This is a genomic window from Allobaculum fili (genome assembly GCF_020969955.1).
Taxonomy (GTDB): domain Bacteria; phylum Bacillota_I; class Bacilli_A; order Erysipelotrichales; family Erysipelotrichaceae; genus Allobaculum; species Allobaculum fili.
The window spans coordinates 1-57671 of the sequence record NZ_JAHDSX010000011.1 but is presented as its reverse complement, the minus strand read 5'-3'; the positions used below and the strand labels follow the sequence as shown (position 1 = coordinate 57671).

46 protein-coding genes and 5 tRNA genes (1 of these 51 running past the window's edge) are annotated in these 57671 nt (G+C 51.8%); 38 read left to right on the top strand and 13 right to left on the bottom strand.

Features of this window, described 5'->3' with window-relative positions; translation table 11 throughout:
• The 3 genes from Afil_RS04260 to Afil_RS04250 form a co-directional block, all read left to right on the top strand.
• Window positions 1-584, top strand: partial view of a DUF1846 domain-containing protein gene (locus Afil_RS04260; RefSeq protein ID WP_230267277.1) — the final stretch only. 877 nt of this gene lie to the left of the window's left edge; the window shows 584 of its 1461 coding nt (coding positions 878-1461); its start codon lies off the left edge, out of view; the stop codon is at window positions 582-584.
• Window positions 585-809: 225 nt separating this feature from the next.
• Window positions 810-1094 carry a hypothetical protein gene (locus Afil_RS04255; RefSeq protein ID WP_230267276.1) on the top strand — a complete coding sequence of 95 codons (285 nt, stop codon included), beginning with the start codon at window positions 810-812 and terminating at the stop codon, window positions 1092-1094.
• A complete protein-coding gene (locus tag Afil_RS04250) occupies window positions 1072-1416 on the top strand; it encodes a hypothetical protein (protein WP_230267275.1) in 345 nt (114 codons plus the stop codon). The genes Afil_RS04255 and Afil_RS04250 overlap by 23 nt, the downstream gene beginning before the upstream one ends.
• Window positions 1417-1513: 97 nt before the next feature.
• Here the strand turns inward: Afil_RS04250 and Afil_RS04245 are convergent, their stop codons facing one another.
• Window positions 1514-3295 (bottom strand): NAD(P)H-hydrate dehydratase, encoded by a 1782-nt coding sequence (locus Afil_RS04245; RefSeq protein WP_230267274.1) that lies wholly within the window; start codon window positions 3293-3295, stop codon window positions 1514-1516.
• 80 nt (window positions 3296-3375) lie between these two features.
• On the opposite strand from Afil_RS04245, the gene Afil_RS04240 reads away from it, so the two are divergent.
• The 15 genes from Afil_RS04240 to Afil_RS04170 all read left to right on the top strand — a co-directional run bounded on the left by Afil_RS04240 (window position 3376) and on the right by Afil_RS04170 (window position 24556).
• Complete coding sequence (locus Afil_RS04240) at window positions 3376-5016, top strand: oligosaccharide flippase family protein (RefSeq protein WP_230267273.1); 1641 nt, start codon at window positions 3376-3378, stop codon at window positions 5014-5016.
• Window positions 5017-5018: 2 nt separating this feature from the next.
• On the top strand, window positions 5019-6896 hold the full coding sequence (mnmG, locus tag Afil_RS04235; RefSeq protein WP_230267272.1) for a tRNA uridine-5-carboxymethylaminomethyl(34) synthesis enzyme MnmG: 1878 nt from the start codon (window positions 5019-5021) through the stop codon (window positions 6894-6896).
• Between the two features lie 285 nt (window positions 6897-7181).
• Window positions 7182-7607, top strand: a complete 426-nt coding sequence (locus Afil_RS04230) for an FtsB family cell division protein (RefSeq protein ID WP_255658208.1) — start codon at window positions 7182-7184, stop codon at window positions 7605-7607.
• A gap of 654 nt (window positions 7608-8261) precedes the next feature.
• Window positions 8262-8573 carry a hypothetical protein gene (locus tag Afil_RS04225; protein ID WP_230267270.1) on the top strand — a complete coding sequence of 104 codons (312 nt, stop codon included), beginning with the start codon at window positions 8262-8264 and terminating at the stop codon, window positions 8571-8573.
• Window positions 8561-9028 carry a winged helix-turn-helix domain-containing protein gene (locus tag Afil_RS04220; RefSeq protein WP_230267269.1) on the top strand — a complete coding sequence of 156 codons (468 nt, stop codon included), beginning with the start codon at window positions 8561-8563 and terminating at the stop codon, window positions 9026-9028. The genes Afil_RS04225 and Afil_RS04220 overlap by 13 nt, the downstream gene beginning before the upstream one ends.
• A gap of 369 nt (window positions 9029-9397) precedes the next feature.
• The gene (locus Afil_RS04215) at window positions 9398-11863 is read left to right on the top strand and encodes a glycogen/starch/alpha-glucan phosphorylase (RefSeq protein ID WP_255658207.1); all 2466 of its coding nucleotides are present in this window, start codon (window positions 9398-9400) and stop codon (window positions 11861-11863) included.
• Between the two features lie 234 nt (window positions 11864-12097).
• Window positions 12098-13279, top strand: coding sequence for a 1-deoxy-D-xylulose-5-phosphate reductoisomerase (gene dxr / locus Afil_RS04210; RefSeq protein ID WP_230267268.1), 1182 nt, complete (start codon window positions 12098-12100; stop codon window positions 13277-13279).
• Between the two features lie 118 nt (window positions 13280-13397).
• On the top strand, window positions 13398-15281 hold the full coding sequence (locus Afil_RS04205) for a hypothetical protein (protein WP_230267267.1): 1884 nt from the start codon (window positions 13398-13400) through the stop codon (window positions 15279-15281).
• A 181-nt stretch (window positions 15282-15462) separates the two neighbouring features.
• The gene (locus Afil_RS04200) at window positions 15463-17121 is read left to right on the top strand and encodes an RDD family protein (RefSeq protein ID WP_230267266.1); all 1659 of its coding nucleotides are present in this window, start codon (window positions 15463-15465) and stop codon (window positions 17119-17121) included.
• A 219-nt stretch (window positions 17122-17340) separates the two neighbouring features.
• Window positions 17341-19476 (top strand): methionine--tRNA ligase, encoded by a 2136-nt coding sequence (gene metG, locus Afil_RS04195; RefSeq protein WP_369413421.1) that lies wholly within the window; start codon window positions 17341-17343, stop codon window positions 19474-19476.
• Window positions 19476-19853 (top strand): hypothetical protein, encoded by a 378-nt coding sequence (locus Afil_RS04190; RefSeq protein ID WP_230267264.1) that lies wholly within the window; start codon window positions 19476-19478, stop codon window positions 19851-19853. Before metG ends, Afil_RS04190 begins: the two co-directional genes overlap by 1 nt.
• A 447-nt stretch (window positions 19854-20300) precedes the next feature.
• Complete coding sequence (locus Afil_RS04185) at window positions 20301-21419, top strand: galactose ABC transporter substrate-binding protein (protein ID WP_230267263.1); 1119 nt, start codon at window positions 20301-20303, stop codon at window positions 21417-21419.
• Between the two features lie 119 nt (window positions 21420-21538).
• Window positions 21539-23077, top strand: a complete 1539-nt coding sequence (locus Afil_RS04180) for a sugar ABC transporter ATP-binding protein (protein ID WP_230267262.1) — start codon at window positions 21539-21541, stop codon at window positions 23075-23077.
• 15 nt (window positions 23078-23092) lie between these two features.
• Window positions 23093-24172 (top strand): galactose/methyl galactoside ABC transporter permease MglC, encoded by a 1080-nt coding sequence (locus Afil_RS04175; RefSeq protein WP_230267261.1) that lies wholly within the window; start codon window positions 23093-23095, stop codon window positions 24170-24172.
• A gap of 9 nt (window positions 24173-24181) precedes the next feature.
• On the top strand, window positions 24182-24556 hold the full coding sequence (locus Afil_RS04170) for an InlB B-repeat-containing protein (protein ID WP_230267260.1): 375 nt from the start codon (window positions 24182-24184) through the stop codon (window positions 24554-24556).
• Window positions 24557-24869: 313 nt separating this feature from the next.
• Here the strand turns inward: Afil_RS04170 and Afil_RS04165 are convergent, their stop codons facing one another.
• From Afil_RS04165 to Afil_RS04155, 3 genes are all read right to left on the bottom strand, one after another.
• Window positions 24870-25772: a DUF362 domain-containing protein gene (locus Afil_RS04165; protein ID WP_230267259.1), complete on the bottom strand. Its 903-nt coding sequence runs from the start codon at window positions 25770-25772 to the stop codon at window positions 24870-24872.
• A gap of 66 nt (window positions 25773-25838) precedes the next feature.
• Window positions 25839-26411 carry a uridine kinase family protein gene (locus Afil_RS04160; protein WP_230267258.1) on the bottom strand — a complete coding sequence of 191 codons (573 nt, stop codon included), beginning with the start codon at window positions 26409-26411 and terminating at the stop codon, window positions 25839-25841.
• 59 nt (window positions 26412-26470) lie between these two features.
• Window positions 26471-27052 (bottom strand): ECF transporter S component, encoded by a 582-nt coding sequence (locus tag Afil_RS04155; protein ID WP_230267257.1) that lies wholly within the window; start codon window positions 27050-27052, stop codon window positions 26471-26473.
• 339 nt (window positions 27053-27391) lie between these two features.
• On the opposite strand from Afil_RS04155, the gene Afil_RS04150 reads away from it, so the two are divergent.
• The 3 genes from Afil_RS04150 to Afil_RS04140 all read left to right on the top strand — a co-directional run bounded on the left by Afil_RS04150 (window position 27392) and on the right by Afil_RS04140 (window position 30782).
• Entirely contained in the window at window positions 27392-28384 is a 993-nt protein-coding gene (locus Afil_RS04150) for an asparaginase (protein ID WP_230267256.1), read from the top strand.
• A gap of 471 nt (window positions 28385-28855) precedes the next feature.
• Entirely contained in the window at window positions 28856-29965 is a 1110-nt protein-coding gene (gene metK / locus Afil_RS04145) for a methionine adenosyltransferase (RefSeq protein WP_230267255.1), read from the top strand.
• Window positions 29966-30200: 235 nt separating this feature from the next.
• Window positions 30201-30782, top strand: a complete 582-nt coding sequence (locus Afil_RS04140; RefSeq protein ID WP_230267254.1) for a hypothetical protein — start codon at window positions 30201-30203, stop codon at window positions 30780-30782.
• A 79-nt stretch (window positions 30783-30861) separates the two neighbouring features.
• Here the strand turns inward: Afil_RS04140 and Afil_RS04135 are convergent, their stop codons facing one another.
• Window positions 30862-31386, bottom strand: a complete 525-nt coding sequence (locus Afil_RS04135; protein ID WP_230267253.1) for an NUDIX hydrolase — start codon at window positions 31384-31386, stop codon at window positions 30862-30864.
• Window positions 31387-31581: 195 nt separating this feature from the next.
• Between Afil_RS04135 and Afil_RS04130 the strand changes: the two genes are divergently transcribed.
• From Afil_RS04130 to Afil_RS04115, 4 genes are all read left to right on the top strand, one after another.
• The gene (locus Afil_RS04130) at window positions 31582-31998 is read left to right on the top strand and encodes a metal-dependent transcriptional regulator (RefSeq protein WP_230267252.1); all 417 of its coding nucleotides are present in this window, start codon (window positions 31582-31584) and stop codon (window positions 31996-31998) included.
• Window positions 31999-32297: 299 nt separating this feature from the next.
• Window positions 32298-34490, top strand: a complete 2193-nt coding sequence (locus tag Afil_RS04125) for a peptidase U32 family protein (protein WP_230267251.1) — start codon at window positions 32298-32300, stop codon at window positions 34488-34490.
• A gap of 361 nt (window positions 34491-34851) precedes the next feature.
• Complete coding sequence (gene eno / locus Afil_RS04120; RefSeq protein ID WP_230267250.1) at window positions 34852-36201, top strand: phosphopyruvate hydratase; 1350 nt, start codon at window positions 34852-34854, stop codon at window positions 36199-36201.
• A 562-nt stretch (window positions 36202-36763) separates the two neighbouring features.
• The gene (locus Afil_RS04115; RefSeq protein WP_230267249.1) at window positions 36764-37567 is read left to right on the top strand and encodes a hypothetical protein; all 804 of its coding nucleotides are present in this window, start codon (window positions 36764-36766) and stop codon (window positions 37565-37567) included.
• Between the two features lie 152 nt (window positions 37568-37719).
• Here Afil_RS04115 and Afil_RS04110 read toward each other — a convergent pair whose 3' ends face one another.
• The 3 genes from Afil_RS04110 to Afil_RS04100 all read right to left on the bottom strand — a co-directional run bounded on the left by Afil_RS04110 (window position 37720) and on the right by Afil_RS04100 (window position 41888).
• Window positions 37720-38487, bottom strand: coding sequence for a glycerol-3-phosphate acyltransferase (locus tag Afil_RS04110; protein ID WP_230267248.1), 768 nt, complete (start codon window positions 38485-38487; stop codon window positions 37720-37722).
• A gap of 496 nt (window positions 38488-38983) precedes the next feature.
• A complete protein-coding gene (locus tag Afil_RS04105; RefSeq protein WP_230267247.1) occupies window positions 38984-40252 on the bottom strand; it encodes a phosphatase PAP2 family protein in 1269 nt (422 codons plus the stop codon).
• A 319-nt stretch (window positions 40253-40571) separates the two neighbouring features.
• Window positions 40572-41888: a class II D-tagatose-bisphosphate aldolase, non-catalytic subunit gene (locus Afil_RS04100; protein WP_230267246.1), complete on the bottom strand. Its 1317-nt coding sequence runs from the start codon at window positions 41886-41888 to the stop codon at window positions 40572-40574.
• Between the two features lie 425 nt (window positions 41889-42313).
• Between Afil_RS04100 and Afil_RS04095 the strand changes: the two genes are divergently transcribed.
• The 4 genes from Afil_RS04095 (at window position 42314) to Afil_RS04080 (ending at window position 46488) form a co-directional block, all read left to right on the top strand.
• Window positions 42314-43684 (top strand): ArsB/NhaD family transporter, encoded by a 1371-nt coding sequence (locus Afil_RS04095; RefSeq protein ID WP_230267245.1) that lies wholly within the window; start codon window positions 42314-42316, stop codon window positions 43682-43684.
• A gap of 2 nt (window positions 43685-43686) precedes the next feature.
• Complete coding sequence (locus Afil_RS04090; RefSeq protein ID WP_230267244.1) at window positions 43687-44355, top strand: cytidylate kinase-like family protein; 669 nt, start codon at window positions 43687-43689, stop codon at window positions 44353-44355.
• Between the two features lie 253 nt (window positions 44356-44608).
• A complete protein-coding gene (locus Afil_RS04085; RefSeq protein WP_230267243.1) occupies window positions 44609-45835 on the top strand; it encodes a peptidoglycan bridge formation glycyltransferase FemA/FemB family protein in 1227 nt (408 codons plus the stop codon).
• Entirely contained in the window at window positions 45835-46488 is a 654-nt protein-coding gene (locus Afil_RS04080) for a thioredoxin domain-containing protein (RefSeq protein ID WP_230267242.1), read from the top strand. The genes Afil_RS04085 and Afil_RS04080 overlap by 1 nt, the downstream gene beginning before the upstream one ends.
• A 243-nt stretch (window positions 46489-46731) precedes the next feature.
• On the opposite strand, the gene Afil_RS04075 is transcribed toward Afil_RS04080, so the two are convergent.
• From Afil_RS04075 to Afil_RS04055, 5 genes are all read right to left on the bottom strand, one after another.
• Window positions 46732-46805, bottom strand: a tRNA-Gly gene (locus Afil_RS04075).
• A 5-nt stretch (window positions 46806-46810) separates the two neighbouring features.
• Window positions 46811-46887: transfer RNA gene (locus tag Afil_RS04070), tRNA-Asp, on the bottom strand.
• Window positions 46888-46905: 18 nt separating this feature from the next.
• Window positions 46906-46979: transfer RNA gene (locus tag Afil_RS04065), tRNA-Gly, on the bottom strand.
• A gap of 5 nt (window positions 46980-46984) precedes the next feature.
• Window positions 46985-47061, bottom strand: a tRNA-Asp gene (locus Afil_RS04060).
• A gap of 6 nt (window positions 47062-47067) precedes the next feature.
• A tRNA-Ser gene (locus tag Afil_RS04055) sits at window positions 47068-47158 on the bottom strand.
• 403 nt (window positions 47159-47561) lie between these two features.
• Here Afil_RS04055 and radC point away from each other — a divergent pair.
• From radC to fba, 9 genes are all read left to right on the top strand, one after another.
• A complete protein-coding gene (gene radC, locus Afil_RS04050; RefSeq protein WP_230267241.1) occupies window positions 47562-48260 on the top strand; it encodes a RadC family protein in 699 nt (232 codons plus the stop codon).
• Between the two features lie 54 nt (window positions 48261-48314).
• Window positions 48315-49154 (top strand): rod shape-determining protein MreC, encoded by an 840-nt coding sequence (mreC, locus tag Afil_RS04045; RefSeq protein ID WP_230267240.1) that lies wholly within the window; start codon window positions 48315-48317, stop codon window positions 49152-49154.
• On the top strand, window positions 49151-49738 hold the full coding sequence (locus Afil_RS04040; RefSeq protein WP_230267239.1) for a hypothetical protein: 588 nt from the start codon (window positions 49151-49153) through the stop codon (window positions 49736-49738). Before mreC ends, Afil_RS04040 begins: the two co-directional genes overlap by 4 nt.
• 277 nt (window positions 49739-50015) lie before the next feature.
• Window positions 50016-52592, top strand: a complete 2577-nt coding sequence (gene polA / locus Afil_RS04035; protein WP_230267238.1) for a DNA polymerase I — start codon at window positions 50016-50018, stop codon at window positions 52590-52592.
• On the top strand, window positions 52592-53440 hold the full coding sequence (gene mutM, locus Afil_RS04030; RefSeq protein WP_230267237.1) for a DNA-formamidopyrimidine glycosylase: 849 nt from the start codon (window positions 52592-52594) through the stop codon (window positions 53438-53440). The genes polA and mutM overlap by 1 nt, the downstream gene beginning before the upstream one ends.
• The gene (gene coaE / locus Afil_RS04025) at window positions 53422-54105 is read left to right on the top strand and encodes a dephospho-CoA kinase (protein WP_230267236.1); all 684 of its coding nucleotides are present in this window, start codon (window positions 53422-53424) and stop codon (window positions 54103-54105) included. The genes mutM and coaE overlap by 19 nt, the downstream gene beginning before the upstream one ends.
• Entirely contained in the window at window positions 54102-55295 is a 1194-nt protein-coding gene (locus Afil_RS04020) for a DnaD domain-containing protein (RefSeq protein WP_230267235.1), read from the top strand. The genes coaE and Afil_RS04020 overlap by 4 nt, the downstream gene beginning before the upstream one ends.
• Window positions 55276-56208: an ATP-binding protein gene (locus Afil_RS04015; RefSeq protein ID WP_230267234.1), complete on the top strand. Its 933-nt coding sequence runs from the start codon at window positions 55276-55278 to the stop codon at window positions 56206-56208. The genes Afil_RS04020 and Afil_RS04015 overlap by 20 nt, the downstream gene beginning before the upstream one ends.
• A gap of 261 nt (window positions 56209-56469) precedes the next feature.
• Window positions 56470-57336, top strand: coding sequence for a class II fructose-1,6-bisphosphate aldolase (fba, locus tag Afil_RS04010; protein ID WP_230267233.1), 867 nt, complete (start codon window positions 56470-56472; stop codon window positions 57334-57336).
• The last annotated feature ends 335 nt before the right edge of the window (window positions 57337-57671 follow it).

Here is a 57671-nt window from a genome sequence, read left to right as displayed (position 1 = left end):
AGGCCGTGCGCGAAGCCGCTATTCAGGAAATTGTCCGCCGCTATTTTGCAAGCCGCACCCGCTTCCTGCTCGACGAATGCGGTCAGGATGAACTGCAGCGTCAGGAAATGCTTCTGCAGAAATGCCAGATCACGCCGGAAGACCGCAAATGCGTCAAAGCCGCCCGTGACCGTGCTGCCGTTCGTAAAGTGCCCTGCGGCGCTCTGGAGCTGGATGACGGCACAATGATCGGCTCAGCCAATAACGATTTCATGGGTCCGTCCGCCGGTCTGGTGATGAACGCCATTAAGAAACTGGCCGGTATTGAAGATTCCCACCTGCTCATTGAACCGGAAGCCTTCCGCCCAATCCAGAATCTCAAAACCGAATACATGGGTTCCATCAACCCGCGCCTTCACACGTTTGAAACGCTGATCGCCCTGTCGCTCTCGGCTCAGAACAATCCGGAAGCCGCCATGGCGCTCGAACAGCTGCCCAAGCTGCGCGGAACCCAGGCGCACATCTGCGGCGATCTGGCCGATACGGATCTGAACACCTACAATTCGCTGGGCATTCAGGTTACCTACGAACCGCAGAAGCGCTAGAACCATCCCGATATTTCTGAATCGATTTCGATCGGTTCTCCGATTTTACACACACTCAAGCCGATCCGTCCCTGCGCCGGACCGGCTTTGTCTTTGGCCTCTGGTTGAATCGGGTAAAAGGCTTAGTTAAAATGAAAACAGAATCTGGACGTTTTCAGCGAATTTGAGCACCTGTATGATCGGCTGATGCGTTTCGTCCACGAGAAAAAGAAAGAGAGAAAGAAAATGGCTAAGAAAGTATCTCTGACCGCAGCCAATGCGGTTCGCAATATTCTGAAAAATAAGGAAGATTTCAAGGCGGAGCTTCGCTCTGAAGAAAAAGACGGCGAAAGAACCGTCTACGTCTTCGACGTCTTTTATGGAGACGCGATCGGTACGTTTACCATCGCCAGAGAAAATGATGAAATTCCGGTAGCGGTTCTGAACTTCTCCATGGGCAAGATTTTCTCCAAAGTCAACGACACCAATATTGAAAAGCTGGCCGCCTATGTCCTCGACACCGCGCTTTAATCTCACGCTGCGCGCCGTCGTCTCCACACGCGATGAAGAGCTGGCGCAGAGTGTCATCGCTTGTCTCAGGGAAGACGTTCCGCAGCTTAGCTGCTCGCCGTTTCGTGAAGAAACGTCGCTTGAAAACTGTCTGGAGTTCATGGGCAGTGCCGAAGTCACATCAGAACAGAAAGAGCGCATTCTTGCGCGCTGGGATAACGACTGGGACAGCGAAGAAGAGCGAAACGGTACCGAAAATTACTGGGCGTACGCCTTCAATACGAAAATGTTCGATCCGCTTCTTTACTATCTCGAACTGGAGCTTCGCCCGCTTCACAAATAAAGCAATATCTCTTTAACCAAAAAACTGGATGGCCTCTGCATACGCTGCAGAACCATCCAGTTTTTGATTTTTAGATAGGCCTGAGAAACCGTCTTTGTTAAAGGACGGATCGATCGGCTTCGTGCTGTTCGCACTCGAGTGAGTGAAACGTATCTTCCAGCGCGTCGATCAGCTTTTCCGGAGAGAAGCTCCAGGGCGATCTGGCGGCTCTGGCGCTTTCGTTATGAATCCAGGCCCCAAGAACGGCTGCCTGGTCGGGCTTGAGTCCGGCGGAAAGCAGACCGCTGATGATGCCGCAGAGCGCATCGCCGCTTCCGCCCTTGGCCAGTGCGGAGTCGGGACGATGAATCACAAAGTGCGAATTCTGGGAGCAGACGAGCGTGAAATCCGATTTGAGCACGAGCGTCACTTGCGGATGCTTCGCGCAGAAGTCCTGCGCGAGCGTCAGCGGATCGCTTTCTACCTGTTCAAGCGGGGCGTGAACGAGACGCGCAAATTCCATCAGATGGGGCGTGAGAATAATCGGTTCGTCATGCGCGTCCAGCCATTGAATGTGGTTATCCAGAGAAAGGATATTGATCGCGTCCGCGTCGAGAACACACGGCCTGTCGGCTTTGAGAACTTCCTGGACGACTTCCTGCGCACCCAGACCGGTGCCCATGCCATTGCCGGCGCCGATCACATCGCAGCGATCGATTGCCGTTGAAAGCAGCTTGGCGGAGCCGGGCGCAAACCAGCCTTCCGCATCCTGATCGGCCCGTAAAATCATGGCCAGATCCATTTTGGCGGCAATGGCTTTCGCGGCGTCTTTGGGGGTAAACAGGGTGAGCGTACCGCATCCGCTTGAAAACGCGGCTTTGGCGCTCATGCAAATCGCCCCCTGCATGCGCGCACTGCCGCCGCAGAGCAGCAGCTTGCCAAACGTACCCTTGTGGGAAAAATTGGAACGACGGGGGAGATATTCAAGCGCGTCCTTGCGGGTGAACAGCTTTGGCTCGGCGGCTTTTTCGTGCAGAAAGGCGGGAATGCCGATGTCGGCGATTTCGATCGATCCGGCATGGGCCGGTCCGTTGTTTAAAAGCAGACCCCACTTGAGGCAGTCCAGCGCAACGGTTAAATCCGCCCGAATGGCACTGCCGAGAACTTTGCCTGTCGTGCCGTCGATGCCCGAGGGGACATCGATGGAAACGATCGGCGTTTTCGCTTTGTTCAGCAGATTCACGTAGTCGCAAAACGGTGCCTGCAGCGTCCGGTTGAGTCCGTTTCCAAACAGGGCATCGACCAGAAGATCCGCATGCTCTGCTTCCTCTTTTAACGTGTTGAGAAGCGGGACGATCTGAGAGGGAAGACGATCGAGTCCATAAGCCGCAAAGGCACCCTCTGAATTTTCGCCTGAATTCCTGTCCAGAGTCTTCAGATTCTCCAGAGTTTCCTTGTCTGAATTGTCTGCGTCGTCTGGTTTTTCTGCGTCCGTCTTTGCTCCGGCGTCAAAGCGCCAGAGCTGGCCTTTTCTTTCGAGCGCCTTGTTTACAAAGAGACACGTCAGACTGCAGGCGTTGCTTATGGCCAGCTCGGCGAGTGCCTGCAGCTGGATTTTTCCATCGCCCGAGAGTGTATCGAGGTTAACGAAGACGCGAACCGCGCGATTTTGAAGCAGCAGAATCCGGGCGCAGGCCAGACCGTCGGCGCCGTTGTTTCCCGGACCGCATACAATCAGAATGCGTTTTGCGTCCTTGGAAAAATCGTGCTTCTGTATGGATCGACAGACGCTCTGGGCGGCGTTTTCCATCAAAATGAGGGATGGAATTTTCAGGCCGTCGATCGCCTGATGATCGGCCTCGCGGGCCTGCCTGGCCGTGGCGACATACTGGGTAATCAAAGGGCTCATCCTCCTTTAGCTTCCATAAATTCTACCGGTATCTCTATGTTATAATGGCAAGCTGAAAGGAGACACATCCTATGTCCAAAGAGAATAAACATTCAACCGCTTCCGTGGCGAAAAAATCGATCATCGCTGGCGGCCTGATCGGCACCGGCGGCTTTTTTATTGCGAAAGCGATTGGCCTGCTCTATTCCGTTCCTTTTTCGACTATCCTCGGCAGCGACGCCTTAATGTCGTACTACGGTTCGGCTTACCGAATCTACAGCTACCTGCTCAACGTCTTTACCGCAGGAGCACCGATGGCGATTGCCACTATGGTCGCCAAATATATTACGCGCAAGAACAGCCGCACCGTTCTGGCGGTTCAGCGCATGTCCGTTCTGTTCATGGCTCTGCTTGGCTTTTTAGGCATGGTCATCATGTTTGCGCTCTCAAGCGTGCTCGGTCCGCTGATGGCCGACGGTACGCAGGACGGCGCCCAGGTGATGACTCAGGTTCTGGCCATATTGTCCATCGCCATATTTTTTGTTCCGCTGCTCAGCGCCTATCGCGGCTTTGTGCAGGGATGCAAGGAGATGGAGGAATACGCCTTTTCCCAGGCGTTTGAACAGATCTTCCGCGTCGGCTTCCTGCTTGGTGTCGGCTGTCTGCTCGTTTACGTCTTCCATTTTTCTACCGTATATGCGCTGTACGCGGCTGTTTTATCGACGTCCGTAGCGGCCGTTGCGGGTCTGATTCAGATCATGCACTTTTCCAAAGGGCTTCAGGGCCAGCTTCGCCGTTCGGCGAAAACCGAAAATACGAGAGCCGTACCCCTTCGCCCGCTCTTTAAGGAATTCATTCTGATCTGCATTCCGTATCTGCTCTTTGCGGTCATCGGTTACGCCAACGACATTTACGACGCAGTTCTGCTTCCGACGGGCCTGCGCATGTCGAGCTATACGGCTGCCCAGATTCAGACGATGACGTCGGCGGCCAACTACGTCGGCATCAAGCTGACTGCGATTCCGATGATTCTTTCTCCAGGCTTCGTGGCGGCGATCATTCCGCACATCACGTCCGCTCTGGAAATGAAGGACTACAGGACGGTGCGCAAGGATATCCTCGACTGCATCAATATCGTTCTGTATATCGCGCTCTTTCTCAGCTTCTGCATTTTCGCCTACGCCGGCCCGCTCTTCTACTCGCTCTATTTCACAAGCGACTTGCCTTTAGCGACGCAAAGCGTGCGCTGGATTGCGATCGAAGGCTTTTTCGGCACGATCACGCCGGTCATTTCCTCGATGATGATGGCCTGCCGCATGCGCAGGAAACTGCTGAAGCAGATGCTTATTTCCGCAGTGATCAAAGGCATTATCATGGTACCGATGGTCATGCTGATGGGAATCGCGGGCGCGGTGATTTCGTCCGTGATCTGCTTTTCCTACATTATTTTCTATTCGCTCAATCAGATGACAAAGGCGTACGGCGTTCGCTTCCGCTCCACCCTGAAGCTGCTCGTGCAGACGTCCATCTGTCTGCTTGCGACGAGTCTGGTGATCTGGCTTCTCAGCCTGATGGGCTGCGGTGCAACGACCGGCTCGAAACTGATGTGCTTTCTGACGATGTGTGTCAGCGGCATTGTCGCCTGCATCGTCTTCTTCGGTATGTCTCTGTATTTCCGCATTCCCCAGCATCTCTTTCATATCCGGTTTAAACGGCCGGCAAGGAGGGTGTAATCATGTATGACGTTTTAGTGGTCGGCGGCGGTCATGCCGGCATTGAAGCCGCGGCGGCGGCAGCCCGCATGGGACAGAAAACCATCCTGGTCACAAACGATATTTCCATGATCGGCTCGATGCCCTGCAATCCCTCGGTCGGCGGTCCGGCCAAGGGCATCGTCGTTCGCGAAATCGACGCCTTTGGCGGTCTGATGCCAAGAGCAGCCGACCAGACGGCTCTGCAGTTTAAAATGCTGAACACGAAAAAAGGACCGGGCGTGCAGTGCCTGCGCGTACAGTCCGACCGCGACGAATACCGCCGCTGGATGCGCGAAGCGCTGATAGCCCAGGATAACCTGGAAATTCTCGAACAGCGCGCGGCGCGCATTTTGCTCGAAGGCCATCGCGTCATCGGCATCGAATGCGAAGACGACACGCAGATTCTTTCGCGTACCGTCATTCTGACCGCCGGTACCGGCATGCGCTCGACCATTTTGCGCGGCCATACCGCGACCGTCAGCGGCGCGGATGGCATGCCGACCAACTCGACGCTTTCGCAGTCTCTGGCCGACGCCGGTCTCGATCTGATCCGTCTGAAAACCGGAACCCCTCCGCGCGTTGTCTATTCGAGCGTGGATCTCTCGCAGGCGGCCATTCAGCAGGGAACGGATGAATTCATCACGTTCTCCGATACGACTACGCCAGATGAAGTGCTGCCCTTTGATCAGCAGCTGCCCTGCTACCTGATTTACACCACGCCAGAAACGCACGAAATCATTCGGGACCATCTGCAGGATTCTGCCATGTATTCCGGTCTGGTCACCGGTACAGGTCCCCGCTACTGCCCGAGCATTGAAGACAAGCTCGTACGCTTTGCGGACCGTCCCCGCCATCAGCTCTTTCTCGAACCGGAGCGCGCTGCGTATGATACGTTTTACATCCAGGGATTTTCCACATCCATGCCCGAAGACGTGCAGGGACAGATGGTTCGCTCGCTGCCTGGCATGAAAGACGTCGAAATCCTCAAATACGCCTACGCGATTGAATACGATGCCGTCGATCCGCTACAGATGAAGCCTTCGCTGGAAAACAAGAAAATTGAAAATCTGTTTACCGCCGGCCAGGTCAACGGAACGTCCGGCTACGAAGAAGCGGCCGGTCAGGGTCTGATGGCCGGCATTAACGCCGCCCTCAAAAACCAGGGGAAGGAACCAATCGTGCTCGGCCGGGATCAGGCGTACATCGGCGTCATGATTGACGACCTGACGACCAAAGGCACGAAGGAGCCGTACCGTCTGCTCACCTCGCGTGCGGAATACCGTCTGCTGCTGCGCCATGACAACGCTCCGCGGCGTCTGTGTGAAATCGCCCATGCCTGCGGCGCCCTCAGCGACGAACGCTACGAAGCGTTCCTCAAGAGTCAGGACGAAGAGAAAAAGGTTCTCGAAGATCTGGCCGCAACCCGCATTAAGCCGGATGAAAAAATCAACGCCGTTCTGGAAGCGGCTGATGCCGGTTCTCTTGAACAGGGCTGCAGTGCGCTCGATCTGCTCAAGCGTCCAAACGTTACCGTACATATGCTGGAACCGTGGCTTGGCTATTCGGTATCGCCCAAAATTGCCAAGCGCATTGAAATCGAAACGCGCTACGCGGGCTACATAGCCAAGGCCAGACGGGATACCGAACGCCTGCAGAAACTTGAAGACGTCCGCATCCCCGAAACGATCGATTACGATCAGCTCGAAAATCTCGCGCTCGAAGCGCGAAGCAAGCTGAGCCAGATCCGCCCAAGAACCCTTGGACAGGCCAGCCGCATTTCCGGTATCAACCCGTCGGATATCGCGGTTCTCTCGGCTTTCCTCAAAAGCCGCAAGGCCGAGTCGGAACCGACAGAATAAAAACAGTACAGCGGTCTGCATGGACCGCTTTCTTTGTACATGAAAACCGTTCGAATCTGACGTTTTTAAAAAATAACGCACGTGTACGGGCACAATGAATCCGTGTAAGTACACACGGTCTAAAATTGAATGAGAGTTATAAACATTCATCGAAATGAAAGATAATTTCGGCTTTTAAAGCCTTTGTTCTTTCTTCTTTGTCACAGATAGAGAAAAGTCTCGAGTTTGCTTTAGATTAAACATTTGATCTGATAGACTAAGACCGCGGGAAGGAGGTGTCCGAACATGGCAGATTCGCGTCGAAAAAGCAAAAAGAGAAGATTCGCAGCACGCTGGCGCGGATTTATATATATCGGTCTGATCGCTTTCAGCGTCTTCTGTTCCGTCCTGATGGCCAATGATATCGGAACCTGGCTGCATATCAATCAGGAGGTTCATGCCAATGAGAAACTGCTTGATGAGCTCACCAGCCAGCAGAGCGAACTCGAAACCACCCGCAAAAATCTGACGAACCCGGACTACCTCGAAATGATTGCCCGGGGCAAATATCATGTTTCCAAAAACGGCGAACAGGTGTTCGTTTTCCCGCAGCTTGGCGAAGAGGAAGAAGACCAGAGTGATTCGTCCAGTTCGCAGTCTTCGAACAAAACCGTAAAGCCCAAAGTAACCGAAGGGCTTGCGGACGCCGGTTCGAATTCGGAGGGAAACTGATCGGAAAAATCCGGCTCGGTTTTTAAATGCATATAGAAAAATGACAGGAGATGTCCTTAACCGGGCCTCTCCTTTTTGTATGGTCCGGCATGCACTTAAACATGTCTGGGTTGGTCCGCGGGGAGAACCGGAACGGGGCAGGCCTGAAGCATGCATCAGTTTCTCGCAGAAACGGGCAGAAGATCGCAGAGAAAAACTGAAAAACTTAAGCCCTAAGCCAGGAGTCAGAGTGCATGTCCTGCCCGCCCGCTCCTTTCGATCGACGGATCCAAAATCGTTTCCCCGCTGTAAAGAGCGCATCACAGGCCTTCGGATCTGGGTCCTCTCAGGGAAGAGAAGACGGATTTTCGTTCTTGAAAATATGAACGAAATCTGAACAAAAGTTTCGCTTTTCAGGAAATTTCATTCGAAAAACAAGGACAGACCGGCAGACTGTAAGGCAGTCTGCCTTTTTGTTTTTGAAAGAAAAGCGCATGCAAAACGAAGTGGTAATCGGTCGTAAAGAATGAAATAAGTCGTATAAATAGGCGGAAAATATGCACAATAAACCATAAAAATAAACAAATAAAGAAATAATGCAATCGAAGGCATAAGCCGGTAAGGTCGCAAAAGCGACGGTCGGAAAGCTTAACGAAATCAAAATAAAATCTAAATATGCAACGGTACGGCTTTTCAAAACGGAAACGGCATGCATTCATGTCAGGGAACAAAGGCGGCTGCCGCGCCGGGAAGCGAGATCCAGACGGAGCAGAAATCCTGCACAGACAGAAAGGAATCTTCCTTTTTCTTCGAGGAACGCTGCGTAAAACGAAGTGCCAGGCCCAATCCGGGCAGGAGAAAATTTCGGGTACAGCACAAACAAAGCAGCGGGAGTTCAGGGCCGAACGCGAAGCAGGAAAACAGAAGTTTAACGAAACAGGAAGAAAAGAGTTGGAAGGAAAAGGAGACGGATTATGTCCTATGTAAATTTACAGAAACCGGCAGAAGGCAGCCGGGGGAGAGTTGTCACGCTCGATAACGTACAGCGGATGGTTTATGACCAGCCGCCGCGCCAGTGGGATCCGCAGACGATCCGGGAAAGCGTGATTTATCAGACGGGTGATCTTCTGATCGATCGCGGCGCACAGATTATTTTCAAGGGAGGGGAAATGTTAATGGCGACTCCGACCGAATTTGAACTGATCCTGCATCTGGTCGAACACCAGACTTGCTTCTGCGCCAGAGAAGTTCTGATCAATGTCATCTCGAGCCGCCTGCGCCACTGCATCTCGGACAACACGCTGTCCAAGCACATCTGCCGGGTGCGCAAGAAACTCGGAGACGATGAAATCGCGCCCTATATCCTGACGCAGAATTCCAAAGGGTATAAATGGAACTTTCCCGTAACCCGACGCTTTATTACCCGGGAAACGCTCGTCTGAAACCAGACAGCCTGCACCGGACCCAGCCCGAACAGCGCAAAACGGCCTGGCATCTAGCGATATTCGAGTCAGGAAATGGCGGTTTGAAAGGCCTTTCACGCTTTGAAAACGAGGAAGATACCGGGAATGTCAACAATTGGACCGATTCGAACCGGGTGTGTCAAAACGTGTAGAAATCGTAGGAAAAGCAATGCCTGAAAGATGATGAATATATCCATTACGGGGATCCGGAATTTTTAAAGAAAGAAGGGTACTTCCAGAAAAAATCACAAATGATCACAAAATTGGGCAGAATACTTGCCTGCACGGCTGGGGCTTTCTTGCTTTTCGAAGACCCGAATCTATAATTCAGTTCGTGGAGGTTTAACGATGAATAACATTTTCAGCAGTAAGGAAACGTTTAAGGAAGCCCTTCGCGCTGAAGTGTCCGCCCGTTTCGGACGCGATCTCGAAGATGCTTACGATGAAGAACGTTATTTAGCCCTTGGTGCTCTGATCCGCGATCATGCAGGAAACTCCTGGAAGCTCACAAAAAAGAGCGTTCGCGCAAACGGTACGAAACAGCTTTACTACTTCTCAATGGAATTTCTGATGGGCCGTCTGATGGTCAACAACCTGATGAACATGGGAATCTACGATGTTGTCCGCGATGGACTGGCCGATCTGGGACTGGATATTCACAACCTGGAGGAACTTGAATGCGATGCCGGCCTGGGCAACGGCGGTCTTGGCCGTCTGGCCGCATGCTTCCTCGATTCTCTGGCAAGTCTGAACCTGGCCGGAAACGGAAACTGCATCCGCTATCACTACGGTCTGTTCAAGCAGGAAATCGTCAACGATGAACAGGTGGAAAAACCCGACTGCTGGCTCCGTCTGGGCAACGTCTGGGAAGTCTGGAAACCCCAGCACGCCGTACAGGTCAAATTCGGCGGCACCCTCGATGCCTACATGGACCAGTTTGGCCATTTCCATTCGCATCACAACCCGGCGTTTGTGGTCCGCGCGGTACCGTATGACGTACCGATTGTCGGCTACAACACCCCGACCACCAACACCCTGCGTCTCTGGGACGCGGAAGTGGATGAAGAATCCGTACAGGCGGGCGTTCTGAACAAGTACCTCAATGACGTACAGGCGCTGACCGCTAACGTGTATCCGGATGATTCGACGTACGAAGGCAAGGAACTGCGCCTGAAACAGGAATACTTCTTTGTCTGCGCCGGCGTGGATCAGCTGATCCATAATCATCTGCGCGTATACGGCTCGCTCGACAATCTGGCCGAGAAAACCGCGATCCAGCTCAACGACACCCATCCGGTTCTCGTCATTCCGGAACTGATGCGCGTACTCATGGATGACTACGATTACGACTGGGATCAGGCGTGGGATATCGTTACCCGTACTGTGGCCTATACCAACCACACGATCATGGCGGAAGCGCTGGAGCGCTGGCCGCAGGAAATGATGCGTTCGCTTCTGCCGCGCGTCTACATGATTATTGAAGAAATCGAACGCCGCTTCCATTACGAAGTGCAGCATGCCGGCAAGGAACACATGTTCCCGGCGATGTCGATTCTTTCCAACAATCAGGTCAACATGGCCAACCTTGCGGTTGTCGGAAGCCATTCGGTAAACGGCGTTGCCAAGATTCATTCCGAAATTCTCATCAACGATGTCATGGCTTCGTTCGCGTCGTTCTACCCGGGCCGCTTCAATAACAAGACCAACGGTGTCACCCACCGTCGCTGGCTCGTATATTCCAACCCGCAGCTGACCGAACTGCTGAAAAAATACATCGGCGACAGCTTCATCAAGCATCCGGAAGATCTCGAAAAGCTGATGGCCTATGTCGACGATCCGAAACTGCAGGAAGAGTTCTTCGAAGTGAAGCTCGAACGCAAGAAAATTCTGGCTGCGTACGTGAAGGAACATCTGGGCATTGAGGTCGATGTCAACACGATTTTCGACTGCCAGTCCAAACGTCTGCACGCCTACAAGCGTCAGCTGATGAATATCTTCCATATTATGTATCTGTACCTGCGCATGAAGCAGGATCCGAATTACCGCATTACGCCGACGACGTACTTCTTCTCCGCCAAGGCTGCTCCTGGCTACGCACTGGCCAAGGAGATCATCAAGCTGATCGTCAAGGTCGCCAACCGCATCAACGGCGATCCGCAGGTCAGCCAGTACATGAAAGTCGTCTTCATCCCGAACTACTCCGTATCGATCGCCGAACTGCTGATCAACGCGGCAGACGTTTCGGAACAGATTTCTACCGCAGGCAAGGAAGCGTCCGGTACCGGAAACATGAAGTACATGATGAACGGTGCGCTGACGCTCGGTACACTCGATGGCGCCAACGTGGAAATCGTCGACTGTGTCGGCTTTGAAAACGCGAAGATTTTCGGTCTGAAAGTCGAAGACATCGAATGCATTCGCCGTGAGAACAGCTACGACGTCTGGCGGATTTATCATTCCAACCCGAAACTGCGCATGGTCATTGATTCTCTGCGCAACTGCACATGGTCGGAAAATCCGAACGAGTTCCAGCTGATCTTCAACGACCTGATGCTGCACAAGGACGAATTCTTCGTTCTGGCCGACTTTGATGCCTACCTGATGGCCCATGCGGACGTATCGGCCTGGTATGCCGACAAACCGGCCTGGGCTCGTGCCATGCTGGTAAATATCGCCAAATCCGGCTACTTCTCTTCCGACCGCACCATCCGCGAATACGCGAAGGAAATCTGGGGTCTGGATGAAATTAAGTTCACGCGCCAGGAACGGCTGGAAGCCGGCTGCACCGTGGATGACGAAGAAGACGCCGCGTAAGCGCGACGGTTCCCATTCGGTTCAATTCGTCTTAAAAATCACGATTTGCTTATAATAAAGAGGACTGCGGTCCTCTTTTTTTCATGGGCGCAAAAGAAACGATGCCCAGCCTCCCTTATATGCGGGAGTTTTCGCTCTGGCCTGCCGTTTTGGAACGGGGAACAGGGAAAAATTAAGAAAGAAGAAAACGAGGACAGCCTTTATCCCGCAGGGGATAAGAATGGACATTTTTCTATGAACAAAAAACCTGTAAAACTTCTGCTTCTTGGCGCGACCGGCTCGATCGGTACGCAGACACTGGATGTGCTGCAAGCCCATCCGGATGATTTTGAACTGGTCGGCATCAGTGCCGGAAAAAATAAAGCCGCACTTGAAAGCATTCTCGCGCAGTTTCCATCTGTAAAAGCGGCGGGACTCAGCGCGCAGGACGAGACCATAAGGGAAGATGCAAACGGCGTGGTCTGGTATGGCGGCGAAAAACAGATGGTGCATATGGTCGAAGAACTCGACTACGATCTGCTTGTCAACGCGGTTGTCGGCTTTCGCGGTCTCGCTCCGACGCTGGCTGCAATTGAACGCGACAAGGATGTCGCGTTAGCCAATAAGGAATCGCTGGTCTGCGGCGGCGAACTCGTTCAGGACGCCCTGAAAAAGCATGACGCCGTTTTGCGCCCGATCGATTCCGAACATTCCGCCATCTGGCAATGCCTGCAGGGAAACCGTCACGAAGACGTTTCCCGACTGATCATTACCGCCTCGGGCGGATCGCTGCGCGATCTTGGCCGGGAGGAACTGGCCGACATTATACCGGAGCGGGCGCTGAAGCATCCGTCGTGGTCGATGGGGCCGCGTATTACAATCGATTCGGCGACGATGGTCAACAAAGGCTTTGAAGTCATTGAGGCGCACTATCTCTTTGATATGCCGTATGAACAGATCGCCACGGTACTCCATCCGCAGTCGATCGTTCATTCGATAGTCGAATATCAGGACGGCGCGAGCATTGCCCAGCTGGGCAGCGCGGATATGCGCCTGCCGATTCAGTACGCGCTGTACGGCCCGGATCGCCCGTATTTAAAAGAAGATCATCCGCTTGATCTTACCCGGACTCTGACTTTAAACTTTAAGGAAATGGATTACGATCGCTATCCGATGCTTTTACTGGCCGTTCAGGCGGGAAAGCGCGGCGGCAACGCCGGCTGCATTTTCAATGCGGCGGATGAACAGGCGGTAGACCTGTTTTTGAAAAAGAAAATTTCCTTTCTCGAAATCGAAGAGGCGATCGCCGACGCGCTCGAACAGATTCCCTTTATCGAAAACCCGGATCTGAACGATCTCTTCGACACGGATGCCCGGACCCGCGCGCACGTCAAAGCCCGCTGGTGTGGACAAAACGCGTCTGGACCCCTAGACTGAGAAAGCTGAAAACCGCCTGCCGGTTTTCAATGAAGTGTTGAATCTGATTTGAACGTTTGTTTTCAAAGCGGGCTTTTCTGCCGCTTTGAAAACGGTGAATAGATAGAAGGAGGGTCATGTGAAAAAGACATCTTTGTATTCTCTTGCCGCCCTGATGGCGGCGGTCTGCCTGCCTGCAGGATCGATGATCCGGCCGGTTCTGGCTTCCAATTCCACGCTCCCCGCCGTTATCGAAGGGGAAACGGTCGATCCCGCATGCATCACTCCTGATGAGTTCGTGAATCGATTTTGTAAATTTGAAACCATTCGTCTTCTGCCTGACGGCAGCAGCGTAAAAGATTCCGTATGGTATACGACGCTTACCCCGGAAAACGCACCGCTTCTCGCGCAGGGCAAAGGCATCTTTGATCAGATGGACGCCCAGCGCCAGCAGATCGTCATTCAGGCGGCCGCTGCGTTTGGCATCGACTATCCCGCCCTTGCGCAGAGCGCAGTGGACTATTGTGCTGCTTTAGAAAACGCAGCGCAGACACCGCAAACGCCTGCACCGGCCGCGCCTTCCGCGGATTTGGACGCTTCTTCGCAGACGAAAAGCGATCCGGCTCAGAGCGCAGCGGACAGTTCGGCTTCTTCGGAAAAAAAGGATGAACAGCCTTACGGTACTAACGAAACATCCGCTTCGGATTCTTCCGCACCGACAAAGGCTGATCCTTCACAGGAAGCACCCGCCAATGGAGAGGATGTTAAATCCAGTGAAGATACAGGAACTTCCAATGAGCAGACACCTTCTCAGACGCCGGATTCCAAAACGGAGCAGCCGGTAAATGGCGAAAACGGAAATGCGCAGACTTCGGATGCACAGGAAAATTCGAACGTTTCTGATGAAGAAACGTCTGACAAACCTGCCGATGACACAGATCCGGCAAAACCGGAAGACGCTGCTCCCGAAGCTCCCGCTGAAGTTGTGGAAACCAAACCGGTTTCCTACCAGTACACAGAAGGAACGCTCAATCTGTCTTCTTCACACATGCCAGGCGGCATGAGCGTACAGACCCTGAGCTTTCCCGTGAATCCGGAAACCGACGATCTGACGGGTACCATTGCCAAGTCGCTGGCAGAAAATGCCGGCTGGCCCGCCTGGACGGTCGAACCGGTCATTTACCAGTACACGAATAAAGAGGTAACCGTACAGACTGCGGTTTTATACCGTGTGGCAGCCGGAGATCTGCAAATGCTGTTTGATTACGGCATCGGTCTGGACGGTCATATCGCGGTAACGCTCTATAACGCCAGCAGCTGTTCCTACAATATGGATTCCAGCACGCTGCAGCTGCCGCGCATCGGCTACGCCGTGCTCAACCCGATCGCGGAAACCGACGGCATTCAGAACGAAATTCAGCCAGTTGATCCGGCAGCAGCGCCAGCAAATACTGCGGAAGCCACCGGAATCAAAACCGAGTCCGTCTGGACCGTGGACAAGGCTGCGTCTTCGGAAAATTCAGAAGAAGCCGGCAAAGTCGCCCAGCTGAGCGTCTTCCCGGAAATCGCGGATGAGACGATCGCAAAACAGCGTGCCGCTCTGATCAATGCGCCGACGCTGATGAGCCTCGATAATCAGGCCAATGATTTCGTTCAGCGCTACGCCATGCAAAACGGAGCTGTGATCAAGGCGATTAACGCGTCCAACTACCAGCAGGTCCTTAACGGCATGAAAGCCTGGAACGCGCTGAGCACGAGTCAGCGCCGGTCCGTCAACGACTATCTGATTGCCAACGGAAGCTCCCGCTTCCAGCAGCTGTATCGTCAGGCGAATGAATACCGTCTGGGCATGCCGCTGCAAAAGGAAAATCTGCCTTCCTCAGCCGGATCGGTCAATACCGCTTCCGTAGCGGAACTGCCGATGTATCTCGCTTCCTTTGCGGGTGCGGCCAGCGCGCTGGTAACGTTCAGCCAGGCTGCCTTTGGCAAAACGAACAAGGACGAAGACGACGCCTCGCTTTAAAAAGAGGAAGCGTCCGTTCATTTCGCCTTTCCCTTGCGAAAGGGACAGGTTAATCCTTTGCTTTTTCAACAATCCTTTGTATGATCAAAGTTCGCCGGGACTGTCCTGGCGGACTTTTTGAATTTATGCGGGATTGCCGTATGATGAAAATACTAGATATCGAACGAGAATCGAGGTACGAATGGCCACTTACAGCAAGAAAGATCTCGAGCGGGCGAAATTTGTCAAGGAACAGGAACTCTATGTAAAAGAAGGCTATAAGAAAGCCGTCTTTTTAAACCGGACGTTTGCGGACTATCAGAATCACCTGTATGCGTATCTGATTGATCTGAGCATCTGTCTGCTCCCCGTCTACGTCTGGGGCGTTGAGTTTATCCTGATTTTATCGGGAGTCATCTCCCCGGCTTATTTCGATCTGCTTTTTTATATAATGTATGCCCTGCTCTTTTTGACGAGCTGCATCCTTCTTCCCCTGTACACCGCCTCCAAGGGCGGGTACTCGTGGGGCGGACGGCTGATGGGACTGCGTCTAGTACGGGCGGATAAAAAACCGGCAACCGTCATGCGGCTTGTCGTGCGCGAACTGCTCGGCATCGGCGCGCCGATGATGCTTTTTGGATATTTCTTCTCCATCTGGGGCATCTTCTTATGGTGGGGCGTGAACGGACTTTGCGTTCTCGCATCCCCTCACCAGCAGACCATTTTTGACTGGCTGCTCAATCTGGCTCTGGTGTATACGCCGCGCTATTCCATGCGCGTCGTCGGCTCGAAAGCCAAGGGCCAGAAACCGGCTCCGTCCAATACGGAAGAAAACGAAAATTCTTCCGCCGCTTCTCCGTCGGAAAAGCCCGCGGCTCAGGCGGCAAAACCGCAGCCCAAAGGGCAGGTTAAACCGGCACTGAGCGAGGAAGAAAAACAGATCTGGCCGATCGATCTGCACATTCGCTCAAGCTTCAGCGACGACGCGGACGGGGAAGTGGAAGATATTTTCTGTCAGGCGAAAGAACAGAACATGGAAGTCATTTCCATTACCGACCATAACAACGCCAGAGCCAACGCCCAGGCGGTGCGCTTTGCGAAAATGTATGGCATCCGCTACATTCCGGGCGTCGAAATCGACTGTGAACTCGATGGAGAACGCGTCCGGATTCTGGGCTACTACATCGACTGGACGGCGTCGTTTTTCGACCAGATTGAACGCCTTTCCCTGAAACGGGAAAAAGACGCGTCGATCGACCGGATCCGCGCCTTTGAAGCCGCAACCGGCATGAAAGTCGATACGGAATCCCTGCTTTCCAACTCGCGCTTCAAGCTGCTGCGTCCGCAGGAGCTGACCGATCTGGTATTCGATACGCCCGAAGCCCGCAAGCTGCCGGCTGTATCGAGCTATCTGATCAGCGCCCGTTCGGAAAAAGAAGCCCGTGAGGCGTTCCTGCGGGACTATTTCGGTCCAGGCGGCCCGTGTCACATTACGTATAAATATCCAAACGCCCTGAAAGTCATTGAAGGCATTCATCAGGCCGGGGGACTGGCCGTACTTTCCGGCTGGCACATTTCCCGCATTTCCAGTGAAGTTCTCCTTCGGCTGATGGATGGCGGACTCGACGGCTTTGAAGTGTTCGCTCCCAACAATACGGAAGCCGAAAAGCGCTTCCTGCTCAAACTGGCCGGCGAGGAAAAATCGCTCATTACCGCCGGTTCGGATTACCATGGCACAAGACGTCCCGATCGAAAGATGGGCGTAACGACGATGACCGGCAAAGCCCGTTCGGTAGTCGAGCTTTTTACGCAGGCTGCCCTCGAACCGCCCAGACCGTCTTCTTCCAGACGTGCCGGCTGATCGCTTTACTGCTTTAGAATGTTCAAAGGCACAAGGATCCCGCCCTGTTTGTTCAGGGCGGGATCTGTTTTTACTTTTGCTCGCTTCGATTGGTGCCGCAAGATTGCGCAAAGCATGAAAACGACAAATAAACACGAGAAGCTTTTCATACTTTCGCCATGAGCGCAGGGATTTCGCGGGCAAAGATGGAATTGGTCCGGTTTGTGGTAAAATTTTTCAATGAATCGGCATGCCGGAACGGGCGCTTTGTCTGCTGCACTTTACGCACAGACAGACCGAACGCCAGACAGATTCCGGAGCCGCCACGCTGAACCTGCAAAAGCGATTTTTTGGCTTTCAGGAAAGCCGCTCAAGAAAGGAAGCAACAGGTACATGACAGAGAAAACGCCTTACTTTCTGACGACCGCGATCGCGTATACGTCAGGAAGACCACATATTGGAAACACCTACGAGATCATTCTCTCCGATGCGCTCGCCCGCTTTAAACGGGCGCAGGGCTACGATGTCTTCTTTCAGACCGGAACCGACGAACACGGTCAGAAAATTGAAGAAAAAGCCGCCGCGGCAGGCATTACGCCGCAGGCCTTCGTCGATGACGTTGCCGGAAAAATCCGCTCCAACTGGGATCTGATGAATACGTCCTACGACTGCTTCATCCGCACCACCGACGAAAAGCACGTCAAAGCGGTACAGAAAATTTTCCGTCGTCTGTATGAACAGGGCGACATTTACAAAGGCGAATACGAAGGCTGGTACTGTACACCCTGCGAATCGTTCTGGACCGAGTCGCAGCTCGTGGACGGCAACTGCCCGGACTGCGGAAGACCCGTTCACAAAGCGAGAGAAGAAGCCTACTTCTTCAACATGCGCAAATACGCGGATCGTCTGATGAAGTATATTGAGGATCATCCGGATTTCATTCAGCCCGAAAGCCGCAAAAACGAAATGGTCAACAACTTCCTCAAACCCGGTCTGCAGGATCTGTGCGTATCCCGCACGTCCTTCTCCTGGGGCATCCCGGTCGATTTCGACAGCAAGCACGTTGTCTATGTATGGCTCGATGCGCTGACAAACTATATTACGTCGCTTGGCTACGATGCCGATCTGCCCTGCGAAGAACAGCCGGAAGCCTTTAAGAAGTTCTGGCCGGCGACTCACATTATCGGCAAGGACATTCTTCGCTTCCATACCATTTACTGGCCGATCTTCCTGATGGCGCTCGATCTGCCGATGCCCAAAAAAGTCTTCGGTCATCCGTGGATGTTAATTGGAGAGGGCAAAATGTCCAAATCCAAAGGCAACGTCATTTACGCCGAAGAACTCGTTGAACATTTCGGCGTCGACGCCGTTCGCTACTACTGCCTGCACGAAATGCCGTTTGCACAGGACGGAACGATTACGTGGGATCTGATGATCGAACGCATCAACTCCGATCTGGCCAACGTCCTTGGAAACCTCGTCAGCCGGACGATTGCCATGGAAAACAAGTACTTTGACGGTCTTGTCGAAAATCCAGGCGTGACTGCACCGGTCGATGACGAACTCAAAGCAGCTGCCGAAAATGCGGTGGTGAAAACCGAAGAGAAGATGGAAGACTTCCAGGTCAGCGCTGCGCTCGACGAAATCTTCACCCTTCTGCGCCGTTCCAATAAATACATTGATGAAACCGAACCGTGGAAGCTGGCCAAATCCGAAGAGGATCTGCCGCGTCTGAAAACGGTTCTGTACAACCTGCTCGAAAGCATCCGCATTGCCGGCATTCTGCTCGAAAGCTTCATGCCCGAAACTTCGGCAAAAATTCTCGATGCGCTCAACACAAAGGAACGCACGCTCGATTCCGCCCGTCATTTCGGTGCGCTCGAACAGGGCATTCATGTCGCCGAAAAGATCGAACCGCTCTTTGCGCGTATTGATGCCGCCAAGTTTGCGAAAGAAAACGGCCTGACGCAGGAAGAACCCGAAAAAGCCGCGAAGAAAGAAAAGAAAAAAGAGAAGAAGGCCTCCAAAAAAGAAGAGAAGCCCGCAGAGCCGATCGAGATCGATGACTTTGCGAAAGTGTCTCTGAAAGCCGGCCGCGTTCTTGAAGCCAAAGTTCATCCAGACGCAAACCGCCTGCTTGTGGAAACCGTCGATCTTGGAAACGGCGATGTCCGCCAGATCGTTTCCGGCATTGCACAGGCGTATGCGCCGGAAGACATTCAGGGAAAAATGGTTGTCGTTGTCGCCAACCTGAAGCCGGCTAAACTGCGCGGCGTGGAAAGTCAGGGCATGCTGCTGTGCAGCGTGGGCAAGGACGGCAAGCCTGCCGTTGTCTTCCTGGATGACGCCGTTGAACCCGGAACGACCATTCGCTGATGACCCCAAGACAGAAACTGCTGTTTACCCAGATCCAGCTGGCGCTTGCCGGCGTGCTGATTATGGTTTTCGGCTTTGTCTGGGATCGGACGGAACTGATTGTTCTTGGTGCCGTCGTCTGCGCCTATGGCGCCATCCGCGCACGGATTCTTCCCAGGATGATTGAAGAAGACGTCACGCCCGACGAAAGTCTGGACGAGATCATCGCCAGAGCCAAAGAAGACGAAAAGGCTAAAGAAACCGAAAAAGGCAGCAAAGCCGAAGAAGCACAAAAGGATGGGGATCTCAAGCCAGAGGATCCAGCCGATCCGGCAGAGCTGACATCGCAAAAAGAAAAGTGCGACCGTATGAGAGCCGAAACAGACAAAACGGAATGATTGTCTGCTTATTCGATCCGACTTGTCGCCCCTGTGTCTGGACGCTGAATTTCCGACCCATAAAATCACATAAAGCAGGAGAGAATAGAGTGCTCCTGCTTTTTTTCTGCGTAAATACGGAAAAGGACGGGTGCCTATGGAGGAATCTCATAAAAAAACACCGGAAGAAGCTGCAGGACAAAGGGCGCATAAAGGGAAAATAGCTACAGGTTAAGCAATTCTTACGCTCAAAAAGAAAAGTTAAGTAAAATTAACTTTGATATTTAGTTAAACGAAGAAACCTTTAACCGAACATATTGAATAAAAATTTACCGAAAACCAGCGAAAACCCTTTCAGAATCTGTTGTTTAAAACAAATGCCTATGTTATAGTTCACATGTAAATTCTTCCGCAATTCCGCGGAACTCTCGTAAGAGACGAGAAATAGAAAGGGTACACTTAAGTACTATGGAACTCAACAAACTCTTTAAAACCATGATGGCAGGTGCTATGGCCCTGTCCCTGGCAGCTTGCGGCAGCAGCGACGGCGGCTCCACAAGCAGCACAGCTTCCTCCACAGCTGACTCCGGTTCTGCTGGAGGAGAAGGCGAAGTTTCCGTATTCTACTACACATACGGCGACGACTATATCTCCACAGTTCGTGCAGCTCTCGACAAAGACCTCGAAGATGCAGGAATCACCTACGCTGACTACGATGGCGGCAACAGCCAGACTACTCAGACTGAACAGGTACAGACAGCGATCTCCAAAGGATCCAAGTGCCTCGTTGTAAACCTGGTTGACACAGCTTCCCAGGATGCTGCGAAAGAAATCATCACCCAGGCTGAAACTGCTGGTATCCCAGTAATCTTCTTCAACCGTTCCGTTGACGAAGAAGTTATCTCTGCTTACGACAAAGCTGCTTTCGTAGGTACTGACTACGAAATGGCTGGCAAAATGCAGGGTGACATGATCGGTGAATACCTGAACGCAAACTACGATGCTACTGACCTGAACGGCGACGGTGTAATCTCCTACATCATGCTGAAAGGCCAGGAAGGCAACGCTGAAGCTGACGCTCGTACACAATACGGTGTAGAAAACGCTGACGCTAAACTGGCTGAAGAAGGCCACGAAGCTCTCGCTTACTACAAAGCTGACGCTCCTACAAAATACGAACTGGACAAAGACGGTGCATGGTCTGCTGCTCAGGGTACTGATATCGTTCAGAACGCTCTGTCCCAGTACAACGAAGAAAACGGCGACATGATCGAGCTCGTTATCGCAAACAATGACGGTATGGCTCTTGGTGCTCTGTCCGCTCTGCAGAACGCTGGCTACAACGACGGCGAAGGCAAGACCATTCCTATCTTCGGCGTAGACGCTCTTGACGATGCGAAGACAGCAATCGACGAAGGCAAAATGACTGGTACCATCAAACAGGATGGCGAAGGTATGGCCGCTGCGATCTGCCAGATGGTTCAGAACATGATGGCTGGAAAAGACAAATTCGAAGGCCTCGATTCTGCAAACGTAGTCGGAACATGGCGTATTAACATTCCTTATTCCGAATACAAAGCTGACTAATTTCCCGCTGCAGGAAACAGAATCAGTTTAAAACCGCAATGATTCCAAAATCAGCCACGGGTTCCCCGTGGCTGATTTCGAATCAGGCGATCACATAGAAATACGAAAGGAAAAACGAAATGTCTCAGGTAAATCCAACTGTTCATGACGCAGCTTGGAAAGAAGCACATCCCGTTGTCCTCCAGATGAAGGAAATCACCAAGCAGTTCCCTGGTGTTAAAGCGCTCGACGGCGTTTCTCTGAACGTCCGCGCCGGAAGCGTACACGCACTGATGGGTGAAAATGGTGCCGGTAAATCCACTCTGATGAAATGCCTCTTCGGCGTTTACAACAAAGACAGTGGAACCATCATCCTCGAAGACAAAGAGGTTAACTTCAAAAACTCCAAAGAAGCGCTCGAAAACGGTGTTGCCATGGTTCACCAGGAACTGAACCAGGCGCTTAAGCGCAACGTTATGGACAACCTCTGGCTGGGTCGCTATCCGACAAAAAACGGTTTCGTTTCTGAAGCAACAATGCTCAAGGATACGAAAGCGGTATTCGATGAACTCGAAATCGATGTCGATCCACGAACCGTAATGTCAACGATGCCAGTCGCTCAGCGACAGATGGTTGAAATCGCCAAAGCCGTATCCTTCCATTCGAAGGTAATCGTATTTGACGAACCGACTTCCTCCCTTACGGAAGAAGAAGTAGAACACCTTTTCAAGATTATCAACATGCTGCGTGATCGCGGTGTTGCCATTATTTACATCTCCCACAAGATGGACGAAATTCTGCGCATCTCCGACGAAATCACCGTCATGCGTGATGGTACCTGGGTTGCTACGGAAGTAACGGAAAACATGGATATGAACAAGATCATCAAACTGATGGTCGGCCGTGAACTTACGAACCGCTTCCCGCCCAAGGACAATGTTGTATCCGATGAAGTATCTCTTGAAGTAAAGAACCTCACCGCTCTTTACAACCAGCTGAACGATGTATCCTTCAAGGCACACAAAGGTGAAATCCTTGGTGTTGCCGGTCTGGATGGTGCAGGTCGTACAGAACTGCTCGAAACAATCTTCGGCTACGCCACTCGCAAGGATGGACAGATCTTCCTGCATGGTCAGGAAATCCATAACAAAAACCCGAAAAAGGCTCTTGCCAACGGTTTTGCTCTTCTGACTGAAGAACGCCGCGCCACCGGTATCTTCGGTATTCTGGACATCCGTGCCAACACAACTATTTCCAACCTTAAAAGCTATCTCAAAGCCGGTCTTCTTTCCGATGCGGCAATGAAGAAAGATACGGACTGGTCCATTGGCGCCATGCGCATTAAGACACCGAGTCAGGCGACGAAAATCTCGTCTCTGTCCGGCGGTAACCAGCAGAAAGTAATTCTTGGACGCTGGCTGCTGACCGAACCGGAAATTCTGCTGCTGGATGAACCGACGCGCGGTATTGACGTAGGTGCCAAATATGAAATCTACGAACTGATCTCGAACCTGGCGAAACAGGGCAAGACAGTCATGATGGTTTCATCTGAGATGCCGGAACTGCTCGGCGTCTGCAACCGTATTCTGGTTATGTCCGGCGGTCGTCTTGCCGGCGAGGTAGATGCGGATAACACAAGCCAGGAAGAAATTATGACTCTGGCTGCGAAATACGTATAAAGAGGAAATATTAAAATGTCTGAAAACACAAAAGCAAAAAAGCGGAATCGCATGCAGGTGTGGATGGATGATTACAAGCAGATGGATGCGAAGGACAAAAAACGTGCCATCACGAACCTCCTTCTCAACAACGCAATGTACATCATCATCCTCATTGCGGTCATCTTCATCGGTATCCGCGAACCGAAATACTTCTCTGTATCTTCGATTGTCAACATCATCACACTGACCGCTGCTAAACTGCCGATCGCTCTGGGTATCGGCGGATGTATCGTACTGACCGGTACCGATATTTCGGCCGGCCGTATGGTTGGTCTCGCCGCTGTAATCATCGCGTCGATGTCCATCACCAATAACCGTATTTTCCCGGGTCTCGAACCTCTTCCAATCATTGTTCCGCTTCTGGCTGCTATGGCAGTCTGCGGACTGATCGGTTTCGTAAACGGCTTCTCCGTTGCGAAATTTAAGCTCCATCCATTTATCGTAACCCTGGCTACACAGCTGATCACTTACGGTATCATCCTGATCTACCTCAAGCTCGGTACGAACAACGGCCAGACTCTTTCCGGATTCGACCAGACTTACCGTGACATCGTTACGGGTACGATCTTCTCCATCGGCGCTTCTAAGATCCCAATGTACGTACTGTACGCCATCCTCATGGTTGTCGTTATGTGGATCATCTGGAACAAGACAACCTTCGGTAAAAACATGTTTGCAGTTGGTTCCAACGAAGAAGCAGCTACCGTTTCTGGTGTTAACGTTTCCCGCACAATCATCATGGTTTTCGTTCTCGCGGCAATCATGTACTCTCTGACAGGTTTCATTGACGGTGCCCGTATCGCTTCCGTAAACGCCAACACTGGTTTCAACTACGAGTGTGACGCCATCGCGGCTTGCGTAATTGGCGGCGTTTCCTTCGTCGGTGGTACTGGACGTATCTCCGGTATCGTAATCGGCGTACTCCTGCTGCAGATTATCTTTACTGGTCTGAACTATATGTCCGTTGACCAGAACTACCTGTACATTATTAAGGGTATTATCATCCTCGTTGCCTGCGCGATCGACATGCGTAAGTACCTGACGAAGAAATAAAACCCCATTATGAATGAGAAAAATCATTCTGAGACCCCAACGGATCTCCAACCCGATGGCGGACTGTATAAGAATCTGAACGTCTCCACGCGCACTCTGGGAATTGTAATCATTGCGGGATGCATTCTCTTGTGTTTGTTGATGTACCTCGGTACGCGAAAAGATGGTTACGCAGTTTCCTATAATTCCAAGGGCGGAAGCGATGTACCCTCTCAGGTCTACCAGTTCCAGGACGCTCTGAGTTTAGCTGATGCCCCTGTCCGTGAAGGCTACCGCTTTACAGGCTGGTATACGGACGAAAACTGCACAATGCCTGCGGATAGCTCTCTTCTAGTCGAAGGCGATATGCAGCTCTTTGCCGGCTGGGAACCGGAAACCGATTGACTCAGTTCATTTGATCATTCATTTTCCCCCCCCCTTAAGCTTCAGGCAATACACCCCGTGTTCTCTCGATCGAACACGGGGTTTTTGTTTGGAAAAAAGGCGCGAAGAAACGGGCAGGTGTCCCGTTGATCCGGCTGCGGCCAGAACGACCCGCAACGGGGCCCGGCCCAGGTTTTCAAACGGCCGGATACTTCAGACGCCAAAACGTAAAAAGTCCTCTGCCACCCAGAATTCTGGGAAGGGCAGAGGACTTCTGCTGTTCAGTGCTCAGTACTGGAGTTCAGTACTGGATGGTATAGAGATTGAATCGGACTTACTTCTCGTCGATGTCGATCAGTTCGTATTCACGATTTCCAAAGCCAAGAGCTGCGGCAGCTTCAACCGTGTGAACGCCATGACGGCTCTCTACACGTTCAAGGAAGTGATCACGTCCTGGGTCATCGGAGCTGTAGACCATATCAAGGCAGGCCTGATCGATCGCAACCGGGTCGGTGGAGATCATGATGCCGATATCTTTCATGCACGGATCTTCAGCGACATGGCAGCAGTCGCAGTCAACGGACAGGTTGACCAGGCAGTTGATGTACACAATGCTGTCCTTGAAGAAGGTGTTTACGCTTTCCGCGGCATCGGCCATAGCTTCGAGGAATTCATCGTGATTCACTTCTTTTTCCCAGCAGTCTTTCATCGAATCGGACTGACCGGTGGAGTGGATCCAGCACTTGCCGGCTGTGGATGCGCAGCCGATGGAGAGCTGTTTGAGGGCACCGCCAAAGCCGCCCATCGGATGGCCTTTAAAGTGCGAAAGCACGAGCATGGAGTTGTATTTCTCAATGTCCTTGCCGACGAAGTTTTTCTTGATGATTTTTCCGTTTGGAATTTCGAGGACTTTATCTGGTCCAGCCGCATCGAGGATTTCTACATCGAAGTTTTCGGTCCAGCCATGATCGCGAAGTACTTTTTCGTGTTCGAGGGTGTTGAAACGATGGCCGCCCATGTCGTGACCGTAAGCGGTGTTGCATTCAACGACCGTACCGTTGACTTCGTCTACGATCGGTTTTACGAATTCCGGACGCAGGAAGTTCTGGTTGCCGGCTTCACCGGTATGCAGCTTAACGGCTACATTGCCTTTCAGTTCCTTGCCTAAAGCTTTGTACAGACGGACTAAGGAGTCGCGTCCAGTGTTGCGGGTAAAATACACTTTGGATTTTTCCACGATAATATTCCTTTCATTGATCCAAAAATCGTTCATTCAAACAGAGACGTCTAAAACCGGGTGGCCTCAGAAGCTGGTGTCCACAATCTGATCGATCGCGTTCGTGTCGAGTCCGTTTTCGAAATAGTTTTCTTCGAGCGGAATCCATTTCGCTTCGAAGTTTGCGTACTTCTCTGCACCTTCCCGTTTCAAAAGCCGTTCTTTCTGCTCTTCCTTAGAACACGTCAGGAAGAGCAGAAAATCAACAAAAGGGAGCAGGTGAGCGCTGGCACTGTATGTGCCTTCGAGAAGCAGAATGCGCGGACGCTTCAAAGCGCGGGCCGACTGTAAAGTCATGGTTCTGCAGGAAAAGGGACAATAGATCGTTTCTTCCTTTTTCTGCAAAGGAAGCAGGACTTCATCGAGAATGCGTTCGTAATCGACGTTGGCACCTGGAGTCTTGAGACGTTCGGGCGTTCGATCTTCTGGCCGAAGGAAAAAGTCATCCATATGCAGGATGGAGCAGTCGTCCAGCCGGTCCACTAACAGAGAGGCCAGAGTCGTCTTTCCTGATCCGCATCGACCGTCAATCGCGACGACGAACATTGGCTTGTCGCTCTGGCTCCTTTTTTCTTCGAGCGTTTTTACGATCGCATCCAATCGGTCAGCCCGAGAGGACGGAACAGATCCGTTCTGTATTGGGTTTTCGTTTGAAGAACTCATGCCTCCGCCTTGGCTGCCGAGACGGCGGCTTTCTGGGATGCGGCGGGACGTTCAAAGCGAAGCACGCCGGTTTTGTCGAGAACTACCATCAGAAGCGGGATTGCGGTCAGCTGCAGGATAATTCCCGGGATGGCATTTGAGAAGGCGCCGGCAATGAAGGCGCTGAGTGTAAAGGCGGAACCAGAGAGCCCCATCAGCACAGCCATTACGACACCCCAGATGATGCGTCCGCCAATCATGGCGCCAAGCAGGGACGTATAGACACTTACAATCGACTGCTTTTTCTGGATCTGATACAGCCATCCGGAAATGGCACCGTATGCGGCCAGTTCAAAAGCCATGGCCACAGCCTGTGGCATCATCGGCGGCATCGAGAACATAGCGCTTCGAAGCAGCGGCATAATTGCGCCGACGACCAGACCGTATTTCCAGCCGCAGATCAGTCCGCAAAGCAGAACCGGCACATGCATGGGACAGAGCATGTTTCCAATGAACTGAATCTGACCGGTAAGGAAGGGCAGAACCAGACCGGCGGCCAGAAACAGTGCCGACAGGGTCAGTTTCTGTACAGGTTTCAAATACAGCATCTCCTTTCTTTCTCTTGATCTCTTTCAGTATATATTCCATAAAAGAGCGATACAAAGCGTGAAGAGCACAATATTCTTATTCTCTTAGAAAATAATAGAAAGGTTCTTATTTGAATTATGAATAAATTTTCCTTACGGCCGTACCTGAAAATCATGCAGGTAAAGCAGAAAAAGGAAAAGAGGCTTTCTTTGTCCGGATCGCCGCCCGCCCGATCCGCCTGTGTGCAAACCGTGTACGGCTTCAATTCGTGATACACTCGAAGCCGTACAGAGATACAGAGAAAGGAGACAAACAGGAGCCCAAATTGCAGCCCTGTTCAAAGTGAAGCTATGGAAACAAAACCCAAAAAGCGCATCGCCATTATTTCGACTGGCGGAACGATTGCCGGATCCGGCCGGATGGGCGAAGCGGCGACGTATCGCGCGGGAACCCTGTCGGTTGAGTCGATTCTTTCCAGCGTCAGCTCCATTCAGGAACTCGCCGATCTGGAAGTCTTTTCCGTCTGCTCCAAGGATTCTAATGACATTACGGAAGAAGATCTGTTTCGCATTAAGGTCAAAGCGGAAGAACTCGAACAGGACGACCGGTTCGATGGCATTGTCATTACCCATGGAACGGACACGCTCGAAGAAACCGCCTTTTTCCTCAACCTGGTTCTGAATGTCTCCAAGCCGATTGTCATGACCGGCGCCATGCGCCCGGCAACCGCGACGAGTGCGGACGGCCCGATGAACCTGTATCAGGCGGTCGCTCTGGCCGCCAATCCCAAAGCGGAAAAAATGGGCGTGCTCGCCGTTCTGTCGGATACGATTTATTCCGGCCGCGATCTGACGAAAGTCAATTCGATCAAGACCGACGCGTTTGAAGTCGGCGATCCAGGTCCGATCGGCTACATGCAGGATGACAAGGCGTATCTCATTCACGCCCCGTATCGCCGCCATACCATTTATTCGCGCTTTGCGATTGAGCAGATTCCGCGGCTTGCACGCGTGGAAATTTATTATGTCCATGCGCAGAGCGATCCGGATCTGCTTGCGTACATGCTGGAAACGTATGACGGCGTCATTATCGCCGGATCCGGCTCGGGCAACTATTCGCAGGAAATCCGGGAAGTCATCGAAAACTACACCGGACCCGCGCTCATCGTCCGCACCAGCCGGCTGCTCGAAGGCGCAGCCTTTGAATCTCCGGTTTTTGATCCGCTCAAGAAAACCATTCCGGCCCATCGCCTCTCTCCGCATAAAGCGAGAATTCTTACCCAGCTCGCGCTCAGTTACGGCGTGCCGCGCGAAGAAATGCTCGCGCTCTTCCGAGAATACTGATCGAAACCGCGCCCTGAAGATCATAAGAGAAAACGTACAAAAGCGCCGGCAACGTCTTTGCGGCGCTTTTTCATCGTTTCAGGAAAAGAAATTTGTCCTTATTAACGAACCGGATCATCGAAACCAGGGATAAAAATCAAAACGACAGCACGTGGACACAAAATTCGCTATACTGAACTAACGGGTTTTTGGGCAAAACAAAGGCATTGACCGGGTCCAGAATTCATACCTGCACTATAATGAAAAGCACTGAAATACTCTTATCAAGAGTCGGGGGAGAGAGTCAGCTCTATGATCCCGCGCCAACCTCGTAACTGGTGGCCCAGCTGACATCGATAACGAAGGCGCTGATGAATAACATAAGCATGCTTCGGTATGCTTTTTTTCTGGTTAAGGACTTCGAATATCTCCAGGAAGTATTTCACATTCTCATGAAGTATCCCGTAACTGAATGTATAAGGAGGAAATTTGATGAAAAACTATATTTTTACCAGTGAGTCGGTAACAGAAGGACATCCAGACAAAGTCTGTGACCTGATTGCGGACTCGATCGTTGATGAAGCTCTTCGCCAGGATCCTAATTCCAACATGGCGGTAGAAGCCACCATCAAGGATGATTTCATTCTGGTTTACGGCGAAGCCAACACGAAAGCCGTCATCGATTTCGAACAGATCGCCAAAGACGTTCTGAAGAAAATCGGCTATCCGGAAGAATATCACGTACACACCGTTGTAAATAAGCAGTCCCCGGAAATCCATAACGCGGTCAACAAGAACAAGGACGGCAAGCTCGAGGTTGCGGCCGGCGACCAGGGCATCATGTTCGGCTACGCATCCAACGAAACGGATGAATTCATGCCGGCCCCAATTTACTATGCGCACAAGCTGTCCCGTCAGCTGACCAAAGTTCGCCGCGAGCATCCGGATCTGCTGCGTCCGGACGGAAAGACACAGGTTTCCGTAGAATATAAGGATGACAAGCCCGTACGCATTGATACGATTGTCGTTTCCACCCAGCATTCTCCAGAAATCAGCCAGGAAGACCTCAGCAAGCTCATCCGCAAGGAAGTCATCGATGCGGTCATCCCGTCTGAACTTCTCGATGAAAATACAAAATACTTCATCAACCCAAGCGGATCGTTCGTAGTCGGCGGATCCTTCGGCGACTCCGGCACCACAGGCCGTAAGATTGTCTGCGATACCTATGGCGGAATGGGCCATATCGGCGGCGGATGCTTCTCTTCAAAAGACCCGACCAAAGTAGACCGTTCGGCAGCTTACTATGCCCGCTGGGTAGCCAAGAACATCGTTGCCAATGGACTGGCAGACAAGTGCGAAGTCGAAGTGGCTTACGCCATCGGACGCAAGGAACCTGTTTCGATTCTCGTGGACACCTTCGGCACCGGCAAAGTCAGCGACGAAGAAATCATGGATATCGTCAAGAAGAACTTCAATTTCGAAGTCGGCAATATTCTTGAAGAACTCGATCTGCGCAAACCAATTTATACCCGTACAACCAACTACGGTCATTTCGGCGACCCCAAACTTCCGTGGGAAAAAGTAATTGAGCTCAAGCGCTAAATAGAAATTCTGTTTTCAAAATTCAAAGTCTCCAGAACGCATCAGCAGGTTCTGGAGACTTTTTCTGCAGGCAGGAAAACAGGTCGTTTTTCCAGAATCGGATCCGTTAAAATCAGACTAAGGACAGGAATCAGACTAAGGACAGGAATCAGACTAAGGACAGGAATCAGACTAAGGACAGGAATCAGACTAAGGACAGGAATCAGATTAAGGACAGGAAAAGGAGGGAAAGAACATGGCACACTGCCTTTGTATAAATGGATACGATATGTGGAATGGCGATGGAAAACCGGAAATCAACGCGTTTTCCATTTCGTTTTTTGAAGAATTTATGGAGGCGCATCCAGGAGTATTCCTCGTGGGGACGGACTACCCGGGAATAGACTACAAAGCTCCTGACATTTTTGAGTATATTTACGACTGCTATGACTGGGCACCGTCCAGAGAACCGGACTGCTGGCTTTGTGAGGATTGCGAAAGCCTGACTGTCTTTTTTGACGACGACAATTACCGCCTTGACCACCGTTACGATTTCGTGAAAATGGAAAAACTGTACGAACCGGGCGATAAGGGCTTTGATGACTGGGAAGAGTATGTGGCCATGCGAAATGATGAACTGGATGAATTCGGCGACTGGTATATTGGCATGGATCCGCTGACTGCACTGAAAACCTATCCCTTCAAATACCGGTATAAAGTTTCACCGGATCAAAAATACATCTGTGCGTTTGATTCCAGCCAGAATCTGGTTTTCTCCTACGAACAGGTCCGCTTTCTGGATTTCCAGAAGGAAGAAAAGCGCACCGTAAACGAATGAAGTCTGGAGGCATCTCGACATGGATTCCGTCGCGTTCCATCCTTCTCATTTGAAGCTGGCGACGGGAAGGAGCAGCCGATCAGTCTGTCCCCAGATAGATGGACGAATCCTTCAGATCCAGCTCTTTTTCATTCAGTGTCGCGTGCGTGAGCGTGTCGCCCAGATAGTTCAGTTCCATATAAAATAATGGGACATGTTCCTTGAGCAGCTTTAGAAAGATTCGATCGCCTTTCCAGAGATTGAGCGAGGCGATAGCGCTCCAGTCCATCCAGACCAGATCGCCTTCGCTGCACTCCTGCAGGCGCTTTTCTTCCTGCGGATCGAGTTCTCCCGTGTACAGAAACATAAGTTCTGAAAAGAGCGGATCTTCTTCGTGTTTTCGAAAGTTAAAGGTGATGATGCCGCAGAGTCTGGGATCATTCCAGTGTAGGCCGGTTTCTTCCCGGCATTCGCGCTGCATGCAGCCCAGGACCGTTTCGCCGTCTTCAAGCTTTCCGCCGATCCCAATCCATTTTTCCTTGTTGATGTCGTTTTCCTTTTTTGTGCGATGAAGCATGAGTACTTTGTCTTTGCTTTGAATGTAGCCAAGCGTTGTCACTAACATGGTGTCTCCTTTTCGTCTGATCTGTTTCTATAGCCAATTTCTGCACGTTTAAATTTGTTTCTATTTTACCCGCATTGAGAACAGCCGGTGTCTGACAGAAAGCCGGCGTGCTCCGATTGAAGCCGTTTCGTCTGCGCGTTTTGCCAAAAGGCCGGCTTCGTTGACTCCCTATGTGAGTTTGTTTAAACTAATGGCATGATGATCGATAAAAAAGACCCGATCCTGACGGAATCGGTTGAAGACTATCTCGAATCCATTCTTGTACTGTCCACCAAACTGCCGTATGTACGGAGTGTGGATGTAGCCAGCCATCTCGGCTTTTCCAAGCCTTCGGTCTCTCATGCCGTCAAAATGCTTACCGAACAGGGCTATCTTCTCGCAGATCCCAATAAACATCTGATCCTTTCGGACAAGGGAAGAGAAGCGGCGCAGCATACGTACCAGCGCCATGAATTTTTCACGCAGATGCTTACGAACATCGGCGTCGATCCGCAGATCGCCGAAGACGATGCCTGCCGGATTGAACACGTGATTTCGCAGGAAACGTTCGACGCCATCAAGACGTACTATAATTCGTCTGCCCCAGAAACCGCGGAAGAAGAAGCTGCGTAAACGATAATTGAATTTTCGGACTGAGATTTTTCAAATGAGAAATCCAGTCCTTTTTCTTTGGATCCGTTTCGCAAAGCCAGGACGGGCAGACCGAGAAGAGCGGCCGTTTCGTTTGAACGTTTCCGCGGGGCTGGCCATAATGAAAACGATGAAACGGACGGCGACTTTTGGGATTCGCCAGAGCGGCCGTCCAAACCCTGTGAAAAAAGTTTTTCATAAAACCAGAAATTCTGAATCGACAAGAGCGACTGCTTTCTCTTCTGCCGGATTCAGATCGATATAGAACGGGAGCGATAGCTATGAATCTTGAAGTCCTTTCCCCAGCCGGAAATGAGCAGGCGCTCAAAGCCGCCTTTGCGGGCGGCGCCGATGCGGTTTATCTGGCGTTGCCGCAGTTTGGCGCGCGGGCGTACGCGGCCAATTTCACACTCGATCAGGTCGCCAAAGCCATTGAAGACGCGCATCTCGCGGGCAAGCGCATTTACGTCACGATGAATACGCTCATTGAAGAAGACCATATGGAAGAGGCGTATCAGCAGGCCAAAGCCCTTCATGAACTGGGCGTCGACGCGCTCATCATTCAGGACCTCGGTCTGATCCATCTTCTGCATCATCGCCTGCCCAATCTCGAACTGCACGCTTCTACACAGCTTTCTGTTTCCACACCGTATCAGATCGAACAGCTGCGCAAGCTCGGCGTAAAGCGCTGCGTGCTGGCCAGAGAAGCTACGCTTGACGAAATCAAAGCGTGCGCGGCGACGGGAATGGAACTGGAAGTCTTTATCCATGGCGCTCTGTGCATTTCGTATTCGGGACAGTGCCGGTTTTCTCAGGTGCGCTACGATCGTTCAGCCAATAAAGGAAAATGCGCGCAGGCATGCCGCATGGAATACACGCTTGAAGAAAACGGAATGCCGATTCCGCTTCCCGGCAAGTATCTGCTTTCTCCTAAAGATCTTTCCGCGATCGATCAGATCAGCCAGCTCGCCAAAGCCGGGGTATTCTCGCTGAAAATTGAAGGCCGTATGAAATCGCCAGAATACGTCTACGAAAGCGCCGCAGCCGCCCGTGCTGCAGCAGACGGTCTTCGCGTAGGCAAAGAACTGAAAGTCGGCATGGAAACCGCGTTTAACCGCGGCTATACGACCGGTCATGGCTGGAAGGCGAAAGGCACTGTGCTGATGAATACGGAAACGTCCAACCATCAGGGCATCCATCTTGGCAAGGTCATTAAAGTCAGCCATGACCGCGCCCGCATTGTTCTTGATGAAGATCTGCATCAAAATGACGGTCTTCGCTTTGTGCAGAGGAATCGTTCCACCGGATGCAATGCCAACTTCATTTTCGATACCCGCGGCAAGCTGATCGCCAAAGCCGCCAAAGGGGAAACGGTTGAAGTACGCGTTCCCGGCGGCGTGTTTAACGGCATGGAAGTCCGCAAGACGACAAGCTATCTTCTGCAGAAAGATGTGGAAGAAGCCATTCGAACTTCGCATCCGCAGGCGGATATCGCCTTTACGCTTAAGGCGGCCAAAATCGGGGATCCGTTGATTCTCGAAGCGACGGATGGAACCCATACCGTGGCTATTGAAGGCGGTCTTCTCGAAGCGGCACAGAAAGCCCCAAGCAAAACGGAACAGATTGTCCGTTCTCTGAAGAAGACGAAAGATACCTGGGCCAATCCGGCAACGATTGATGTGGATCTGCCGGACAACGCCTTTATTCCGGTATCGATTCTGAATACGATGCGCCGTGAGGCAATTGATCAGCTCGGCGCGCTGCGTCTGCAGCGCGGACCGCTCGTCGAAGTCGAGTCTACGTACCAGCCCAAAGCGCCCAAGCCGCTGCCTTCCTTTGTGCAGATACAGAACAAAAACCAGAAGACGGATCTGCCTCTGCTGCAGGTCAGCGAATTCCCGATTCCGGGAACGGAGCGCAAATCTCCGATTTATAAGGATGAAGGCTATATTACCGATTCGCTGGGCAAAGGCGAAATCGTGGAAAACCTGAACATTACCAACTCCTACGCGGCTGCGGCGTTGCTTGAAATGGGCTATCAGGGCGGCGTTCTGGCCGGCGAACTGAGCGATGAAGATCGGCAGGCGCTTTTAAAGGCGTTTAAAGACCGCTATGGCTTTGAAGCTCCAGTCATTCTGACGGTTTACGAAAAGCCAAGACTGATGGTCATGAAACACTGCCCGGTCAATACGGCTTTAAAAGACGGCAAGCGTCAGAACTGCTCGCTTTGCCGGACCAACCGCTATACGCTGCTGGGCAAAGACGGACGCCGTGCATTCCTGTATGGAAACCCGGACTGCCGCATGCAGGTGTTTGATGAAAAGGCCATCGACACCATCGACCAGATCCCGGGCTACGCTCGCGAAGGTGTGCACGCATTCCGTATGGTCATGAGCGACGAAAGCCATGATGAGACAGAACAGCTTGAAAAGCAGATGTTAGAAAACCTCGAAGCCATCAGCGGAAACAAATAATTAGAGGATTTCATCCAGAAAATAAAGAGCAGAGCCAGGCGCTTGCAGCGTCTGGCTTTTTGCGGGATTCAGGCTTTGCAAGCCGATTTCAGTCCGAAAAATCATCCGGGTTGTCTGCAGATGATCAAATCGGTACAGTGGAATTTTCCTGAGTGATATGTGTATCCAATCGGCTTAAGATTAGGGAAATCCTTGAATTTGTCCAAAAATGAACTTTTTGAAAGCGGGCTTTGAACGGGCGGACTGAACCCCCTTTTTTGAAAAGGCAGAAAACGGTGCATCCGGCTAAGGTCTTTATCGAATCAAGCGGCCGCTGTGCTATAATTTGCCTGTATCAAGGCAAAGGAGGAAATATTTCAATATGCCTATTATTACGGATGTCTATGCACGCGAAGTCCTGGATTCCCGTGGAAACCCGACTGTAGAGTGCGAAATCACAACTGAATCCGGCGCATATGGTCGCGCAATGGTACCAAGCGGTGCTTCTACTGGTGAACGTGAAGCCCTCGAACTGCGTGATGGCGACAAATCTCGTTACCTCGGAAAAGGAACAACACAGGCTGTTGCCAATGTAAACACAAAAATCGCTCCTGCTATCATCGGTATGGATGTTACAGATCAGATCCTGATCGACAAGACCATGCTTGAACTCGACGGCACAGATTTCAAATCCAATCTCGGTGCCAACGCTACACTGGCTGTATCCATGGCTGCTGCATGGGCTGCTGCTGACTACTACGGAATTCCTTTCTACAACTATGTAGGCGGCTGCAACGCACACGTTATGCCTGTACCAATGTGCAATGTTATCAACGGCGGAAGCCACGCTGACTCCACCGTAGACTTCCAGGAATACATGATCATGCCTGTTGGTGCAACTTCTGAAAAAGAAGCTGTTCGCATGGCTGCTGAAGTCTTCCACAACCTGAAGTCCGTTCTGAAAGCAAAAGGCTACAACACCAACGTTGGTGACGAAGGCGGTTTCGCTCCTTCCTGCAAAGACGGAAACGAAGAACCTCTGAAACTGCTCGTTGAAGCTACTAAGAAAGCCGGCTATGTTCCTGGCAAAGACATCATGATCGCCATGGACGTTGCTGCTTCTGAGTTCCACAACCACGAAACTGGTCTGTACGAACTGAAGAAATCCGGCGGCGGAAACAAGACTTCCGAAGAAATGATCGCTATGTACCAGGAATGGGTAGAAAAATATCCGATCATCTCCATCGAAGACGGTCTTGGCGAACGCGACTGGGACGGCTGGAAGAAACTGACCGATACACTCGGCAAACGCATCCAGCTGGTTGGTGACGACCTGTTCGTTACAAACCCGAAAATCCTTGCAGAAGGTATCGCTAAAGGCATCGCCAACGCAATCCTGATCAAGGTTAACCAGATCGGTACTCTGACTGAAACATTCGACGCCATCGAACTCGCTCAGAAACACAACTACACCACAGTTGTTTCCCACCGTTCCGGCGAAACCGAAGACTCCACAATCGCTGACATCGCTGTTGGTACAAACGCTGGCCAGATCAAGACTGGATCTCTCTCCAGAACTGACCGTATCGCGAAGTACAACCGCCTGATGCGCATTGAAGACGAACTGAACAAACGCGGAACCGTATCCGTAGCTCAGTATCCAGGCGTTGACGCTTTCTATCAGCTCGACATGGCAGCTGTAGAAGCCGACATGGATAAACAGTCCAACTAATTGCATTTCCTCTGAACCAGAGCCGGGTGAACACCCGGCTTTTTTTGTGGGAAAACGGCGCGAATACGGCGGATGCGCTTTTTTGTAAAGGCTTTGTACAGGTTGATAAAATCGTCTTTTTCAGACTTTTTGCGGTAGATGAATGTGTCAAAAAGCGTTAGAAATAGGGGAGAGATACGGAATAAATAACGGAAATTGTAGGATTTCGCTGGATGAAATCGGAAGAGATCGAAAACAGGAAAGATCTAAAACAAAATGGAATACGGATAGTAATAACTCTGTAACAGTGTGTTGGTTAAAAATGCACGGTTTCTGGCCGGCATGGATTTCGGGTTGAGCCGATCGTTGCGGATTTGTTAGACTGAAACGCAGAAAAATTCCAGAACGGAGTTTTCATGCGCACGCCTTACGCAAAGTCATCCTTCTTTGCCCCCTTGCCGCCCGCTTTTCAGGAGCGGGTAAGGGATGTCTTTTGAAGAGAGGATCGGCTTTTCAGGATGTCCTTTTCTGGATTATGGAGGAAAGGATGATTTAGAGAACGCGCACAGGAGTGAAAGAAATTATGAAAAAATGGATTGCCTCTTTACTGGCCGTCGTCTTATCCGGCCTGATGATACCTGCGCTCTCGCTTTACGCGAAAGAGGGCGAAAAGCCGGCAAACGGCTTTGAAAAAAGCGCGGCACTGGGAACGATGCAGATTCCCGCTGTGACCGCACCGTGCCTTGAGCAGTGCAAAAAAGAAAATATGAAAACGCGCCAGATCAGTCTGTTTCAGAGCCCCAAACCGTATTCGCAGGGTACGCTGATCGGCTATTCGCTCGATGACACCCTGCTCATGGAAATCGATGGACAGACGTATCACGTTCATCCCACTTGCGTAGCAGTCAGTCAGGAAGAAAAAGACGCGCTGAAAGACTACCAGAAAAAGGAAGCGGATCGCGAAAAGCGGCGTCTGGATGCGGAGATGAAAGTCAGCCAGGCTAAAAACGCGTCACAGCCCGCCGGAACGATGGCCGATCTCGAAGAAGAAGATCTGGAAATCAAGCTCGATACGCCCCAGTGGAATGGAGCGGTTCTTAACCGCAGTGCCGGAACCATTATGGGTCCTTCCGGAAAAGAGACGTACTACAATCTTCCGATGGACGGCGTCGTTCGCATCATGCGTTCGATCGGCAACAATGACAAATACTGGGTGCGAGAAGACGGCGTAAAAATGTTAGGCGATTATGTCATGGTCGCCGCCCATCTGCCCACCCGTCCTCGTGGCTCTCTGATCCAGACGTCCCTTGGCATGGGCATCGTCTGCGACACCGGAACCTTTGCGCTCAACAATCACACGCAGCTCGATATCGCGGTCAACTGGTAATCTGCCTTTCGCGAAGCCAGTCTCCCGGATTCCAAGCCATAAACCAATGCAGAAAACAAAAATCGCACATTCCCGCCAAACGCAGTTTCGAAAAACGCGTCGGACGATGGATGTGCGATTTTTATTTTGTTCAAAGGGAGCTTGAGCGCAGATTACTTTTCTGTGCTGTTCGCGCCTTCGGTAATCGACTGTGCCGTCCTGGATTCTGCTTCCTGAATTGCGGGCTCTATGTCGGCATCGAGCGCTTCAAGAAGTTCTTCCTCTTCTTTTTCTATACGCTCTTCTTTTCGCTCTTTTTTGCTTTTCAAAGTCGATGCAGAGCTCTGGGCAGCGCTAGAAGATTCTGCGAGCGGTTTTCCATCCTTGAGGCGGTTTGGGCGAAGGTTAAGCCACGCCATCAGCACGGCCATGAACAGGGCGGGAAGAAACGTGATCCACGAAAAGCGAAACGCCATGAAAATCATGAAGACGACGTCGATCAGAAGCGCGGCGATTTTTACGCCAAATTTCATCAGGACACCAAGCGCTCCCGCGGCCAGCGCACTGAAACCGGCCAGCGGCCAGTACAGGACAAACGATGCGGCGGTAACGGCTACGCCCTTGCCGCCCTGAAAATGATGCCATATAGGAAAGCAGTGGCCGAGCAGCGTGCCGCATCCGGTATACAGCGGGATCAGCTTCGTATACGCGGGAAAGAGCAGTACACATATATAAACCGCGGCGCAGGTTTTGAGAATGTCGCCAAGCAGAACGAAGATTCCGGCTTTTTTGCCGAGAACCTTGATCGTGTTGGTCATGCCCGGATTCCCGGAGCCGCTTTTAAACAGGTCTTTTTCAAAGAGGCGGCCGACCAGTGAAGCCGTGAGAATGTTGCCAAAGGCGTATCCGATCAGGACACACCACAATAAATCCAGTTCCATATCGTCCTCGTTTCTGTGAATAAGTGCTCTGTCTGGGGAGCTTTTACTTGCCGGAAGATTTTACGATCAGATAAAACACCCCGAGGATAATTAACAAAGCGAGAATGGATCCTCCAAGCGTAATCAGAGAATCCAGTGCGGAATCAATTGCCAACATAAAACAGCCTTCTTTCCAGTGGGCTTTCTTCCAGGCACACAGACAGACCAAATCGAATCGCGTGGCGTCGATCGATCGGCGCTCTGCAGGATACGGAAGAATCAGGAACGTGTCTTTCCTGAACCGATTTTATTATACCTGTATGGCACGAAGGGAAAACCGCTAGCGCCATGCCGGTGCATCGGAGAAATCCAGCCCAGACAAAGAGATGGACTTGGATTTTCCCAGCAGTCGCTGGAAAATGGCGTTCGCCATTGTCCGTATGTTAGCGGCTATGAAAACAAGGGTCATGAAAAAAGGAACGAAGCTTTGCGCTTCGTTCCCGAAAAATCCGTACAATTAATCTTCAAAAATGGAATCGTCAAAGAGTTCTTCGACCGTTTTGCGGCGGTGTGCAGAACGTTCACGGCGGGAAAGACGGCGATGCTCTCCTGGGGCATCCGGCTCTTCCGCTTTGGCTTTGCGATCGTCTTTCGAAGAAGCAGGTGCTTTAGCTGGATCCGAAGCAGAGGCTGCAGGTGTTTCTTCACTTGCTTCGCTTTCTTCATTTTCAGCGGGCACTTTTTCTGCGTTCGCTTTTTTGCGGGGACGCGGTTCAAAGTCTTCTTCGAAATCGACATCCTCGTCTTCTGCTTCCTCTTCATCGAAGTCGTCGTGACGTGCCGCTTTTCTGGAGCGGGACGATTTGGATGGACGGGACGTTCTTTCTTCAAAATCGTCTTCGTCTTCATATTCGTACTGACTGTCGTCATAGCGCGTGAGACCGAAGGCCCAGGCGCAGATGCAGAAGAGAACAAAGGTAATCAGGAAGCCGACGCTGATATCCGAAAGAAAATGCGCGCCCCGTACCATGCGGCTGCCCATGACAGCGAGCGAACCGAGGTAGGCGACGATCATCGCCAGAGAAACGCTGCCGCGTTTGGTGAAGCAGGGAATAATGGCCCAGACAAACAGGCAGGCAGCCGAAGCTGCGTGGGCGGAAGGAAAGGAGCGGAACAGATCGTGGTTCGTTTCATACAGAGCCATGAACTGGGAAACGCCGGATTTACCAAAGTCGTACCAAGTACGGAACGTCAGTTCCGGATTTTCCAGAAGCGCGAAATAGCGTGGACGGAACCAGATGCGTTTCACAACCTGAATCACGGCTGTCGAACCGCCGCAGACGATGAGCAGAATCCAGATCGCCCTGATTTTGTCCTTGCGATCGGCCTTGCGCATCAGATACCAGAAGAGAAGCGCGGGAAGAAGGGAAATGAGCAGGCCGCTAAGCCAGCACATCCACCAGGTCAGTCCGAGTTCTTCGTTAATGGACTGAGCCATGTAAACCGGGCCGATAACGTTGGTCGCAAACGCGAACAGCCAGCCCAGAGTCATGGTCTTCTTTCCTTTCCAGATGTCCAGAGTCAGCAGACCGGCGGCACCGATGCCCCAGAATGCAGGAGCGGGACCGCAGGCGGCCAGAATTCTGGCCCAGACGTTGAAAGGATCGTAAATCATCTGATCCAGAGGCAGATCGCCAAAAGTACCAATGGCGAGACCTGCCGCACCAAGCAGCAGGCCAAAAACCAGCCAGCCGTTGGATATTCGTTTGTGTTTATAGGTAGTCATGAATAAATGGTATCAAAAACGACCCGGAATGTTCGCATTTTTTCCAAACCTGCGACGACTGTCTGGATGTCGAAAGAGCGCTGTAAGCAATCCCGGCGCTTTTAACGAAGGAGGCGAGTCTACGATTGAAAATGACTCTGCGTACAGCTGCCTGAAAAGGACAAACCGAACTGAATCTTTGTCGGTAAAACGAAATAGAAAAGACACGCGCTCCAAAGCGCAAAAAAAGCCGGAGACATCGTGCGACATCTCCGGCAAGTGAGTGTGTTCAGACTGGCGATCTGGGATTTCAATGGGCCAGTCTTTGAATGGATAAAACTTAGAGTTCGTCCTGATGGGAGGCGTAGAGGTATTCGTCGATCGTGTTCTTTACGCGGTCCTTGATCAGTTCTTCTGGTTTCGCTTCGAGTTTGCCTTCGCGTACCTTGGTGTACTGGATCGGCATGAACTGGGAGAGAACGGCCAGGTTTACGCCTTCCTTTTCGAGGTTGGCGAACAGTTTCTTCATGGCTGCCTGAACGTCTGGATCCGGCATGTAGTAGCGGGAACGATCGGAGAAGGAGAATTTCCGTTTGAACCAGAGTTCGTCTTCGTTTCCGTGATAATGCTTCGCCCAGTTTTTCGGGTTTTTGAGCATGGCTTTTTCAAGGGTGTCAATGAAGTGGCTGGCTTCGTCTTCGCGCCCGTGGAACATCATTTCTTCCATATAGGCCAGTGCGAACAGCGCTTCGCGGGCGGCGTAAGTCAGAGCCGGTCCGACTTTCAGGATGCCGACGCCGTCTTCAACGAGTTCTCTCAGTTTGTACTTGGTCTGGTAGTCAGTGGAATGGCCTTCGAATACGAGGTTGTCGAAGTCCTTGATGCTGGCCATGAGCTCTTTGGCTTTCGCACGGTCGTATTCGGTGCAGCCGGCATCTTTTTCTTCTACGCCAGGCTGTACAACGACACCGATAACATCGGCCCAGGTGTTATCGAGACCTTTGTCCTTGAACGCTTTTTCAAAAGTAGCGACGGTGTTTTTGAAGTCTTCGACTTTCGTTACCTGCATGCCGGAGTTGTCGCCGGTAGCGCCGCCAGGAATCGGTACTTCACTGCCGACAATGTAAACCGGACGAACCGCATCCGGGTTTTCCTTTTTCAGTTCCTGGTAGGCTTCTTCGCAAACCTGCGCGAGTTCGGCGCCGCGGCGTGCGATCGTTTCGTCGCTCAGACGAACGTTTGGATCGTCGTCAGCGACTTTCATGCTGGTATCAATGTGGATTTTGGTGAAGCCGGCTTTTACGTAGTCGTGAACGAGCTGACGCGCGTAAGCCATTGCTTCTTTTTCCGGCAGGTTCTGCACGGTCAGCGGGCCGAGATGGTCGCCGCCAAGATAGATCAGTTTCGGATCGGTTCCAATTTCAGCAGCTTTGGCAAGAACGAATTCCTTGAAATCCTTCGGTGTCATGCCGGAGTAGCCGCCGTTCTGGTCCACCTGGTTGGCGGTGGATTCGATCAGGCAGACCGCGTTGTCATCGCGGGCTTTCTCGAGAACCGCTTCGATAACGAAGGGGTTGGACGAGCAGGCAGAATAGATGCCGACCGACTGGCCGCTCTTCTGCTTTTTCACAATATTTTTTAAAGTGTTTTCAGCCATAAAAGACCTCCTTGGCTCTATTGTAGACGATTCAAAAGCGGATGAAATCACCAAAAAATGGCGTTTGGATTTTTTGTTGACAAGAAGCCACAACTTGAATAAAAAGTGCAAATTGAAGGTTTTCTTCGCTCGGTTTGAAGAGGGGAAGAACGGTCTGTTTCGTGCCGAAAATAACCAGTTCTGTGTACATTTCAGCAAGTGATAAGAGCACGTTCAAAGTGAAAGGGCTTGCCGGAAATTCCCTCGGTCAACCGCCTGTCCTTAATTTGCGGAAAGATTACAATTCCTTTACCTAGATAGAAGATTTATAGGCGTTCTGTAGATTTTCCTGTCCGGATCCGCGGGAACGCGCGGCAAAACGTTCATGATGTTTGAACAGATTCGGTTCGAACGTTTTTCAAATTTTTGATACAGGGAGGTTTTTTATGGAGGTTCTAGCACCCTGGATTGCGGTTGGAATTTTTCTTGTCATGTTCCTTCTGGTAATCCTGGATAAGTGGCCTCACCATTACATCACCCTCGGATGCGGTCTCGCGACGCTCGTTCTTGTGTTCGCACTCTGCCTGCATTCCTGGGATGCCATCTGGCAGACGCTGAATCTCGGGGCGATTTTCACTCCGGGATTCTGGCATACCACAGGGGAAGGCGGCGGAACAGGCGGCATCAACTGGTCGACGATTATTTTTATCGCCGGCATGATGGTTATGGTCGAAGGCATGGCGGAAGCCGGTTTCTTTCAGTGGCTCTGCCTGCGGCTGGCAAAACTGGTTCACTACAAGGCCAGCAAGATCTTTGTGGTGTTCATGTTAATGTCGGCGTTCCTGTCGATGTTCATTGACTCGATTACGGTTATCCTCTTTCTGGCGGCCGTAACGGTTGAACTCGCCAAAGTACTGAAGTTCAATCCGGTACCGATGATTCTTGCCGAAGTGTTCTGCTCCAATCTGGGCGGATCGGCGACCATGTGCGGGGATCCCCCAAACATTATTATTGGTACGTCCTTAGGCCTGACGTTTGGCGACTTTCTGACGAATACCGGTCTGATCGCCGGGGTTTCGCTGATCGCGACGATTTTCTTCTTCTGGCTCTGCTTCCGTAAAGAATTCAAGGAAGCTGACAAGCAGACGATTGATCCGAAAACGCTGCCGCAGCCAAAGGAAGCCATCAAAAATCAGACGGCCTTTATTCTTTCGATCGGCATTTTCCTGATTGCCATCGTTCTGCTCGTTTCGCATTCCTCGACGGGTCTGACGGTCGCGTTTATCGGTACGTTCATCGCGCTGATTACGCTGATCGCCAACGCGAAATACGCCGGCAAGATTCTCAAAAAGGTCGACTACAAGACACTTCTGTTTTTCATCGGTCTGTTTGTGGTCGTCGGCGGTCTGGAACAGACGGGCGTACTCGAACGCATCGCGTACTTCATCAGCGATATCTCGGGTGGTAATATTATTTTAGTCATTGTCATTATTTTGTGGATTTCGGCATTTGCGAGTGCCTTCGTCGACAATATTCCGTTCTCGGCTACGATGATTCCAGTCATCACGACGCTGGCCAGCGCGCAGGGCATTCCAATCAACACCCTGGCCTGGGCACTGAGCATCGGTACGGATATCGGCGGCAGTGCCACGCCGATCGGCGCGAGCGCCAACGTTGTCGGAACCGCGGTGGCAATGAAAAACGGCTACCCGATCGGATGGAAGAAATACTGCAAGTATAATGTGCCGGCGACGATTATCGTCCTGACCATTTCTACAGTCGTCATTATCCTGCGGTACGTCGTTTTGGGAGGCTGATTATGACTACTGACCAGAAACAGACGGAGGGCCAGATTATCCTGGCCATTGACCGTGAGTTTGGAAGCGGCGGCCGTGAAATCGCCGATCTGCTTGGCCATTATTTTGGACTGCCGGTCTATGAAAAAAACATCCTGCAAAATCTTGGCATCCGGCATCAGAAAGACGTCGAAGACCTGTATTACCGGGATGAATCGCCGCGCTGGAAATTCGCAAGCCGCACGGTAAAAGGACTGACCAACTCCAATGAATACGCGCTGGCGGCCATGGAGTTTGACTTCCTGCGCAAAATCGCGTCGGAAGGAAAATCCTTCATTGTCCTCGGCCATTGCGCCGAAGAAGTTCTTGCGGAATATCCGTCGCTTGTCACGCTGTTCATTTCCGCGGATGAAGCGTTCAAGATTCCTCGCATCATGAAGGAACATCACGTGGACCGCGAAGAAGCGTACGCGAAAATGAAACGCCATAACCGCAAGCGCAAAACGTATCACAACAGCTATTGCGAACACAAATGGGGCGATGCCAGAAACTACGACATGACCATTCGCTCTGACAAGATGGGTCCGTTTGAAACCGCGAAATTTCTCGTGGATTATCTGGAAGCCCGTATTCCGGAAATCAAGAACCGCGAACGGGCCGAAGAACTGGTTCCGCTTCCCGAAAAGAAGTAGAACAGACACCCAGCTTTATGATCGAAAACCGCCATCCCGGATCGGGGTGGCGGTTTCTTTGGGCAGGCTCAATCTGGACGAATGGCCCAAATTGGGCCAGAAGAAACGTTCAGCCTGTATAATAGACAGGCATTTTAAACCCGAAACTGCCGGATCTGTATCCGGTAATTTTCCGTAGATGTTCAGACCCGTCTTAAAGATGCAGAAATCCGAATTCTAGCCGGAGGATGGGGAAGGAAAGGACACAGGCTTTATGACGACTTATCGTTTTGCAACGAATCTTGCAAAAAGCGAATACGATGCCTTCGTGCAGAGTTCGCCGCTATGCAATCTGCTTCAGAGCTATAACTGGGCCGCGGTGAAATCCAACTGGGATCATCTGCACTGCGGTCTGTATAAAAACGACACGCTTTGTGCTACCGCCCTGGTGCTGATCAAGGCGCTGCCGTTTGGCTTTACCATGATGTACATTCCGCGCGGACCGATTCTCGACTACGACGATCCCGAAGTGATTAAACAGTTTTTCGATGGTTTGAAAAAAATCGGACGCAGCCATAAAACGCTGTTTATCAAAATGGATCCGGGCATTGAAATCGGAAAGTATCCGTCTTCCGATACGTCCCGACCAAGAAACGGCAACGAAAAATACGTGCAGCCGCTCGAAAACGCCGGCGCGATTTTCCAGGGCTACTCCATGAAAATTGAAGAAGCCATTCAGGCGCGTTTTCACTCCATTCTCGACAAGCCCGAAGATGTGCTGGCGGCGATGCCGAAAAAGACCCGCAAGCTGATCAAGGAAGCCGAAAAGCGTCACCTGCAGATCGTCAGCGGTCGACATGAGCTTCTCGACGACTTTGCGGCGATGGTCGAAATGACGGAAGAGCGCAAGCACGTTTCGCTGCGCAATAAGGAGTACTTCAAAAAGCTTCTCGATAATTACGGCGATGACGCGATTATCATGTTAGCGGTTTGCGATCCGGCAAAAATCCGTCAGGAATGCCAGGCACGCTACGACGCGCTCGAAGAACAGATCGCGGCCCTTCCGGAAAACCAGAAGAAAAAGCGTTTTACCCTGGAAGAGCAGAAAGAATCCGCCGCGAAGGATATCCGGATCATTGAAGAACTGATCGAAACGGTCGGCGACGACAAGGCACGGCCGATCGCCGGCGTTCTGAGCGTGAAATACGGAAAGAGCGCGGAAATGTTATATGCGGGCATGGATGAGCGCTTCCGCCGCTTCATGCCGCAGTACAAAACGTACGTGGAAAACTTCCAGTGGGCGTTCGATAAAGGCTGTACCGAATTTTCGATGGGCGGCGTAGAAGGCTCCCTGGATGATGGACTGACCCATTTCAAGGACAACTTCGCTCCGGAAATTCACGAATACATCGGCGAGTTCGATCTGCCGGTCAACCGCCTGCTGTATAAGCCCAGCAAAATTGCCTACGAGAAAAAGCGGCACTCGCTCAAGGAGGCGTAATGAAACCCTTCAAGACATTTATCACCCTGCTGGCCGGAACCCTGCTTTTAGCCGGATGCACGTCTGCCCCTAATGCGAGCGCTTCATCGAGTTCTTCTTCGACGACATCGTCTTCGGCTCTATCCGCCTGTGAAGGGGAAGGCTTCGGCTGCCCAGTGGACACAAAAGAAGAGCAGAGCGATGCCAAAGCGGAAGCGTATAAGAAAGACGTGGCGGATTTTACGCCGATTTCCTTTGAAGATGCCATCGCGTTTTTTGAAGAGGGAAAATCCGGCGTTCTCTACTTCGGTTTTCCCGCCTGTCCCTGGTGCGATGAGCTCGTACCGATTCTGAAAGAAGAAGCCGAAAAGAACGATATCGAAGTGCTCTACGTACAGACGCGCGACGATCAGAAAGAGCGGCTGTACACCGATGAACAGCGCGATCGGATTGAACCGTATCTTCCCGACTACATTCGAAACAACCTCAAAGGCGAACCGACGCTTTACGTGCCGTTAGTCGTATCGGTCGTCAATGGCAAAGTCGCAGACGGCCATCAGGGAACGACGGAAGATCACGATGCCAAGGAGCGGGAAATGACCGACGAGGAAAAGGCGGAGCTGAAAGACGCCCTGCAAAAACTGATCGAAAGTCATAACGCGTCCCAATCGTAAAACCGAACGCAGCACCTGAACCCGCATAAAATCGCAGAAATGGAAACTTAGCTTGGCAGAAATCCGTTTTACAGAAATAGATCTGCCGCATTTCTTCGCCAGATCCCAATTGAAAATAAAGGCGGTCCTCTGGATCCGGATCATTCCGAAAGGAAATCATCCAGACGAGGACCGCTTTTTTTGTGTGAAGGGGAAAGAGAAGCTATAAAAAAACTCGCGATTTCTCGCGAGTGCGTATTCAAGTGGAGCAGATGAGGGGAATCGAACCCCCGTATCGACCATGGCAAGGTCGTGTTCTACCATTGAACTACATCTGCATAAGTGGCGGTCCAAACGGGACTCGAACCCGCAACCCCCTCCGTGACAGGGAGGTACGCTAACCAATTGCGCCATTGGACCTGAAATAAATAAAAGAAATGGAGCAGATGAGGGGAATCGAACCCCCGTATCGACCATGGCAAGGTCGTGTTCTACCATTGAACTACATCTGCATAAATGGCGGTCCAAACGGGACTCGAACCCGCAACCCCCTCCGTGACAGGGAGGTACGCTAACCAATTGCGCCATTGGACCAAAAGATGGCGGAGAAGGAGAGATTTGAACTCTCGCGCCAGTTTCCCGACCTACACCCTTAGCAGGGGCGCCTCTTCAACCACTTGAGTACTTCTCCAAGGATGTTTTATTTATTTGCTTCGTGCGATTGCTTGACTATATTAGCATGGTCCCCGGAAAGGAGCAACCCTGTAATCTCAAAAAAATGAATTTTTTTGATTCCGTCCAGCAACGCCGCGAGAAGCGCCTGAAGAAGAAGCGGTTTACGAGAACCGGCAAAACCTTCGTCGGACCGGAAAATCCGGCCGCATGAATGAGGATACACCATCTTTGGCCAAAAGGGAAAAAGAAACCCCAGACCCGATCCAGACCCGAGAGGAAGAGCAGAGCGGAAGACAAGAGCGGGATAAGCCGGACAAGGGATAAGCGGAACGAAGGGAAATAGACCCGCCTGCTGCTTTTCAACGGATCCGCTCCGGTTCGTACCGAAGCCGGTTCTGTCCGTATAAAAGGATATGAAAATGAAAGAACGAACACAGATGGACCGGCCCCGGGAAAAAGCGATGCTGCAGGGAATTGAGCGTCTGGAAAATCAGGATCTGCTTTGTCTGGTCCTCGGATCCGGGACGAAAACGCACGCGGTGGAATCTCTGGCGCAGTCCATTTTGCAGAAGACAGACAATCTGCGCCGTCTCTATTCCATTGCGCCCGAAGAACTGATGGAAATTGAAGGGATCGGTCAGGCCAAGGCGCTCCAGATCTGCGCGGCCAGAGAACTGTACGCCCGCTCCCTGCAGGCACGGACGATGAGCGTTTCCATTCGAAGCCTGGACGATATTGAAACGTGGCTGCAGGCGGAATACGGAACCAAAAGTCAGGAACACTTCGCGGTGCTCTATCTCGATGTCAAACGGCGGATCATCCGGCACAAGGATCTGTTTGTGGGCACGCTCGATCAGTCGCTGATCCACCCGCGGGAAATTTTTCGGGACGCGCTCATGACGTCCGCGAGTTCCATCGTCCTCGTCCACAATCATCCGTCCGGCGATCCGATTCCTTCGCTGGCGGATCTGGAAAGTACACAGATGCTTCTCGAAGCCGCAAGACTTCACAAAATCAGTCTGCTCGATCACGTCATCGCCACGCGAAACGGCTGTTTCAGCTTTCGATCGCACGGTCTGCTCGACGAGCCGGAAAGTGAGTACACAGATCTGGCTTAGCCGCCGTACGCTTTCAAAATCCGGTATAATGAGACAAATCCGGAGGGCGAACGTATGCGACGATTTACCAAACTGCAGAGAATTCTCATTCTTTTTATTTCTGTTTTCTTTCTGTTCGGATGCCTGATGCTTTCCGTACGTCAGAATTCCATTTCCAATATCGGCTACAGCGCGTGGACGTATTTGCGCTATGGCCTGTTTGATAAGCCGCTGACTTCCGCGGCGAACGCGGTCAGCGATTTTTCCAATCTCTGGCATGTGTACCAGGACAATACGTATCTTAATGACGAACTGGCCAACCAGCGCTCCTACCAGACGCTGTATGCCCAGGAACGCAACCGCAATCTGGAACTGCAGGGCCTGCTGGAGCTGAAAAACGCGATGCCAGACGCGAAGCAGATCAGCTGCGAAGTGATCAGCCGTCCCGTTCAGGCCTGGAATCAGAGCGTGACCGTTTCCGCCGGCAGCGCAAGCGGCGTCGAAAAGGGCATGCTCGTTGTATCGAGCCAGGGCGTCGTCGGCCTGGTCGAAAGCGTACAGGATACGACATCGGTTGTGGCCCTGCTGACCGGAAACGAACTGCCCAACGACATTACGGTGCAGATTTCGATGGACGACGGAACGACGGTCGAAGGCGTTCTGCGCGGCTATGACGCCAGCCAGAACCGCTACGAAGTGCTTCTCTTTGATCACGAAGCCATCGTTCTGCCCGGACAGAAAGTGGCTACCTCCCAGAAAGGCGGCCAATACGCGGCGGGTCTGATGATCGGGACCGTTACGTCTTCGGTCGTGAATGACGACGCGATCGTTTCCACGATTTATGTCGAACCGGTCGACAACATGAACGGCTTCACCTACGTCAGCATCTTTACGGAAGGAACGCCGGAACAATGAAGAAGCCCTACGCAATTGTCGGCGGCTTCTTTATTCTGGGGATGCTCGATTCCATGCTCGCCTATACGCTGCCCCTCGACTTTACCTTTCAGTCGCTCTCCGTCATCTGGCATTTCTATCTGATCGGCGTGATGGTGTACACCCATGACAAGCCGTGGCTGACCCGTATTCTGGTCGGGATGTTAGCAGGACTTTGTTACGACGGACTCGTTACCGGTACGTTTCCGGCCTGCACGTTTTCCTTTCCGATCATGGCCTGGCTTGGCGGTCTTTTTCCGGTCTGGCTCAAATCGAGCGAACGAAGAACAGTCTGGCTCATTTTCCTGCTGTTTATGGGGGATCTGTTTACGTATTTCCTGATGGAAAGCACCGGACGTCTTTCAGTGTCCCTGCTTTCCTGGTTTTACCATTTCGAACTGCTGACGCTGATTTTTTCGTCTCTGTCCGTCATTCTGGTGTTTTACATCGATCTGGTTATCGTACGCTGGGCCCTGTTTCAGTCCCGCTTTGTCCCCCGCAACAAAGTGCCTTCGCTGGCCTCGAAAGTCAGAACGCCAAACCGCAACCATCCCAGAAAGCTGTAATTAGGAAAAAGCTGTAATTAGAAAAATGCAAAAGCCATCGGGCTAAGGAAATTTCTCCTTTTGCCGGATGGCTTTTCTGTTTGTTTTTTCAGGGGGGCGGTTTGCTTTTTCAGGGGAGAGACTGGAAAAGAGATCGGAAAAGAGATCGGATAATGGTCCGATCTTTGGAAACGGAGAAAACCTGAGGAAAGGTATCCTGTTCGGATACGTTCTGTACGGACAGGATGAGAACAAGGTCATGGGCGGATCATGATAAAATCGAATATGAGGTGTTTCTATGAAAAAACTGCTTCTGGTGGACGGAAATTCCGTTCTCTTTCGTACCTACTATTCCACAATTAATTCGAATCCGATGAGCACGTCGGGCGGCGTGCCGACCAATGCGGTCTTCGGATTCATTTCGCTTTTTCACAAAGCCATTTCGCTCGTTCAGCCGGACGCCGTTCTGGTCGCCTGGGACGCGGGCAAGCCGACGTTCCGGCATGAAAAGATGCCGGACTACAAAGGCACCCGTAAAGAGCTTGATGAAGAACTGAAAGTGCAGATGCCGATCGTGCGCGAATATCTCGATGCCGCCGGCATTCCCCGCTATGAAGAAGAAGGCTATGAAGCCGACGACATCATCGGCAGTGCCGCCAAAGGCAACGCCGGCATGGATACCGTCATTCTGACAAGCGATAAGGACCTTCTGCAGCTCGTCGACGATTCCACGACGGTCTACATGATGAAAAAGGGACTCAATGACTTTGACGTTTACGACAAGGCCAAAGTCTGGGAGCGCTATGGACTCGCACCGAAACAGATCATCGATCTGAAAGGGCTGATGGGCGACCCGTCCGATAACATTCCCGGCGTGTTCCACATCGGCGAAAAGACCGCGCTGACCCTGCTCCATAAGTATGCCAGCGTAGAAGGCGTGTATGACCATCTCGATGAGATTAAAGGCAAGCGTCACGAATATCTGGAAGAAGGCCGCGATTCGGCGTTTCTTTCCAAGGAAATGGCAACCATCTTTACGGAGATGAAACTGCCGTTTGATCTGGCGTCGCTCGCCTGGAACGGCGATGCCGACAGCGCGGAAGATTTCTATCAGAAATACGAAATGCAGTCGCTGCTCTCGCGCATGAAAGCTGCTTCGGGCGTCCAGAAAAAACTCGAAATTATTACCGACGAACAGTTTGCCGGGCAGGAAAATGCATCGCTCTATTTGATGCCGGTCGCCGATTTTGCCCCGTTTAAGACACAGACGCTTTTTGGCTTCGTCTATCTCGTGGACAATACCATTCATTACCTTCCTTTGGAAAAGGCAAAAGAAGACGCCGCGTTCCGCTCGCTGCTCGAACACGATTCCACCCTCATTACGTGGGACGTCAAGGAATTCTGGCATCTGCTCGACCGGTATGGTTTCTCGCTTCCTGACTTTGCGCAGGATGTGCATCTGGCGTCGTTCCTGCTGCACTCGCAGGCGATCAATACCGAAAGCCTCATTCAGGCAAGCGGCATCATTCTGCCTATGCCTCTGAAAGATCTGGAAAAGAAAACCAAAGGCGGCTTTACCGCCGAACGGGCGGTGCCCGTCTTTGGCGCGTGGCTGCTTGGCATGAAGCAGCAGCACGACGGCATTTTCAGGGAACTTGAAGAAGAAAACCAGATGAAGCTGTATCAGGACATCGAGTTTCCGCTGGCACGCGTTCTGTTTGAAATGGAATGCCGCGGCATTGACTGCGACGCTTCGATTCTGGCGCAGATCGGCGAAGAATACGAAAAGCGCATGGACGAAATCGCTGCGCGCATTTATAAATACGCCGGCCATGAATTCAAGATCACATCGCCCAAGCAGCTCGGTACCGTTCTCTTTGATGAGCTGAAATTAAAAGGCGGCGGAACCAAGCGGTCCACCGCAGCTGAAGTTCTTGAAAAAATGCGTCCGCTCCATCCGATCGTGGATGAAGTGCTCGAATACCGCAAATACGCCAAAATCGTCAGCACGTACGTGGACGGTCTGACCAAAAACATTATCGACGGCAAGATCTTTACGACGTTCAACCAGACAATGACGCAGACCGGCCGTCTGTCTTCCTCCAGCCCGAACCTGCAGAACATTTCCATTCGCAATGAGGAAGGCAAGGAAATCCGCAAGGCGTTCGTCGCGCCATCTGGCCACTGGCTCATTTCCGCAGACTATTCGCAGGTTGAACTGCGGATGCTGGCGCATATGGCCAACGAAGAATACATGATTCAGGCGTTTGAAGAAGGCATCGATATTCATAAGCGGACCGCTTCCGTCATTTTCGATGAAAAGCCGGAAGACGTTACGGAAGACCAGCGCCGCATCGCCAAGACCGTCAACTTCGCCATCATTTACGGCCAGACGGAATTCGGCCTTTCGCAGGAGCTGAAAATTTCGCGTCTTCAGGCGAAAAACTTCATTAAGGCCTACTTTGCCAACTACCCGAATATCCACCGGTTCATGGACGGCCTGATTGCGTTTTGCGAAGAGCACGGCTATGTGGAAACGCTCCTGCATCGCCGCCGCGAAATTCCGGAAATTCTCGATAAGAACTTCATGACCCGTGAATTTGGAAAGCGCGCCGCCATGAACGCGCCGATTCAGGGATCGGCTGCCGATCTGATCAAGATCGCCATGCTGCACATGAATGAAGAAATCCAGAAACGAAATCTGAAGTCGCAGATGCTTCTTCAGATTCATGACGAACTCATTTTCCTCGTTCCTGATGAGGAAAAAGAGCTGATGGAACATCTGATTCCGGAAGTCATGGATCACGCGATGGAACTGCGCGTTCCGCTCGAAGCGAGCGTCAGCACCGGCCGCAGCTGGTACGAGGCCAAATAATGCCGGAAGCACCAGAAGTGCAGAACGTTCTGCAGTACCTCGAAGAAGAATTAAAAGGCAGCCAGATCGAGCGCGTCAAAGTCACGCATCCGAAACTGGCCGCCAATCTGCCGGTCGAACAGTTTGAAAGCCGGCTGGCCGGTCAGCGCTTTCGCGGCTTTCACAGGCTGGGCAAGTATCTCGTCTTTGAACTCGACAATCTGGATCTGGTCAGCCATCTGCGCATGGAAGGCAAGTTTCAGATTTATCCGTCGCCAAAAGACGTCGATGACCTCGACGAAAAGGAGGCTAAGCACATTCACGCGCAGTTCCTTTTGCAGGACGGGCGGGTGCTGTGCTATCGGGATACCCGCAAGTTTGGCCGTATGTACGTGTATGACCGGCCGGAAAACTGGAAGGATCTGCCGGTTTTAGTCGGGGTGGGCAAAGACGCGCTCGATCCCGATCTGAATGCCGAAGAGCTGCTGGAAATGACCCGCAAACGGAAAGCGCCCATCAAATCCGTTTTGCTGGATCAGTCCGTCATCGCGGGCATCGGCAACATTTACGCGGATGAAATCCTGTTTGAAAGCCGGATTTCGCCGTTCAGCGTCACAAGTCACCTGTCCAAAGAAGACTGGCAGGCGATTATCGATGCGACGCGCCGCATTTTAAGCTCGTCCATCGAAGCGGGCGGAACGACCATTCGAAGCTTTTCCTATGGGAAAAACCATGCAGGAAGCTATCAGGATAGTCTGATGGTTCACGGAAAGGAAGGTGACTGCGCCCTTTGCGATACGCCGATTGTGCATACGCGCGTCGGCCAGCGCAGCACCTGGTACTGTCCAACATGTCAGAAAGAAAAGTAATCGGAATTACCGGAACGATGGGATCCGGAAAAAGCATGGCCAAGGAAATTCTCTCTGCCTGGATTCCTGTAACTGACTGCGATCAGATCAACGCCAGACTGCTTGAGAAAGATCAGGCCGGCTATGCCGCCCTGAACGATGCAGGGCTTCTTTGCACGGATGAAGAGGGAAATGTCGATCGCAAGGCAATGGCCGATCAGATGTTTGACCATCCCGGGCAGCGAAAGAAAATGGAAGCCATTTTGCATCCGCTCATTATCGAAGAGCTGAAACAGTGGATTGATGCACAGACTTCGCTTTGCGCAGCGGAAGTGCCTCTGCTTTTCGAATGTTCCCTGCAAAATCTGTTCGACGAAGTCTGGACGATTACGTGCAGCGACCAGACGGCTCTCGATCGTGTGGAAAAATACCGTCATATTCCGGCTGAAGAAGCCCGGCGCCGTCTGGCTCTTCAGTTTCCAGCCGAAAAGAAAATGGCGCAGAGTACGCATGTGCTTCCAAACGACGGAACAAAGGAAGAACTTGCCGCGCAAATTGAGGCGCTGCTGCCGGACAGCGTTCGCCTGGCTTGCAGCTTTACGCAGGATCAGCCAGCTTCGGCGCCGAATTTGGCAAAGCCGGCGAATCCGGGGAAAACGAATGCGAAAGCGGGCGAGATAAAATGAGCCGCAGCATTGAAATTTCCATCCCCTATACGCTTTCGCAGCACTGGCTCGCGGATCTGCAGCTGCTCTATCGCCCGATTCTCGGCGCGCAGGCGTCGCTGGTCTATGAGTTTCTGATCATTGCCGGCCAGCTGTCTTCCACGCTCGATCTGGACGATCTGGAAGCGTTAAGCGGATGCAGTTCGTCGATGCTGGAAAGCAGTCTGAAAAAGCTGGAAGAAAGTGCGCTCGTTCGTCAGTATGTCGAAAACGATGCGCTTTGCGGTCTGCTCGTGGAAGCGCCGAAGGATCAGGCCGCGTTTCTGGAAGATCCGTATTTCAGCCGCGTGTTTTTTGAACAGGCGGGAAAGGAAGCCATTGAACGGCTCGAGCGCCTGCGTCCGCCAAGACAGGTCAAAGGCACGTTCAAGCCGCTCGAAGGCAACGTTTCCGTACAAAATCTGGAAACGAGCTGGAATCAGAAAAAGGAAGAAGAACTGAAATCGGCAGTCAGCGACTACCACGACATCAATGCTTATCCTTTTGACTGGGGCGTCTTTTTCCAGGGTATGCAAAACGTCTTTCCCCAGCGCCTGCGCAGCCGGGAAAATATGGCCCGGATCGCGCATCTGGCGACTTTGTACGGAATGGGCGAACTCGATATCCGCCCTTTTATCAGCCGGCATCTCAAGGATCGGAAAACGTGGATCGATTTTGATGCGGTGATCGAAGAACTCAATAAGAGCCGCAAGATTATGGAAACGGATCCGGATGACTTTATGCAGTCGCCGGTATCCTTCCTGAAAGCCAGACAGCCCGAAAACGTGGATATTCTGCCTTCGGAAAAGAAGCTGCTCACTTCGCTGGCCGAAGACAAGCACATGCCGTTTGAAGTGATCAACACGCTCACCGAATACTGCATGAACCAGAAATCCGGCGCGTTTTCGACTGGCTACGTGCGCACCATGGCCAATAACCTGCTGCGTGCGAAAATCAATACGCGAAAAGACGCTTTAGCGTATCTCGAAAACTTTGACAGCCGAACCAGTTTGGCCAAAGGCAAAGGCCGTCGGGGCGCCCCGAAGAAAGCTCTGCCGGACTGGTACGATACGATTCCAACCGAAAAGAGCACGGCGGAAAGCGTACAGGCCGCCAAGGATCTGCGCCGCCAGCTGCTCGAAGGAGGAAGCCATGAAGAAAATGAAACTTGAAGTGGAGCTGAACGAAAAGCAGAAGGCCGCCCGGGCTGAACGCATCCGTTTGCTTTTACAAAATGGCGATGTTCAGAATTTTCTGAGCCGCTATCATCTCGACCCCTCCATTCTCGAAACGCAGTCGAGCCGTCTGGACCGCTACGCGCGCAATACGCAGATTTGCCGCTCCTGCAAGGGCCTGCAGTTTTGCCGCATGAAAGTGCCTGGACAGTCGGCGCTGATGGAAGTGGATGATCAGGGGATGCTTGTGGAATACTACGGTCCCTGCCGCTATCAGAACCAGAAGACGGCAAAACTGGCGCATCGTTCGAACTTTACGGTTTCGCACCTGCAGGATGACGACTATCTGGTCACGCTGGAAAAACTGGAAGAGACGATGGACCGGGAGCCGCAGCACTATATCAACGCGTACACGTCGGCGCTGCGTTCCTTTAACGCCCCCATGGGCTGCCTGTTTTTCGGGCAGCCGGGAACGGGCAAGAGCACGATGATGATGGCGCTGGCCAATCAGTATGCGCAGAACGGAAAGAAAGTCGTGTTTGTGCGCGTGCCGCTGCTCATGAGCGAACTCAAGGACAACCTCAGCGACGAAGAGTGGCGGCGGACGATCCTTGGCCGCATGCGCTTTGCGGACGTTCTGTTTCTCGATGATTTTGGCAGTGAATCCGTGACCCAGTGGACCCGGGACGAAATTCTCTTCCCGGTGCTCGATGAGCGCATGAACGCGAAGCGAAAAACGTACTTCGCCAGCAACATTTCCCCGCAGGAACTCGAAGAGCGCTACGCCGTTTCCAACGCCGGCGAGTATACCCTCGTTGCGGCCAAACGCCTGATGGAACGCGTCAATACGCTGGCCAGACCCGTCCAGCTGATGGGCAGTTCGCGCCGTCCGACCGGCGGTACGCTATAAGCGTTCTGCAACGCTGCTGAACAGAAGAAAAGCCAGGTGTCGCAATACGGAATGTGCTTTCTCTGCCCATACTTTTAAGGACAAATCAAGCCAGGTGATCCGTACAGATCGCCTGGCTTCTGTACAGATGGAAAAGAATTGGACGATATGAGTTTTCGGCCATTTTCGTCCTTCTGCCCGATTCGCCAAAAGGGAATTGTCTTTAATTATATTTTGGAGTGCGGTAAACTAAAGACGTTAATCACAAGGAGGATTTGAGTTATGTTAGTTTCTGCTACTGAAATGATCAACAAAGCTCATGAAGGCCATTACGCTATTGGTGCCTTCAACATCAACAATATGGAATGGATCAAAGCCATTCTGCTTGGCTGTGAAGCAAAACAGTCTCCTGTCATCCTCGGCGTTTCCGAAGGTGCTGCTAAATACATGTGCGGATACAAAAATGCTGTAGACATGGTTAAAAACATCATGGAATTCTACAACATCACTGTACCTGTAGCTATTCATCTCGACCACGGATCCTACGAAGGCGCTAAAAAAGCCATCGAAGCTGGATTCACTTCTGTAATGTTCGACGGAAGCCACTATCCAATCGAAGAGAACATCGAAAAATCCAAGGAACTCATCGAACTGGCTCACTCCAAAGGAATCTCCATTGAGTGCGAAGTCGGCGGTATCGGCGGCGAAGAAGACGGCGTTATCTCTTCCGGCGAAGTAGCTGATCCTGCAGAATGCAAAGCGGTAGCTGATCTGGGTGTAGATTTCCTGGCTGCCGGCATCGGTAACATCCACGGTAAATATCCTGCAAACTGGGCTGGCCTGAACTTCGACGTTCTGGCTGAAATCCAGAAAGTAACTGAGGGCAAACCTCTCGTACTCCACGGCGGAAGCGGAATCCCACAGGAAATGGTTAAAGAAGCCATCGTCCTCGGCGTTTCCAAAGTAAACATCAACACTGAATGCCAGCTCGTATTTGCGGACGCTACACGTAAATACATCGAAGAAGGCAAAGACCTCACCAACAAAGGATGGGATCCGAGAAAACTGCTCAAACCAGGTGCTGAAGCAATCCAGAAACTGGTTGAAGACTACGTAACTGACTTCCTTGGTTCCGCATACAAAGCGTAAATCAACACTCTAAGGCCTTCGGGCCGCACAATCCCAGAACAAAACGGTGCTCTTCCTCACGGACGGGCACCGTTTTTCGCAGTCATCTTTTTCTGATGGTCCTGATCCGCTATGAATTCCTGGAGACCATCCTGCCATCAGGCGATGGAATCCAGACTGGTTCGATGGCCTGCGACGAATTTCGATACGATTTGCGAGCGGTTCGTTTCGTAAGTGTCAAACAATCGACGGGTATACGCGAGACTGAATATTAGATACGCTAAACGGGATCCCTTTCGAGATCCCGCTTGGCGTATTTTTTATTCTTCATCGTTTTCTTCATACTTCGGATCCGG

Bases quoted from the DNA above. Each gene is read 5' to 3' on its own strand.
- Afil_RS04255 (WP_230267276.1), top strand. From the start codon at position 810: ATGGCTAAGAAAGTATCTCTGACCGCAGCCAATGCGGTTCGCAATATT.
- Afil_RS04250 (WP_230267275.1), top strand. From the start codon at position 1,072: ATGTCCTCGACACCGCGCTTTAATCTCACGCTGCGCGCCGTCGTCTCC.
- Afil_RS04240 (WP_230267273.1), top strand. From the start codon at position 3,376: ATGTCCAAAGAGAATAAACATTCAACCGCTTCCGTGGCGAAAAAATCG.
- mnmG (WP_230267272.1), top strand. From the start codon at position 5,019: ATGTATGACGTTTTAGTGGTCGGCGGCGGTCATGCCGGCATTGAAGCC.
- Afil_RS04230 (WP_255658208.1), top strand. From the start codon at position 7,182: ATGGCAGATTCGCGTCGAAAAAGCAAAAAGAGAAGATTCGCAGCACGC.
- Afil_RS04225 (WP_230267270.1), top strand. From the start codon at position 8,262: ATGCAACGGTACGGCTTTTCAAAACGGAAACGGCATGCATTCATGTCA.
- Afil_RS04220 (WP_230267269.1), top strand. From the start codon at position 8,561: ATGTCCTATGTAAATTTACAGAAACCGGCAGAAGGCAGCCGGGGGAGA.
- Afil_RS04215 (WP_255658207.1), top strand. From the start codon at position 9,398: ATGAATAACATTTTCAGCAGTAAGGAAACGTTTAAGGAAGCCCTTCGC.
- dxr (WP_230267268.1), top strand. From the start codon at position 12,098: ATGAACAAAAAACCTGTAAAACTTCTGCTTCTTGGCGCGACCGGCTCG.
- Afil_RS04200 (WP_230267266.1), top strand. From the start codon at position 15,463: ATGGCCACTTACAGCAAGAAAGATCTCGAGCGGGCGAAATTTGTCAAG.
- metG (WP_369413421.1), top strand. From the start codon at position 17,341: ATGAATCGGCATGCCGGAACGGGCGCTTTGTCTGCTGCACTTTACGCA.
- Afil_RS04190 (WP_230267264.1), top strand. From the start codon at position 19,476: ATGACCCCAAGACAGAAACTGCTGTTTACCCAGATCCAGCTGGCGCTT.
- Afil_RS04185 (WP_230267263.1), top strand. From the start codon at position 20,301: ATGGAACTCAACAAACTCTTTAAAACCATGATGGCAGGTGCTATGGCC.
- Afil_RS04180 (WP_230267262.1), top strand. From the start codon at position 21,539: ATGTCTCAGGTAAATCCAACTGTTCATGACGCAGCTTGGAAAGAAGCA.
- Afil_RS04175 (WP_230267261.1), top strand. From the start codon at position 23,093: ATGTCTGAAAACACAAAAGCAAAAAAGCGGAATCGCATGCAGGTGTGG.
- Afil_RS04170 (WP_230267260.1), top strand. From the start codon at position 24,182: ATGAATGAGAAAAATCATTCTGAGACCCCAACGGATCTCCAACCCGAT.
- Afil_RS04150 (WP_230267256.1), top strand. From the start codon at position 27,392: ATGGAAACAAAACCCAAAAAGCGCATCGCCATTATTTCGACTGGCGGA.
- metK (WP_230267255.1), top strand. From the start codon at position 28,856: ATGAAAAACTATATTTTTACCAGTGAGTCGGTAACAGAAGGACATCCA.
- Afil_RS04140 (WP_230267254.1), top strand. From the start codon at position 30,201: ATGGCACACTGCCTTTGTATAAATGGATACGATATGTGGAATGGCGAT.
- Afil_RS04135 (WP_230267253.1), bottom strand. From the start codon at position 31,386: ATGTTAGTGACAACGCTTGGCTACATTCAAAGCAAAGACAAAGTACTC.
- Afil_RS04130 (WP_230267252.1), top strand. From the start codon at position 31,582: ATGATGATCGATAAAAAAGACCCGATCCTGACGGAATCGGTTGAAGAC.
- Afil_RS04125 (WP_230267251.1), top strand. From the start codon at position 32,298: ATGAATCTTGAAGTCCTTTCCCCAGCCGGAAATGAGCAGGCGCTCAAA.
- eno (WP_230267250.1), top strand. From the start codon at position 34,852: ATGCCTATTATTACGGATGTCTATGCACGCGAAGTCCTGGATTCCCGT.
- Afil_RS04115 (WP_230267249.1), top strand. From the start codon at position 36,764: ATGAAAAAATGGATTGCCTCTTTACTGGCCGTCGTCTTATCCGGCCTG.
- Afil_RS04110 (WP_230267248.1), bottom strand. From the start codon at position 38,487: ATGGAACTGGATTTATTGTGGTGTGTCCTGATCGGATACGCCTTTGGC.
- Afil_RS04105 (WP_230267247.1), bottom strand. From the start codon at position 40,252: ATGACTACCTATAAACACAAACGAATATCCAACGGCTGGCTGGTTTTT.
- Afil_RS04100 (WP_230267246.1), bottom strand. From the start codon at position 41,888: ATGGCTGAAAACACTTTAAAAAATATTGTGAAAAAGCAGAAGAGCGGC.
- Afil_RS04095 (WP_230267245.1), top strand. From the start codon at position 42,314: ATGGAGGTTCTAGCACCCTGGATTGCGGTTGGAATTTTTCTTGTCATG.
- Afil_RS04090 (WP_230267244.1), top strand. From the start codon at position 43,687: ATGACTACTGACCAGAAACAGACGGAGGGCCAGATTATCCTGGCCATT.
- Afil_RS04085 (WP_230267243.1), top strand. From the start codon at position 44,609: ATGACGACTTATCGTTTTGCAACGAATCTTGCAAAAAGCGAATACGAT.
- Afil_RS04080 (WP_230267242.1), top strand. From the start codon at position 45,835: ATGAAACCCTTCAAGACATTTATCACCCTGCTGGCCGGAACCCTGCTT.
- radC (WP_230267241.1), top strand. From the start codon at position 47,562: ATGAAAGAACGAACACAGATGGACCGGCCCCGGGAAAAAGCGATGCTG.
- mreC (WP_230267240.1), top strand. From the start codon at position 48,315: ATGCGACGATTTACCAAACTGCAGAGAATTCTCATTCTTTTTATTTCT.
- Afil_RS04040 (WP_230267239.1), top strand. From the start codon at position 49,151: ATGAAGAAGCCCTACGCAATTGTCGGCGGCTTCTTTATTCTGGGGATG.
- polA (WP_230267238.1), top strand. From the start codon at position 50,016: ATGAAAAAACTGCTTCTGGTGGACGGAAATTCCGTTCTCTTTCGTACC.
- mutM (WP_230267237.1), top strand. From the start codon at position 52,592: ATGCCGGAAGCACCAGAAGTGCAGAACGTTCTGCAGTACCTCGAAGAA.
- coaE (WP_230267236.1), top strand. From the start codon at position 53,422: ATGTCAGAAAGAAAAGTAATCGGAATTACCGGAACGATGGGATCCGGA.
- Afil_RS04020 (WP_230267235.1), top strand. From the start codon at position 54,102: ATGAGCCGCAGCATTGAAATTTCCATCCCCTATACGCTTTCGCAGCAC.
- Afil_RS04015 (WP_230267234.1), top strand. From the start codon at position 55,276: ATGAAGAAAATGAAACTTGAAGTGGAGCTGAACGAAAAGCAGAAGGCC.
- fba (WP_230267233.1), top strand. From the start codon at position 56,470: ATGTTAGTTTCTGCTACTGAAATGATCAACAAAGCTCATGAAGGCCAT.